52 protein-coding genes and 4 pseudogenes (1 of these 56 running past the window's edge) are annotated in these 57,671 nt (G+C 57.5%); 45 read left to right on the top strand and 11 right to left on the bottom strand.

Going from position 1 to position 57,671, the window contains the following annotated elements; genetic code table 11:
* Positions 1-282 precede the first annotated feature (282 nt).
* Together ABM428_RS14985 and ABM428_RS14980 are read left to right on the top strand one after the other, a co-directional pair.
* Positions 283-474: a hypothetical protein gene (locus ABM428_RS14985; RefSeq protein ID WP_353628540.1), complete on the top strand. Its 192-nt coding sequence runs from the start codon at positions 283-285 to the stop codon at positions 472-474.
* Entirely contained in the window at positions 471-731 is a 261-nt protein-coding gene (locus ABM428_RS14980; RefSeq protein ID WP_353628539.1) for a hypothetical protein, read from the top strand. The genes ABM428_RS14985 and ABM428_RS14980 overlap by 4 nt, the downstream gene beginning before the upstream one ends.
* A gap of 173 nt (positions 732-904) precedes the next feature.
* On the opposite strand, the gene ABM428_RS14975 is transcribed toward ABM428_RS14980, so the two are convergent.
* From ABM428_RS14975 to ABM428_RS14960, 4 genes are all read right to left on the bottom strand, one after another.
* On the bottom strand, positions 905-1,498 hold the full coding sequence (locus ABM428_RS14975) for a TetR/AcrR family transcriptional regulator (RefSeq protein ID WP_243252007.1): 594 nt from the start codon (positions 1,496-1,498) through the stop codon (positions 905-907).
* A gap of 27 nt (positions 1,499-1,525) precedes the next feature.
* Positions 1,526-3,265: an aldehyde dehydrogenase family protein gene (locus ABM428_RS14970; RefSeq protein WP_353628538.1), complete on the bottom strand. Its 1,740-nt coding sequence runs from the start codon at positions 3,263-3,265 to the stop codon at positions 1,526-1,528.
* Positions 3,262-4,884, bottom strand: a complete 1,623-nt coding sequence (locus ABM428_RS14965) for a long-chain fatty acid--CoA ligase (RefSeq protein ID WP_353628537.1) — start codon at positions 4,882-4,884, stop codon at positions 3,262-3,264. The genes ABM428_RS14970 and ABM428_RS14965 overlap by 4 nt, the downstream gene beginning before the upstream one ends.
* Positions 4,885-4,960: 76 nt before the next feature.
* Positions 4,961-6,688, bottom strand: coding sequence for a GMC family oxidoreductase N-terminal domain-containing protein (locus ABM428_RS14960; RefSeq protein ID WP_353628536.1), 1,728 nt, complete (start codon positions 6,686-6,688; stop codon positions 4,961-4,963).
* Positions 6,689-7,140: 452 nt separating this feature from the next.
* On the opposite strand from ABM428_RS14960, the gene ABM428_RS14955 reads away from it, so the two are divergent.
* The gene (locus ABM428_RS14955) at positions 7,141-7,281 is read left to right on the top strand and encodes a hypothetical protein (RefSeq protein WP_260005917.1); all 141 of its coding nucleotides are present in this window, start codon (positions 7,141-7,143) and stop codon (positions 7,279-7,281) included.
* A 319-nt stretch (positions 7,282-7,600) separates the two neighbouring features.
* On the opposite strand, the gene ABM428_RS14950 is transcribed toward ABM428_RS14955, so the two are convergent.
* The gene (locus ABM428_RS14950; protein ID WP_353628535.1) at positions 7,601-7,915 is read right to left on the bottom strand and encodes a putative quinol monooxygenase; all 315 of its coding nucleotides are present in this window, start codon (positions 7,913-7,915) and stop codon (positions 7,601-7,603) included.
* A 336-nt stretch (positions 7,916-8,251) separates the two neighbouring features.
* Between ABM428_RS14950 and ABM428_RS14945 the strand changes: the two genes are divergently transcribed.
* The 6 genes from ABM428_RS14945 to ABM428_RS14920 all read left to right on the top strand — a co-directional run bounded on the left by ABM428_RS14945 (position 8,252) and on the right by ABM428_RS14920 (position 15,235).
* Positions 8,252-9,778 carry an acyl-CoA synthetase gene (locus ABM428_RS14945; protein ID WP_353628534.1) on the top strand — a complete coding sequence of 509 codons (1,527 nt, stop codon included), beginning with the start codon at positions 8,252-8,254 and terminating at the stop codon, positions 9,776-9,778.
* Between the two features lie 100 nt (positions 9,779-9,878).
* Positions 9,879-11,042: an acyl-CoA dehydrogenase family protein gene (locus tag ABM428_RS14940; RefSeq protein WP_353628558.1), complete on the top strand. Its 1,164-nt coding sequence runs from the start codon at positions 9,879-9,881 to the stop codon at positions 11,040-11,042.
* A 52-nt stretch (positions 11,043-11,094) separates the two neighbouring features.
* Positions 11,095-12,072, top strand: coding sequence for a nitronate monooxygenase family protein (locus tag ABM428_RS14935; protein ID WP_288960596.1), 978 nt, complete (start codon positions 11,095-11,097; stop codon positions 12,070-12,072).
* 31 nt (positions 12,073-12,103) lie between these two features.
* Positions 12,104-12,841, top strand: coding sequence for an enoyl-CoA hydratase/isomerase family protein (locus tag ABM428_RS14930; protein ID WP_353628533.1), 738 nt, complete (start codon positions 12,104-12,106; stop codon positions 12,839-12,841).
* A gap of 42 nt (positions 12,842-12,883) precedes the next feature.
* Positions 12,884-14,089, top strand: coding sequence for an acyl-CoA dehydrogenase family protein (locus tag ABM428_RS14925; RefSeq protein ID WP_353628532.1), 1,206 nt, complete (start codon positions 12,884-12,886; stop codon positions 14,087-14,089).
* A gap of 12 nt (positions 14,090-14,101) precedes the next feature.
* A complete protein-coding gene (locus ABM428_RS14920; protein ID WP_353628531.1) occupies positions 14,102-15,235 on the top strand; it encodes an acyl-CoA dehydrogenase in 1,134 nt (377 codons plus the stop codon).
* A 40-nt stretch (positions 15,236-15,275) separates the two neighbouring features.
* Here the strand turns inward: ABM428_RS14920 and ABM428_RS14915 are convergent, their stop codons facing one another.
* Positions 15,276-15,920 (bottom strand): TetR family transcriptional regulator, encoded by a 645-nt coding sequence (locus tag ABM428_RS14915; RefSeq protein WP_005848303.1) that lies wholly within the window; start codon positions 15,918-15,920, stop codon positions 15,276-15,278.
* Between the two features lie 398 nt (positions 15,921-16,318).
* Between ABM428_RS14915 and ABM428_RS14910 the strand changes: the two genes are divergently transcribed.
* The 18 genes from ABM428_RS14910 (at position 16,319) to ABM428_RS14825 (ending at position 35,132) form a co-directional block, all read left to right on the top strand.
* Positions 16,319-17,887 carry a long-chain-fatty-acid--CoA ligase gene (locus ABM428_RS14910; RefSeq protein WP_353628530.1) on the top strand — a complete coding sequence of 523 codons (1,569 nt, stop codon included), beginning with the start codon at positions 16,319-16,321 and terminating at the stop codon, positions 17,885-17,887.
* Positions 17,884-18,894: a phosphotransferase family protein gene (locus tag ABM428_RS14905; protein WP_353628529.1), complete on the top strand. Its 1,011-nt coding sequence runs from the start codon at positions 17,884-17,886 to the stop codon at positions 18,892-18,894. The genes ABM428_RS14910 and ABM428_RS14905 overlap by 4 nt, the downstream gene beginning before the upstream one ends.
* Positions 18,891-19,286 carry a DUF6285 domain-containing protein gene (locus ABM428_RS14900; RefSeq protein WP_353628528.1) on the top strand — a complete coding sequence of 132 codons (396 nt, stop codon included), beginning with the start codon at positions 18,891-18,893 and terminating at the stop codon, positions 19,284-19,286. Before ABM428_RS14905 ends, ABM428_RS14900 begins: the two co-directional genes overlap by 4 nt.
* Positions 19,287-19,332: 46 nt before the next feature.
* Positions 19,333-20,664: an acyl-CoA dehydrogenase family protein gene (locus ABM428_RS14895; protein WP_353628527.1), complete on the top strand. Its 1,332-nt coding sequence runs from the start codon at positions 19,333-19,335 to the stop codon at positions 20,662-20,664.
* Positions 20,664-21,515 (top strand): crotonase/enoyl-CoA hydratase family protein, encoded by an 852-nt coding sequence (locus ABM428_RS14890; RefSeq protein ID WP_353628526.1) that lies wholly within the window; start codon positions 20,664-20,666, stop codon positions 21,513-21,515. Before ABM428_RS14895 ends, ABM428_RS14890 begins: the two co-directional genes overlap by 1 nt.
* Before the next feature lie 35 nt (positions 21,516-21,550).
* Positions 21,551-22,342: an enoyl-CoA hydratase-related protein gene (locus ABM428_RS14885; RefSeq protein ID WP_353628525.1), complete on the top strand. Its 792-nt coding sequence runs from the start codon at positions 21,551-21,553 to the stop codon at positions 22,340-22,342.
* A gap of 38 nt (positions 22,343-22,380) precedes the next feature.
* Positions 22,381-23,541: an acetyl-CoA C-acetyltransferase gene (locus ABM428_RS14880; RefSeq protein ID WP_353628524.1), complete on the top strand. Its 1,161-nt coding sequence runs from the start codon at positions 22,381-22,383 to the stop codon at positions 23,539-23,541.
* A 132-nt stretch (positions 23,542-23,673) separates the two neighbouring features.
* A complete protein-coding gene (locus tag ABM428_RS14875; protein WP_168593030.1) occupies positions 23,674-24,831 on the top strand; it encodes a C4-dicarboxylate TRAP transporter substrate-binding protein in 1,158 nt (385 codons plus the stop codon).
* 75 nt (positions 24,832-24,906) lie between these two features.
* Complete coding sequence (locus ABM428_RS14870) at positions 24,907-25,455, top strand: TRAP transporter small permease (protein ID WP_005848320.1); 549 nt, start codon at positions 24,907-24,909, stop codon at positions 25,453-25,455.
* Complete coding sequence (locus ABM428_RS14865; RefSeq protein ID WP_005848322.1) at positions 25,448-26,752, top strand: TRAP transporter large permease; 1,305 nt, start codon at positions 25,448-25,450, stop codon at positions 26,750-26,752. Before ABM428_RS14870 ends, ABM428_RS14865 begins: the two co-directional genes overlap by 8 nt.
* A gap of 233 nt (positions 26,753-26,985) precedes the next feature.
* A complete protein-coding gene (locus ABM428_RS14860) occupies positions 26,986-28,233 on the top strand; it encodes an acetyl-CoA C-acetyltransferase (protein WP_353628523.1) in 1,248 nt (415 codons plus the stop codon).
* An 88-nt stretch (positions 28,234-28,321) separates the two neighbouring features.
* Entirely contained in the window at positions 28,322-29,083 is a 762-nt protein-coding gene (locus ABM428_RS14855; RefSeq protein ID WP_353628522.1) for an SDR family oxidoreductase, read from the top strand.
* A gap of 21 nt (positions 29,084-29,104) precedes the next feature.
* The gene (locus ABM428_RS14850; RefSeq protein ID WP_353628521.1) at positions 29,105-29,884 is read left to right on the top strand and encodes an SDR family NAD(P)-dependent oxidoreductase; all 780 of its coding nucleotides are present in this window, start codon (positions 29,105-29,107) and stop codon (positions 29,882-29,884) included.
* A gap of 106 nt (positions 29,885-29,990) precedes the next feature.
* A complete protein-coding gene (locus tag ABM428_RS14845; protein WP_353628520.1) occupies positions 29,991-30,815 on the top strand; it encodes an enoyl-CoA hydratase-related protein in 825 nt (274 codons plus the stop codon).
* A 51-nt stretch (positions 30,816-30,866) separates the two neighbouring features.
* Positions 30,867-32,024 carry an acyl-CoA dehydrogenase family protein gene (locus ABM428_RS14840; RefSeq protein WP_353628519.1) on the top strand — a complete coding sequence of 386 codons (1,158 nt, stop codon included), beginning with the start codon at positions 30,867-30,869 and terminating at the stop codon, positions 32,022-32,024.
* Positions 32,025-32,033: 9 nt separating this feature from the next.
* Positions 32,034-33,122 (top strand): CaiB/BaiF CoA-transferase family protein, encoded by a 1,089-nt coding sequence (locus ABM428_RS14835; RefSeq protein ID WP_353628518.1) that lies wholly within the window; start codon positions 32,034-32,036, stop codon positions 33,120-33,122.
* Positions 33,123-33,161: 39 nt separating this feature from the next.
* On the top strand, positions 33,162-33,932 hold the full coding sequence (locus ABM428_RS14830) for an SDR family oxidoreductase (RefSeq protein ID WP_353628517.1): 771 nt from the start codon (positions 33,162-33,164) through the stop codon (positions 33,930-33,932).
* A gap of 156 nt (positions 33,933-34,088) precedes the next feature.
* Positions 34,089-35,132, top strand: coding sequence for a phosphotransferase family protein (locus ABM428_RS14825; protein ID WP_353628516.1), 1,044 nt, complete (start codon positions 34,089-34,091; stop codon positions 35,130-35,132).
* A 167-nt stretch (positions 35,133-35,299) separates the two neighbouring features.
* Here ABM428_RS14825 and ABM428_RS14820 read toward each other — a convergent pair whose 3' ends face one another.
* Positions 35,300-35,938: a helix-turn-helix domain-containing protein gene (locus tag ABM428_RS14820; protein ID WP_353628515.1), complete on the bottom strand. Its 639-nt coding sequence runs from the start codon at positions 35,936-35,938 to the stop codon at positions 35,300-35,302.
* Between the two features lie 127 nt (positions 35,939-36,065).
* Between ABM428_RS14820 and ABM428_RS14815 the strand changes: the two genes are divergently transcribed.
* The 3 genes and pseudogenes from ABM428_RS14815 (at position 36,066) to ABM428_RS14805 (ending at position 39,093) form a co-directional block, all read left to right on the top strand.
* Positions 36,066-37,055, top strand: coding sequence for a phosphotransferase family protein (locus ABM428_RS14815; protein ID WP_353628514.1), 990 nt, complete (start codon positions 36,066-36,068; stop codon positions 37,053-37,055).
* Positions 37,056-37,068: 13 nt separating this feature from the next.
* Complete coding sequence (locus ABM428_RS14810) at positions 37,069-37,803, top strand: SDR family oxidoreductase (RefSeq protein ID WP_353628513.1); 735 nt, start codon at positions 37,069-37,071, stop codon at positions 37,801-37,803.
* A gap of 34 nt (positions 37,804-37,837) precedes the next feature.
* A pseudogene (locus ABM428_RS14805) lies at positions 37,838-39,093 on the top strand (acyl-CoA dehydrogenase family protein).
* A gap of 93 nt (positions 39,094-39,186) precedes the next feature.
* On the opposite strand, the gene ABM428_RS14800 reads toward ABM428_RS14805, so the two are convergent.
* The 3 genes from ABM428_RS14800 to ABM428_RS14790 are packed head-to-tail and all read right to left on the bottom strand — an operon-like array spanning position 39,187 to position 42,235.
* On the bottom strand, positions 39,187-41,079 hold the full coding sequence (locus ABM428_RS14800; RefSeq protein ID WP_353628512.1) for a DUF2207 domain-containing protein: 1,893 nt from the start codon (positions 41,077-41,079) through the stop codon (positions 39,187-39,189).
* A gap of 4 nt (positions 41,080-41,083) precedes the next feature.
* Positions 41,084-41,632, bottom strand: coding sequence for a LemA family protein (locus ABM428_RS14795; RefSeq protein WP_373276855.1), 549 nt, complete (start codon positions 41,630-41,632; stop codon positions 41,084-41,086).
* A 60-nt stretch (positions 41,633-41,692) separates the two neighbouring features.
* Complete coding sequence (locus ABM428_RS14790; RefSeq protein WP_353628511.1) at positions 41,693-42,235, bottom strand: hypothetical protein; 543 nt, start codon at positions 42,233-42,235, stop codon at positions 41,693-41,695.
* A 153-nt stretch (positions 42,236-42,388) separates the two neighbouring features.
* On the opposite strand from ABM428_RS14790, the gene ABM428_RS14785 reads away from it, so the two are divergent.
* A complete protein-coding gene (locus ABM428_RS14785) occupies positions 42,389-43,273 on the top strand; it encodes a hypothetical protein (RefSeq protein ID WP_168593015.1) in 885 nt (294 codons plus the stop codon).
* A gap of 213 nt (positions 43,274-43,486) precedes the next feature.
* Here the strand turns inward: ABM428_RS14785 and atzF are convergent, their stop codons facing one another.
* Positions 43,487-45,277 (bottom strand): allophanate hydrolase, encoded by a 1,791-nt coding sequence (gene atzF, locus ABM428_RS14780; protein ID WP_353628510.1) that lies wholly within the window; start codon positions 45,275-45,277, stop codon positions 43,487-43,489.
* A 153-nt stretch (positions 45,278-45,430) separates the two neighbouring features.
* Between atzF and ABM428_RS14775 the strand changes: the two genes are divergently transcribed.
* The 14 genes and pseudogenes from ABM428_RS14775 to ABM428_RS14710 all read left to right on the top strand — a co-directional run.
* On the top strand, positions 45,431-46,333 hold the full coding sequence (locus ABM428_RS14775) for a LysR family transcriptional regulator (protein WP_353628509.1): 903 nt from the start codon (positions 45,431-45,433) through the stop codon (positions 46,331-46,333).
* A 158-nt stretch (positions 46,334-46,491) separates the two neighbouring features.
* Positions 46,492-47,613, top strand: a complete 1,122-nt coding sequence (locus ABM428_RS14770) for a BMP family ABC transporter substrate-binding protein (protein WP_005848357.1) — start codon at positions 46,492-46,494, stop codon at positions 47,611-47,613.
* Between the two features lies 1 nt (position 47,614).
* A complete protein-coding gene (locus tag ABM428_RS14765) occupies positions 47,615-48,721 on the top strand; it encodes an ABC transporter permease (protein ID WP_353628508.1) in 1,107 nt (368 codons plus the stop codon).
* On the top strand, positions 48,721-49,647 hold the full coding sequence (locus tag ABM428_RS14760; protein ID WP_037942164.1) for an ABC transporter permease: 927 nt from the start codon (positions 48,721-48,723) through the stop codon (positions 49,645-49,647). Before ABM428_RS14765 ends, ABM428_RS14760 begins: the two co-directional genes overlap by 1 nt.
* Before the next feature lie 11 nt (positions 49,648-49,658).
* Positions 49,659-50,669, top strand: coding sequence for a formamidase (locus tag ABM428_RS14755; protein WP_353628507.1), 1,011 nt, complete (start codon positions 49,659-49,661; stop codon positions 50,667-50,669).
* Entirely contained in the window at positions 50,666-51,346 is a 681-nt protein-coding gene (locus tag ABM428_RS14750; RefSeq protein ID WP_353628506.1) for an isochorismatase family cysteine hydrolase, read from the top strand. Before ABM428_RS14755 ends, ABM428_RS14750 begins: the two co-directional genes overlap by 4 nt.
* Complete coding sequence (locus ABM428_RS14745; protein ID WP_353628505.1) at positions 51,343-52,878, top strand: ABC transporter ATP-binding protein; 1,536 nt, start codon at positions 51,343-51,345, stop codon at positions 52,876-52,878. The genes ABM428_RS14750 and ABM428_RS14745 overlap by 4 nt, the downstream gene beginning before the upstream one ends.
* Positions 52,875-53,540 (top strand): isochorismatase family cysteine hydrolase, encoded by a 666-nt coding sequence (locus tag ABM428_RS14740; protein WP_353628504.1) that lies wholly within the window; start codon positions 52,875-52,877, stop codon positions 53,538-53,540. The genes ABM428_RS14745 and ABM428_RS14740 overlap by 4 nt, the downstream gene beginning before the upstream one ends.
* 55 nt (positions 53,541-53,595) lie before the next feature.
* Entirely contained in the window at positions 53,596-53,880 is a 285-nt protein-coding gene (locus tag ABM428_RS14735; protein WP_353628503.1) for a cupin domain-containing protein, read from the top strand.
* Positions 53,881-54,128: 248 nt separating this feature from the next.
* A pseudogene (locus ABM428_RS14730) lies at positions 54,129-54,293 on the top strand (IS3 family transposase); the annotation flags it as partial.
* A gap of 77 nt (positions 54,294-54,370) precedes the next feature.
* Positions 54,371-54,795: pseudogene (locus ABM428_RS14725) on the top strand (integrase core domain-containing protein); the annotation flags it as partial.
* Between the two features lie 225 nt (positions 54,796-55,020).
* Positions 55,021-56,046, top strand: a complete 1,026-nt coding sequence (locus tag ABM428_RS14720) for an IS110 family transposase (protein WP_074636774.1) — start codon at positions 55,021-55,023, stop codon at positions 56,044-56,046.
* A gap of 310 nt (positions 56,047-56,356) precedes the next feature.
* Positions 56,357-57,349, top strand: coding sequence for an IS30 family transposase (locus ABM428_RS14715; RefSeq protein WP_353628502.1), 993 nt, complete (start codon positions 56,357-56,359; stop codon positions 57,347-57,349).
* Positions 57,350-57,439: 90 nt separating this feature from the next.
* A pseudogene (locus ABM428_RS14710) lies at positions 57,440-57,671 on the top strand (IS30 family transposase); it runs 786 nt beyond the window's last position.

Here is a 57,671-nt window from a genome sequence, read left to right as displayed (position 1 = left end):
CCGACCATGCATTAACATTCAAACTGGACCACCCGATGGGGGCACTCCATCGGCAACTTTGCTTTTTATAACACCGATCCGATGGTCATGGCCTTTGCGTCGACTGAATTCGGCGTTACCAACGAGGCTGCACTGGCCGAGTGCAACAAAGAGAATGGCGTCGTTTTCGGCGGCGGCTATTCGACTTCGCAATATTACATGATGTGCAACATACCTGTCGCTACCTACTGAAGATATTCAGGGCAAGCGTCTGCGCATGGCGGGCGGTGCCTGGTTACGCACATGAACACGCTTGCAGTAGGGAACTACTATGCCGGATTTGAATGGGGCTATAACCCTGCGTTCTGGCAAGGCTTGTCCGAGGCGTCGCGCAACGTACTGTTCGACCAGATGGCATACTATCTTGCGCAGCACCGGGTTGAGTTCGACAAGGATGTTGAAAAAGCGGTTTCCGCGCCAAAGAAGGCGGCATGAAGATTTTCGAACCTGATCAGGCTCTGACGGAAGCGCTGGCGGAATCTGTGACCGCGGACGAGGCCGTGCTGATCGAGAACGCCAAGAGCCGCGGTATTGAGAACCCCGAAGCGCTGCTGGCAGACTACAAGCGCATCGTTGATCGCTGGGCTGCGCTGCTGGCGGATGTGGACCACGGCGATACCGATGCATTGACAGCATTGGCCAAAGCAGAGATCTACGACAAGTTGGACCGCGCAAACTACGGTATGAATTAAACTACATATATTATGTACAGTCCCAGGGCGCTGCCACGGCACCTCGGGGTTCCTACCGCCCTGCGACCTCATAGCATTTTGATCGAAAGGCTACCACCAGCGTAGACTCTCATTCGAAAGCGCGCAAATGATCAGGAGACTGTTTGCAGCATATGATGCAAACGCAGGTGGGGTTACCCGGCAGCGGCTTTGAGCACCTCGGTCATTTCCTCCAACTCACGCGGGCGACCAGAAACGCTCAACTGCAGCAAATATCGAAAAGCGCCGTCGAAACGCAGATAAAGAAGTTCCTTGGCTTTGCGCTCAGAGGCTATCGGATTCATCATCTCGATCAGCTGTTCTTCAATCTCGTCAACGACGGGAACGAAAGCTTGGTCAAATAGCGCTTGATTTCGAATGTCGTACCAAAGCCGATGAAGCTCAGCTTCGGTACTGATCGTTTCTGCCAAAGCAGTACAGAACGCTGTCTTGATGCGATCTGGGTTGGAAATACCCCTGACAGATGCAGAAATTGTTCTGGCAAACTCGCTTTTGTACTGTCGCACACAGTAGATCAGAAGCTCGTCCTTATCCTCAAAATAGTAGTGCAGACTGCCAAGCGACATTTCTGATTGCGACGCAATATCACGCAGGGTCGTACGGGCATAACCATAAAGCTTAAGCGCGCTGATCGCACTTTGCGCAATCTCGCGTTTGCGGTTCTCACGCTTGCGGGCCTTATTCGCTTTTCGGTCCGCAAGCCTACCTGTTTGGGTCATGTCGTTCATCGGGCACTCACATTTGTCCCTGCCGACCTAGCCCAAAAGGGCGTGAAAGAAAATACGCGGCAGCTTGAACCAGCTGGGTTTGTGCTGAAACCGGGTCAGCAAGCGACCGATATGATGCTGACGCTTGTTGGACACAAACCAGGGCGGCCGGGGCAGCAGGCTCATCCCGCCGGATAGCAGATTGCGCGGGAAGGGGCGGAACGGGGCCTCGATCACCGTGCGTTCAACGTTTTCAAGCATGAAGGTATTGTGGACGGTGCCCACACCAGACTGGACGTTTTGCAAGGTCGCGCCAGCAAAGCCGCCCCAGGGACAGGCAGTCACCAGAAAGGCAAGGCCGGACCACGCATTGATCGCAATCGCGCCATAGCGGAATTCGGCGATGATCTCTTCGAACCGCTTGCGGCCCATAGCCCGGATCGTGGCAGGGTGGATGATGATATTGCCGCCCAATGTGCCATAGAGCGTGTCATTCGCCCATTTGATCGCTTCGATCAGATAGGTTTCGGCATTTTGTGCCTCGATGTGCATGACACCAAGCGCAGATGTGAAGACTTCGGTCTGGGCCAGCCAATCGCTATCACCCTCGGCCATATCGGCAAGATAAAGCGGAGCCACATCCGCCCCACGATCCAGCTTTTGTGGGCTTTTGGCGTGATCGACAAAGGCCTTTTGACGATCTTCGGCACCGGGATAATAAGCGGCCCGTTTGGTGTGCTTGGCCATCACATCGGCGACATTCCCCATCAACTCGGCTGTCTTATCCCAGCCTTTCGGCAAAATAAGGCTCTGCACCGCAACACAGTTAAAGCCACCGTTATGCAGTTTCATGGTGGCGATGTTCTCCGCTTGAAAGCGCAAGTCCGCCTTGGTCCACGGGCCTGGTACGACGATAGTGGGGCAAACGGCACCGAGCTCGGATGTCATGTGTCGGGTGTTTTTCGGCGTGTTGGCGGCCTTGTTCTTCTCGCCTTCCTGGCCTGGCCCCCAGACGATCAGATCATGGGTGGCGCGCGCACCGGTGATGTGGATTTCCTCGACCAGCAGATGCGTCGTAAGATAGGCCCCCGCCGGACCATCGCCACGATGGATACGTAGTGCGTCGCGGTCGATCAGCGGCTTCAGGGCGGCCTGCAAAGGCTCGGTCAGGTAGTCGTTGACCGGGTTCATTTTAAGTAAGACCACCTGGTTTTCCAGAAAGAGCTTCTGGAAAGCATCCAGCGGCGTGATCGCGGCGATATTGCCGGCGCCCAGAACCAGCGCGACCTTGCCACGCCGTTGGTCTGCCGGAATATCATAGGCTGATGCAGCGTTGTTCTTGAGGTTGGCGGGGGTCACGCCTTTTTGCATCCAGACATCCGCATGCACGCCTGAAATCAGCAGCCGGTCCCAGATCGAATGTGGCACAACGCGCACGGCGGTTTGACCGCTTGGCAGGCTGCGTTTCTTTAGACCGTCCAGAAAGGTTTTGCCTTCCATCTGCGACAACGTATCGATCAGACCGTTGCAGCAGGACATGACGGCATAGGGCCCCGATGTCCATTCCTCCCCCAAGAGAGGGGAACCTTGCGGGATGCCCTTGGCCTTACCCGCCGCATCGACCCATTCGTCGGCGACGCGCATCAGATTGTCTTTGACTGCCTGCAATACCGCGATGCGGTCGTCCAGCGAGGTTTGCGCCCAACGGTCTTTCGCCGCGTCGAGGGCTTTTAGGTCGGCGTCATAGGCTGCTTGCAGATCGGGGGTGAAGTTACTTTGATGTTTCATGCGGCTCCCTCCAGAAGGACGTTCGCGTAGGTCTCGCGTAGTTTGAGTTTCACCACTTTGCCCGTGGCACCTAGGGGCAGTTCATCGACAAAGATCACCCGATCTGGCACCTGCCAGCTGGCGACTTTGCCGTCGTAGATTTTCAGAAGCTCCGCTTCGGAGACGTCACCAGATTTGACCGCGATCAGGATCGGACGCTCGTCCCATTTAGGGTGATGGGCAGCGATGGCGGCGGCATTTGCGATCGCCGGGTGACCGATTGCGATGTTTTCAAGCTCTACCGTAGAGATCCATTCGCCCCCGGATTTGATGATGTCCTTTGAGCGGTCTCGGATGACCATGAAACCATCCGCGTCAATTGTGGCGACATCGCCAGTGTCGAACCAGCCGTCGGGGGTCAGCGCCGAGTCTTCTTTGTTAAAGTAGCTGTGGACTACCCAAGGACCGCGCACCTGCAGGTCGCCCTGTGTTGCCCCGTCTTCGGGCAGTACATTACCGGACTCATCTACCAGCCGGATTTCTATCCCGTAAACAGGGCGGCCCTGGCCCACGCGAATGTCGGTTTGCGCTTCGGTCGACAGACCCTCGTGGCGCTGCAGCAGACGGTTGACCGTCGCGAGGGGGCTGGTCTCTGTCATGCCCCACGCTTGAATCAATTCGACATCATATTTGTCACGGAACGCCGTATACATCGACGGTGGCATCGGTGCGCCACCGACAATGGTGCGGGTCAGGCTTGGCAGTTTAGAGCCGGATTTCTCCAACGCTGCTAATAGCCCCATCCAAATTGTGGGCACGCCAAAGGCAGCAGTCACCTGTTGTGTGTCGATCAGGTTGGCCAGGCTGTCCCCATCCAGCCCCGGACCCGGCAGCACCAGTTTTGCACCAGCCGACGCCGCAGTATAGGGCACGCCCCACGCATTGACGTGGAACATTGGCACAACCGGCATCACCGTATCACAGGCCGAGATCGCAAGCCCGTCGGGCTGGTTGCCCACGAGCGCATGGAGCAAGGTCGACCGATGGGAATAAAGCACGCCTTTCGGGTTTCCCGTGGTTCCGGATGTGTAGCAAAGCGAAGAGGGCTGGCGCTCATCGAGTTCGGGCCACACAAAATCCGGGTCTCCGTCAGCGATCAATTCATCATAGAACTGCAGCCCGTCAAGCATCTGGGCCGCCTCGTCGTCTCGTGGTCCCAGCAGAACGTAGTGCTCGACCGTATCAAACCGGTCCTTCAAGTTTGCCACAGCGGGCAGGAAGGTTCGGTCAAAGAACATCACCTGATCTTGCGCGTCATTGGCAATATAGACCATCTGGTCGGGATGCAGACGCGGATTGAGGGTATGGCAGATGAAGCCTGCACCCGAACTGCCAAAGTAAATCTCGAGGTGCCGCCGGTTATTCCATGCGATGGTGCCGCACCGGGTTTCCTGCGGCAGGCCCAGTTTGGTCAGTACCGAACCCAAGCGCCGTGCATTCCTGGCAACCTCTTGCCAGCTTGTGACGTCGACTTCGCCCGAAGTTTCAACCGAGACAATTTCGGTGCGCCCGTGGCAGCGGGCTGCGTGATCGATAAGGGAAGAGATCAGCAACTGCTGGTCCATCATTTTGCCAAGCATAGAGTGGCTCCGTAATTTTAAGACGATATGGGGGCTCGCGACCTCGGTTGCCCGAGGTCGCGAGGGGTAAGCCTAGTTAGGCGCGGATCAAGTCAGAGCACTTTTCGCCAATCATGATGGCGGCAGCATTGGTGTTGCCATTGACGATCGTCGGCATGATAGACGCATCCGCGACGCGCAGCGCGTCGATCCCATGAACCTTTAGATCGGCGCCGACCACAGCCATGTCATCGGACCCCATTTTACAGGTGCCCACAGGGTGATAGATCGTCTGGATATTGGCCCGCAGATAGGCTCGAATTTCGTCATCGGTTTGGACATCCACCCCCGGAAAGCGCTCTTCGCCACGGAAATCATCCAGCGCAGGGGAGCTCATGATCTTACGCGCGATCTTGACCCCCTCGACCAGAATTTCCAGATCTTGAGCTTCGGCAAGCGCATTCGGATTGATCAGCGGCGCATCCTCTGGGTTGGCTGACGCGAGCGTGATTTCACCAACTGACTTCGTCCCAACGAGGCTTGGCATGATGGTAAAGCCTTCGCTGTCCGTTGGATTGCCAGCACCGTCCGAGATGAACCAGATCGGGGCAAAATGAAACTGTAGATCAGGGGCAGGGGCGTCCGGCATAACCGTCAGATATCCGCCTGCTTCGCCAATATTCGACGTGAGCATTCCCATGCCCTTGGCGAGCAGTTCGGCCTGCTCAGGCTCAGTCGCATGGGCGAGGGTTACGGGTTGCGTGCAGACATGGGCAACCGGTGCCATCAGGTGTTCCTGAAGGTTCTGACCCACACCGGGGAGGTCATGAACCACCTCTATCCCCAGCTCTGTCAGGGCGCTGCGTGATCCAATGCCCGACAGCATCAAAATCTGGGGTGAGCCGATCGATCCTGCCGACAGGATGACTTCAGCCTGCGCCATGACCTCGTGCATCTCGTCACCGGATTTGAACCGCACCCCGACGCATCGGTTGTTTTCGACGAGGAGCTTGTGCACATGGGCTTCGGCCTGAATCGCGAGATTGTCGCGCGCAAGGGCAGGATGCAAGAAAGCGACGGCGGTCGAATTTCGCATCCCGTCTTTTTGCGTGACCTGATACAGGCCGAATCCTTCCTGCTCTGTGCCCGCATTGAAATCGGGCTGCGCTGGATAGCCCGCCTCTACAGCGGCATCGACCATCGCGAGCGTCACTGGGTTAGGGTCGCGCAGGTCCGCTACGTTCAGCGGGCCACCTGTGCCGTGATGATCATCGGCACCGCGTTCGTTATTTTCCGACCGCTTGAACAGCGGCAGGACATCTGCGTGGCTCCAGCCGGGGTTTTCTGCCCCCCAAGCATCATAACAGACCGGATTGCCCCGCTTGTAGATCATCGCATTGATCGAGCTTGACCCACCAAAAACTTTTCCTCGGGGCATATACAATTGAATATCGGCGGAATGCTTTTGGGGCGTGCTGCGGTAAGCCCAGTCTAGCGGAGTCTGAAATAGATTGGGAAAGGCAGCAGGAATGTGGATGAACTGGTTTTCATCCGCAGGCCCTGCTTCAAGCACGAGCACGTTCTTGTCCGGGTCCTCCGACAGGCGCGCCGCAAGGGCACAACCCGCAGAGCCTGCGCCGATAATGATGTAATCATATTTTTCGGCTGCTTGCGCTTTGGCATGGCTGGCCCCTAGTGCAAGAGGTGCCGCAGCGGCCACCCCGAGTGCTGCGCTCTTGCGCATAAAGTCACGCCGCGAAATACCGCCTGCGTCAAATTCCTGTGCAACGGCTGCGTATCTTGTCTGGTTCTTTTCGCTGTTCATGATCGACTCCTCCCAAGTCATTTTCATCAAGGACTGCCCCTCCACAGGCGACCCTTGATGCTATTCGACATCTGAACAGACGAACTGGTCATTTGTCCAGTATTTTGTGATTTACATCTCAGGGCAGGTAATTAGTTAACATTAACAAATAGTTGTGCTATCTAAGGCTGATGAAGTCATACCCCGTCAACTCTGCGAGTTCGCGGATCTCTCAGACTTTCACACAACGAAATCCACAATTTCCGGCTTCGCGCATTATGCCGGTACGGCGCAAATCCGGTGTGCATCTTCAGGGGTTAGTGCCCCTAGGCTTGGTGTAATTCCGACGGTAGCGCGGGCTGAGTGGAGCCACGCGTTGCTTAGGCGGAGCCCGCGCGGTTTGCTGGGCGACCGTGGACGTTCCCCGGTGGGGTTTGGGTGGCACACCTAACCTACCAACCAAGAAGAACCCCATGACCAAGGACGTGATATCAGAAATAGAAGCGTTGAAAGCGCTTCTTTCGGAGACTGCGGACCATCAAGTTCTGGCCGAGATGCTGGGTTTCGGTGCCGTCCGGCTATTGGCCCTCGATGTCGACCATCTGCGAAAATAACATCATGGACCCGGCAAAAATCGCCGGCCTTTAAACCGGCTCAACATCCAGCCGGAGAACAAATTAGACCACCTGCTGGGACACTATCCGCATATAGGCATCGGTTAGCACTTCGTTGCGCCAGGAAGCCCCAGCAGAACGGATTCATTGAAAGCATCAAACTTCAGCACTCGGCGCTAAGGTCGAGGGGACTTGGGGCCTAGGTCAGTTGATGCGTGAGGGCCAAGCCAATCAAGCTAGCGCATTTAACTAAATCCGCTCTGCATGATCGTCTGGGGTGCAGGGCGCGAAAATGGCGTGGTGTGGGCTGCGCCGGTGATTATGCGGGCGACAGAATGTGGATTTTGCTATCGGCGACCATGTTCTTGGATTGCTTGCTATACTCTTTCATATGTGGTGCTGCAGCATGTGCCCCTAGGGCCTGCATGCTCTCCCATTGTTCAACGACAACAAATGTATCTGGCCCAAATTCCGCCTGCATTGGTCCTGCGCCTTCTACGTCGACTGTGGCCTCGTAGGCGATGCATCCTGCTTCAGCTTTTACGGTAGGGACGTTCTTATTGAATAGATCCAGAAGTGCTTGGCGTTGTCCTGGCCGGGTTGTGATGACGGCAATAACGTGGATATTTGGCATAGGTAACCTTCTTTGGTTGGCGGGCGCTTTGGGTTTAGCTTCCGATTAATCGGGCACTTAGATGCGGCTTTGATGCTGTGAGTTTGAGTGCTGTTTCTTATGAATATTTGGTGTAAAACCCTAAACCTACAGCGGATGATAAAGCAATGCTTGAAATATATTAATTCAGCAATTAATTAGTGCAAAGTCGGGGCGTTGGAGGAGGATTCTTCGCCCGTCGATGTTCTATGATACCGTGCCTTGGGAGGGGATAATGGTTCACTGCAGCAGTCAAAGCGGCGCAAATCGTGAAGATGGCAAGATGCGCCGCGCACCGGAAAACGCTGTGGTCGCGTCATGAAGCATCCATCCTACACGGCCAAAACTAATCCTGATAAAATTGCCTATGAAATGGCAAGTAGCGGCGAAACCCTGAGTTTTGGGCAGCTGGACAAGCGATCCAACCAGGCCGCGCATGGCTTTCGGAAACTGCAGGTGGAAGCCGGCGAAAACATTGCACTACTATTTGAAAACTGTCTGGATTTTGTTGTGCTCACATGGGCGGCTCAGCGGTCGGGGGTGTTCTACACCGCCATAAGCTGCCATCTGACTGCGAACGAGATCAGTTATATCGTAGGCGATTGCGCAGCGAAAGTGCTGGTGCTGTCGTCCAAATATGCGGAGCTTTTTCCTGCAATCCAAAGCGCTTGTCCGGATGTTAGAATTTTTGTGAGCGGGAAATGCGACGATCCGGAAATGGACTGGAACGCCTTGGTGCGCCATATGCCCAGTGATCCAATCCAAGACGAGACGGTGGGCGCGGACCTGTTGTATTCGTCAGGTACGACGGGGAGGCCCAAGGGCGTGGTGCGCGAATTCACCCGCCAGCCAATCGAAACGGTCATACCGCCGCTGATGACGGTGCTGTGTGAAACGATGGCGAATATGAACGACCAAAGCGTCTATCTGTCGCCGGCTCCTCTTTATCATGCAGCCCCTTTGCGCACATCAATGATGGCGGTCATGCTTGGTGGCAAATCAATTATAATGGAGCGGTTCGACGCCAGCGAAATGCTACGACTGATCGATCGACACCGGGTGACGCATACTCAGGTTGTGCCAACGATGTTTGTGCGGATGCTCCGTCTGCCCCGTGCTGAACGCGAGGCATATGACCTTTCCTCGCTAAAGGTGATTTTCCACGCGGCAGCACCTTGCCCGCAAGAGATCAAGAGACAGATGCTGGATTGGGTTGGTCCGATCCTGATTGAATATTACGCAGGTTCCGAAGCAAATGGGGTAACCGTATCGACCTCGGATGACTGGCTGAAGTATCCGGGCACAGTGGGGCGTTCCCTGATTGGTGACATACTTGTGGTCGATGAGAACGGCAGGGCGTTGCCTGCCGGAGAGATAGGCGATGTCTATTTCGACAGCGGTATCGAATTTTCCTATCGCGCAGATCCCGATAAGACCGCCAAGGCTTACTTGCGTCCCGGGTGTTCGACGCTGGGGGACGTCGGCCATGTGAACGAGGAAGGGTTTCTTTTTCTCACAGACCGTGCGTCGTACACGATTATTTCCGGTGGCGTGAACATCTATCCGCAAGAAACCGAAGATCTGCTTGCGTGCCATCCTGACGTTGCAGATGTCGCGGTGTTTGGCGTTCCCAACGAGGAAATGGGCGAAGAGGTAAAGGCGGTCGTGCAGCTTGAAGATGGTGTCGCCCCGTCGGCGGCAAAGTCAGAGGAACTGATGGAATACTGCCGCTCTCATCTGTCCCGGATCAAAGCGCCGAAAAGCATCGACTTTCGCACCGACCTACCGCGAACACCGACAGGCAAGCTGACCAAACGAAAGCTCAAGGACGAATACTGGAACTGAGCGTTAAAGCTTGCTGGGGCAGCATATAACGCCCAGACTCACCGCTCTGATGACAAGAACTGGATCACCGAAAATGACTTTTACCCTCGATAACAGCCGGATGTCCGAACGGGCGTTGGAAATCGCCGACCGCGTAGAGGCTTTCGTCCGCGAAAAGATCGTTCCGTATGAAAAGGACGGCCGCCGCAACAGCCACGGCCCGACGGAAGCGCTTGGCGACGAGATGAAGGAGGCGGCCCGACAGGCGGGGGTGATGACGCCCCATATCCTCGAGGACGGCACGCATCTGACCCACCTTGAAACAGCATGTGTGTTGATCCGGTCGGGCCTGTCGCCGCTCGGCCCGGTCGCTTGCAACGTGGGCGCGCCCGACGAGGGCAACATGTATCTGCTGGGCAAGGTCGGATCGGCCGAGATGAAAGAGCGGTTTTTAGCACCGATGGTCGAAGGCAAGATGCGATCCGCCTTTTTCATGACGGAGCCCGCGGCCGAAGGGGGTGCCGGGTCTGATCCGATGATGATGCAGACGACCTGCAAGATGGACGGGAACCACTGGGTTATCAACGGGCGCAAGACGCTGATCACCGGCGCTGATGGGGCGGGGCTTGGCATTGTCATGGCAAAATCCGAGGACGGGGCCTGCATGTTCCTTGTCGATCTGCCTGATCCCGCGATCCGGATTGAACGGGTGCTGGACACCATCGACGATTCCATGATCGGCGGACATTCGGTCATCAACATCGACAATCTGCGGGTCCCTGCGAGCCAGATGCTGGGCGAAAGCGGTGAAGGTTTCCGCTATGCTCAGGTGCGTCTGTCGCCTGCGCGTCTGACCCATTGCATGCGCTGGCTCGGTGCGGCGGTCCGCGCCAATGAGATCGCGAGCGACTATGCCAACCGGCGTATGGCTTTTGGCAAACCGCTGGTGGATCACGAGGGTGTCGGCTTTATGCTGGCCGAGAACATGATCGACCTCAAGCAGGCCGAGCAGATGGTTTACTGGTGCGCGGACGTACTGGATACCGGCGAGTTGGGTACGGTCGAAAGTTCCATGACTAAGGTGGCTGTGTCCGAGGCGCTGATGCGGGTCGCGGACCGATGCGTTCAGGTGATGGGCGGGCAGGGCGTGACTGGCGATACGATCGTCGAACAGGTGTTCCGCGAAGTGCGCGCGTTCCGGATCTATGACGGCCCGACCGAAGTGCACAAATGGTCGCTGGCCAAAAAGGTCAAACGGGATTGGAAAAAGGCGCAGGGCGAATGAGCCCTGTCCGTTTCAGTTTGAATTCAACCATTATGAAAGCGGGGATATTCTGATGGCTCTTCATACGCGGGTCACCGAAATGCTGGGGATCGAAACCCCGATTGTACAGGGTGGCATGATGTGGGTCGGCACCGCCGAGATGGCTGCCGCGGTTTCGAATGCCGGGGGGCTTGGTATCTTGACCGCCCTGACCCAGCCAACGCCTGACGCCCTGGCGGCAGAGATCGAGCGTTGCAAAACTATGACGGACAAACCGTTTGGCGTGAACCTGACCGTGCTGCCATCGGTGAACCCGCCGCCTTACAGCGACTATCGCCGTGTGATCATCGAAGCGGGGGTCAAGATCGTAGAAACCGCAGGCGGCAGGCCACAGGAGCATGTGGAGGATTTCAAAGCCCATGGCATTACGATCCTGCATAAATGCACCTCGGTCCGTCACGCGCTTTCGGCGGTCAAGATGGGTGTGGATATCATCTCTATCGACGGGTTCGAATGTGCGGGCCATCCGGGCGAAGATGACGTGCCCGGTCTGGTTTTGATCCCTGCCGCCGCTGACCAGATTGATGTGCCTTTGCTTGCGTCAGGCGGGTTCGGCGATGGCCGCGGGCTTGCCGCTGCTTTGGCCTTGGGGGCCGACGGGATCAATATGGGAACGCGGTTCTGTGCAACGGTAGAAGCGCCGATCCATGAGAAGGTTAAACAGTTTTTGGTGGCGAACGGGGAACGGGACACCAACCTGATTTTCCGGGGGTTCAAGAACACGGGCCGCGTTGCCAAAAACTCGGTCTCTGACATGGTGGTCGAGATCGGCTCGAAACCGGGTGCCGAATTTGGCGATGTCCAACCCTATGTCTCCGGTGTCAAAGGCCGCGAAGCTTTGATGTCTGGCGATCTCGACAGAGGATTGATCTGGGCGGGGCAGGTGCAAGGGCTGATCAACGATGTCCCCACCTGCGAGGCATTGATCGCGCGGATCGTGGCGGACGCAGAATCCATCATCTCTACACGGCTTGCACGACTGGTTGCGTAAGGGTCGACGGTTTGAGAAAGGGAAGAGTGCATTGGCTGAATTGGTACTACGCGAGGACAAGGACGGTTGGACGGTTCTGACGCTGAACAGGCCGGAGAAGTTGAACTCTCTGACCGTCTCGCTGTTCAAGGAGCTGCGCCAGCATATTATTGATCTGCGCGATGACGACGCGGTCCGTTGCGTTGTCTTGCGCGGTACAGGCAAGTGTTTTTCGGCGGGCCATGACCTTGGCGATATTGCCGAAGGGGAGGATGTGCCGTCAGCCGGGTGGCATTCCGAAACCTTGCGGCTGATGGAAAAGCTGCCAAAGCCGGTGATCGCCGCGGTGCATGGGCATTGCTACACCGGCGCGCTCGAAGTGGCGCTGGCCGCTGATTTCATCGTCGCGGCGGATACAGCCCGTTTCGGTGACACCCACGCCAAATGGGCCCTGACCCCCGTCTGGGGGATGAGCCAGCGGCTCCCTCGGCGCGTGGGCATCGCCACGGCCAAGCGGTTGATGTTTACGGCGGACATGATCGACGCCGATGAAGCGGTGCGGATCGGGCTGGCCGAGTATGCGGTTCCGCTTGATCAGTTCGACGCCGAGATCGAAGGTTTGGTTGCCCGCATCATCGCCAATTCCCCGTTTTCCCATGCCGCGAACAAGCAATTGCTTGAAGCGACAGACATGCGCCCGATGGATGCGGGATTGCAGTGGGAAGTGATGGAGACTGCCGGCATCGGCCCGGACATGGCGGAGCGGATCGCCGCCTTCACCAAAAAGTAAATCCGGCGCGTTTCGGACGAATTTCTTCAGGAGGATTGCAGGATGACGACCCAGACCAAAGAGGAACTGGACGCGTTCCGGGAAGAGGTGGCAGCCTACTTGGACACGGCCCCCACCGACGCGATCCGCGAAGCCGGGCGTAAAACCACCAGCGCCTTTGCACCGTTTGAACAAGGGGCAGCTTGGCAGGCCATTCTGAACGAAAAAGGCTGGGCCGCGCCCGATTGGCCCGAGAAATATGGTGGTACGGGCTGGTCCGCCGAGCAGCGCACCATTTTCGAGGAAGAATACCGCAAGCGGGATCTGCCGCCCTTGCTGCCGAACTCGCTCAAGATGGTGGGGCCGTTGTTGATCGACCTTGGCACCGAAGAGCAAAAGGCCAATTACCTGCCCCGGATCCTGTCGGGGGAGGATTATTGGACGCAAGGGTATTCGGAACCGAACTCCGGTTCCGATTTGGCATCACTGAAATGTAGCGCGGTTGCGGATGGGGATGATTACATCATCAACGGCAGCAAGATCTGGACAACCTTCGCCCATAAATCGAACCGGATGTTCATGTTGGTGCGCACCAGCAGCGAGGGTAAAAAGCAGCAAGGTATCACCTTTCTGCTGCTGGACAGGACCGACTTTCCCGGCATGGACATTCGCCCGATCAAGGGGCTGGATGGCCACGCTGAATTTTGCGAGGTGTTTTTCGACAATGTCCGCGTGCCGCAATCCGGTCGGGTCGGGGCAGAAAACGAAGGCTGGAGCGTTGCCAAACATCTGCTGCAACACGAACGTAACGGATCGGCCAACAGCCCCGTTCTGGTCCGCTATCTGAAACGGATCACCGAGGCGGCGCAGAATGAAACATCCCCCTTTGGCGGCAAGCTGTCTGACGACCCGGTGTTCCAGCGCGACCTCGGCGCATTGTACGCGGATGTCGCGACGCTCGCCCAGTTCGAGTGGCTGATTATGAGCGGTCACGAGATGGTCAACGACCCGGCGCTGCCTTCGATTGCCAAGACCATGAACTCGGAACTGATCCAACGTGTGTCGGTGATGATGACGCGGGTGGCCGGGCTCGAGGGGCTGTCCATGCAGCTTGACGCCTTGACCGTGGGGGCGGGGGTGGATCCGATGGGAAGCGAGCTGGATCTGATCGCTATGCCGTTTTACCTCAACAGCCGTGCGACGACGATTTACGCGGGCACCAATGAGGTTCAGCGCGACTTGATCGCGCGCAGCTTGCAGATCGCTTGAAAGGGTACTCAGATGGATTTCTCTCAGACCGAAGAACAGAAGATGCTGCAAGAGAGCGTGAAGCGCCTTTTGGAGCGGAGCTATGGTTTCGAGACCCGTCAGAAAATGCTGCAATCCGGCCACCCGTGGTCGCCCGAGATTTGGCAGGCACTGGCCGAGATGGGTATTCTTGGCCTGCCTTTCGCCGAAGATGTCGGCGGGTTTGGTGGGTCGATGGCGGATGTCGTTGCTGTGGCTGAACCCTTTGGGGCGCATCTGCTGATCGAGCCTTATGTTTCTTCGATCCTGCTTGCGGGGTCTTGTCTGGGGCAGTCCGATAGCCCTGCTGCGCAAGCGCAACTTTCCAAAATCATAACGGGTGAACAAACGGCAGCCTTCGCCCATGAAGAGGGGAAGGGGATCGCGGATCCGGCACTTGTTTCCTTGGCCGCAACCGAGGCAGCGGACGGATTCACGCTGAGCGGTGAAAAGCGGATGGTCCTTGGGGGCGCGCAGGCCGACACGCTTGTCGTATCGGCACGAACGCGCGGCACGGCACCTGACAAGGATGGCCTATCCCTGTTTATGGTCGATCCAAAACAGCAAGGGGTCAGCATTACATCTTTCGTTACCATTGACGGCCGCCACGCCGCGCATATCACCTTCGATGCGGTTCAAATCCCGTCCAAGCGCAGGATCGCCGAAGATGCCCATAGCGTGCTGCAAACAGTGATCTCTAGGGCAATCGTCGCGCTCTGCGCTGAAGCCGTGGGCGCTATGGGGGCCTTGCTGCGATTGACAAGCGAATATGCATCGACGCGCAAACAGTTCGGCACGCCTATCGCCACGTTTCAGACCATTTCGCACCGCTTGGCAGATATGAAGATCGCCTATGTAAAGGCCCGCTCCTGCCTGCTGTACACGACGGCGCTGATGGATGCCGGACAGGTAGGCGCGCAGGATATTTCGATCCTGAAAGGGCAGATTGGTGCCTTGGGCCGGGACATCGGCGAAGCGGCTATTCAGACCCATGGCGGCGTCGGTATGACGGACGAGGTCAGCATCGGTCACTTTCATAAGCGTATCCTGACAATCAATGCGCTGTTCGGAGATAGTGAGTATCACTTCCGTGCGGTCGGCAAATCTCTCGCCACTGCCAAAGCGTAGAAATGTGGTGCGGAGGTGTGGCTATCTCACCTCCGCGATATCAGCTACGCGCCATTAGGCCGCCCAAGATGACCGCGATCATCTGCTCCGTATAGGAGCGGCGTATGTCGTCATCAATTCTATCGACGCCGTGCATATAGTTCAGCACTTCTCGGGATGAAAATATCTGGTCACATGCCCCGATGACGATGAAGTAGAAGAACTTGTAGTCGACAGATTGGAACTCTCCTGCCGCGACACCTTCGGAAATCATCCGCTTGTAGGCGTCATGGATCGGTTCGATATACGACTTTATCATGGTCCGTCTGACTTCTTCGGTTTCGTCGCGCATCGTCGCGGTCAGCAGGCGCTGCAAGTAAGGGTATTTGAAGTACATGTTGACGAGACCGGAGAGATGGTACCGCATCTTCGCGGTCGGGCGCATGTCCATCTCGACCAAGGCTTCAAGCTGGGTGACCGCTTCCGCCAGATCTCGGTGAAGAAGGGCGCGCATCAAGCCGCTTTTGTTGCCGAAGTAATACTTCACCAAAGCAGAGTTCACCCCAGCCTTCGCCGCAATATCGATGATGGGCACCAGCAAGGTGTCCCGTTCACACATGAGCTCGCTTGCGGCGGTGAGCAAATCATCTCTTGTTGACGCACGTTCTTCGAGGGGTGCGGTGACTGCGGCTACCTTTGAATTCATTGCTCAACTAACTCCTGTAGGTAGAACCTTATTACTCAGTGCCGATCAGAATGTCACGGATGATTCGGTCGCACTTCAAGCCAAGAAGCCATTGAAGCTTGCCAGTCGCGCCTCCTTTGCGACGAGATCGGCTAGGGGATCGCATTAGAGTTTGTGATATTACTGTTCTTTATATCGGTGGCGCATGGTTTCAAAAACCTCATTAACTACACAATTACCACTTTACAGGCGTAACTTAACTGCGTAGCTAATATGCCTATGTGATGTGCTTGGTCTGGGAGGTCGCCCATCACGATTGGTAATTAAGCGCGACGTTTTCGCATACCAAGAAGGCTGTGTCGCAGCGCGGTACCCTCCGCCGGGCGATGAGGATGTCGGTAACGTCGGGAGGAGACGAGATGATTGATCCAGAGGCAATGAGCTCGATTAGCGCGGTCGCACGAAGCGCTGCACAGCGCGCACCTGACAAGATCTGCAATCGGTTTGAAGGACGCGATACGACCTTCAAGGATTTTGATCGTCACGTTGATCAGGTTGCACACGGCTTGGACGCGGGCGACGCCAAAGTCGTCGCTTACCTTGGGAAAAACTGCGACCACGTCTTCGAGATTTTCATCGGCGCGACGCGCGTCGGTGGGATGTTCGCGCCCTTGAACTGGCGGCTTGCACCTGCCGAGATCATCGAGATTTTACGCCAATACCCGCCACAGATGCTTTTCTTCGGGCCTGAGTTCTCGGAAGCGATCAAGGAAATCAACGCAGCACTTCCGGACATTCAGATCCTCGCTATGGAGGAGGGCGATGGACCTTGGGAAACATACGAGGCATGGCGTGATGCTCAGTCGAGCGAACCTGTTGTTGACCGCGCTTCAACGCATGATCCGGCTATGGTTTTGTTTACATCCGGCACCACAGGAGTGCCGAAAGCCGTGCTACTGAGCCACAGTAACTTGCTACAGCCGAAACTGGACTCCCTGGCCGTCAAACATATCTATGACCACTGGGACGACGAGGATATCGGGTTTGTTGCGATGCCCTTGGCGCATATCGGCGGCATTGGTTTTTGGACAATCGCCTTTGTGAACTGCTGTACCAGCGTCATCCTCCGAGAGTTTGACCCTGTTGCAGCCCTTGATGCAATCCACACAGAGCGCGTTTCAAAGCTGTTCGTAGTGCCTGCTGCCTTGCAGATCGTCATCCAGCACCCAGAAGCAAAGCGCGTCGATTTTTCTTGCGTCAAAACCGTGATGTACGGTGCTGCGCCCATGCCCCTGCCGCTACTGAAAGAGGCCATCGAAGTCGTTGGTTGCCAGTTTATCCAATGTTACGGCATGACGGAGACGACGGGCACGATTGCGATACTTCCACCAGAGGACCACGTGCCCGAGGGATCCGAGCGGATGCGTAGCGCCGGGCGACCCGCGATGGGGTGTGAAATCGCTATTTTCGACCCAAACGGGAAACCCGTCAAAGCTGGCGAGATCGGCGAAGTGGCCGTCCGGGCACCGGCAAATATGCTGGGATACTGGAAGAACCCAGAGGCGACGACCAAGACGCTGCGCGACGACGGTTGGCTGCTGTCGGGCGATGCGGGCTATCTTGACGAGGACGGCTACCTGTTTATCCACGACCGCATCAAGGACATGATCATTTCCGGCGGCGAAAATGTATACCCGGCCGAGGTGGAGAGCGCCCTATATGCGCATCCCTCCATCAGTGAGGCAGCTGTGATTGGCGTGCCTGACCCCAAGTGGGGCGAGGCCGTTCGGGCCGTTGTGACACTCAAGCCCAATGCAACCCTTGACGAGAAAGAAGTGCTGGCTTGGATGCGCGGTAAGCTCGCTGCATTCAAATGTCCCAAGGCGATTGACGTCATTGATGTGATGCCGCGCAATGCGTCCGGCAAGCTGCTTAAGCGCGACCTGCGCGCGCCCTATTGGGAGGGCCGCGAGCGGCAGGTGAATTGAACGCAGCACAAGACATCTTGCATCCTCAGACGGTCCTCGAGAACGGATTGGCGCGGCTGGTGCCCACCCTCGATCCTGCGGCGCAGGGTATCAAGGGGCTGCGGCGGCTATCGGGCGGGGCCAGCCAGGAAACCTGGTCTTTTCAAATGGATGGTGGACAGGGGCACCACTTGATCTTGCGCCGCGAACCTGCCGCGGCGCGGTCGGGCGGCACCGGCATCGGCATGGCGGCCGAAGCCCGAGTGATCAAACGCGTGGTTGCAGCAGGCGTACCCGCACCACAGATCGAACATGAGCTGACGCCAGCTGACGGCATCGGTGCAGGCTTTGTCATGGTGCGCATCGACGGGGAGGCGCTGCCCCATCGCATCCTGCGCGACGACAGCTATGCCCCGGCGCGGGCGAAGTTCGCCCGTCAGGCCGGTGAAATTCTGGCGAGAATTCACCAGAGCGACCCGACTGGCCTGCCCATTCCCGTGCTGTCTCCGCGCGAGGTGTTGGATGATCTGGCCGATCGACACCGCGCATTCGGCGCCGCGCGCGCGGTCTTTTCGCTGGCGCTGCGCTGGCTGGCCGAAAATGCGCCAGAGCCGCGCGCGCCAAAGTTGGTGCATGGGGATTTCCGCATGGGCAATCTGATGTTTGGCCCTGAAGGGATGCGCGGCGTTCTGGATTGGGAACTGGCGCATATCGGTGATCCGATGGCCGACATGGGTTGGCTCTGCATGGAAAGCTGGCGCTTTGGTAATGCCGATCCCGTTGGCGGTTTGGGCCGTCGCGAGGATTTATTTGCAGGGTATGAAGCGGCAGGGGGTGATCCTGTCGATCCGGCTACGGTGCGGTGGTGGGAAATTCTGTCGGCGTTGCGGTGGGGTGTCATCATCGAAGAGATGGCCGCGTGGGTGCGCGAAGGTACTGACACCAGCGTGGAACGTCATGTGATCGCGCGGCGCGCCTCGGAAACAGAAGCGATATTGTTGCTTCATCTGCTGGAAGGGGCCGCATGATGCAGGACCAGCCAAGCCCCAACGCGATTTTGGCGGCCGTTGCTGCATGGCTGCGTGACACCGCTGCGGATGCACTGCCTGCGCATGCCCGGTTCGAGGCCAAGGTCGCGGCAGGCGCGGTTGAACTGGTCCGGCGCCAGATCGGGGCGGAGCCGTCCGAAGGCGACGAGGCCCGGATGCTGTCGGCGCTGGTGGGTGACACGGGCGGGCTGGACGCGTTGACCGCGCGTCTTTGCGCACAGATTGAAAACGGCGAAGCGGATCTATCAACGCCGGGGCTGTCGGACCTGTTGATCGCAACCACGCTGAACAAGATCGACATCGATCAACCGGAGTTTTCCGCGGCAGCCCGCTTGCGGGCATTGGCGCAGCGCAGGCGAGGGTTGCCGTAGCAGAGCCACCCGAGCCGCCGCCAATCGACACAAGGAACACCCGCAGATGAACTTTGATCTACCTTCTGAAATTACCGATCTTGTGACCCGCCTTGATACGTTTATCGAAGCAGAAATCGTACCGTTGCAGGCCGAGGACGATAACGAACGGTTTTTCGACCATCGCCGGGAATACGCTCGCACCGATTTTGAAAACGGCGGGCTGCCCCGGCCCGAGTGGGAAGCCTTGATGGCCGAGGCCGTCCGGCGCGCCGACAAGGCCGGGCTGTACCGCTTTTCCCTGCCTGCGGAATTCGGCGGGCAGGACGGCGGCAATCTGGCCATGGCCGTCGTACGCGAGCATATGGCCGCCAAGGGGCTGGGGCTGTTCAACGACCTGCAGTCAGAGCATTCGGTAATTGGCAATTTCCCGGTCATCGTCATGCTGCGCGATTTCGGGACAGAGGCGCAAAAGCAGACATTCATCTCGGGCGCGCTGAGTGGCGACATCCGCATGGCCTTCGGGTTGACCGAGGAAGCGCATGGGTCGGATGCCACGCATATGGGAACCCGTGCCATTCGCGAAACCCGCGATGGCAAATCCGGCTGGCGCATTGACGGTGAAAAAATGTGGACCACGGGGATGCACACCGCGACCCATTGCGTCACCTTCGCGCGCACCTCTGGCGAAGATGGCGCGGCGGATGGGATCACCGCTTTCTTGGTTCCTGCCCAGACACCGGGGCTGAAGATCGAGGAATATCTCTGGACCTTCAACATGCCCACCGATCATCCGCGGATCAGTTTCAACGACGTCTGGGTGCCGGATGATTTGATGTTCGGGCCAGAGGGCGGCGGCTTGGCGCTGGCGCAGGCATTTGTGCATGAAAACCGCATTCGGCAGGCGGCGAGTTCGCTGGGGGCTGCGGTATATTGTATCGAGGAATCCGTGCGCTATGCCCGCGCCCGCAAACCATTCGGCAAAGAACTGGCGACAAATCAAGCGATCCAATTCCCCTTGGTCGAATTGGCCACGCAGGCAGAAATGCTGCGGCAGCTTATCCGCAAGACAGCCTGGGAGATGGACCGCATGCCACACCCCGAGGTCGCCAAGAAACTGTCTGACAAGGTGAGCATGTGCAATTATCAGGCCAACCGTCTGTGTTGCGAGGCCGCAGACCGCGCCATGCAAATTCATGGCGGCATCGGATATTCTCGGCACAAACCGTTCGAACATATCTATCGCCATCATCGCCGCTACCGCATCACCGAAGGCGCAGAAGAGATCCAGATGCGAAAAGTCGGTGCATGGCTGTTCGGCTACCTTGGCCCCCGACGCGGCAACATTCCCGATCCGACGCCGCGCAGCGTTGCGGCACCGCTAAAGGGAGAGAACTGATGGCTGTTGTACGAACTGATCTGACGGGCGGGGTCATGACGCTCACCCTTGATCGGCCGGAAAAGTTGAACGCCTTCACGATTGAGATGATGCAAGAGCTTATCGACGCCTTCGATGTGGCCGATGCAGATGACGCTGTGCGCGCTGTTGTGGTGACCGGGGCGGGCAGGGCGTTTTGTGCCGGTGCGGATATTTCCGGCGGGACCAAGGGCTTTGTGGATGTGGAAAAGCGCAAGATAGGCGACGGCATCGTGCGCGATGGCGGCGGTCTGTTGACCTTGCGCATCTTTGACAGCCTCAAACCCGTGATCGCCGCCGTCAACGGCGCGGCTGTTGGCGTTGGTGCCACGATGCAGTTGCCGATGGATATGCGGCTTGCCTCCGAGGATGCCAAATTCGGGTTCGTCTTTGGCCGCCGTGGCATTGTGCCAGAGGCCTGTTCATCGTGGTTCCTCCCGCGTGTGGTCGGTATCTCCAAGGCGATGGAATGGAGCACGACGGGTCGCATCTTTGATGCGCAGGAAGCACTTTCCGCCGGATTGGTACGCTCGGTCCACAAACCCGCCGATCTGCTTGGGGCCGCGCAGGAACTAGCCGAGGAAATAGGCGCAAACAACGCCCCGGTTTCTGTCGCGCTGACACGTCAGATGATGTGGCGGATGTTGGGTGCCGATCACCCAATGCAGGCGCACCGCGTCGACAGCCTTGCGATTGAACTGCGAAGCGCCTCCGCCGATGCCGCAGAGGGTGTGCGCAGTTTCACGGAAAAGCGTCCGGCGGTTTTTCCCGACAAGGTCAGTACAGATTTGCCCGACATCTTTCCCGATTGGTCGGCACCGAAATGGCAATAGCCAACCCGATCCCCGAAATTAAAGGAGCCCCGCCGATGACAAATTCTACCCTTGATGACCGGCTCGCAGTCACCCGCGAGGGGCGTGTCAGCACGGTGCGCCTGAATGATCCCAAGACGTTGAATTCCATTGATACGCCGATGGCACTGTCCCTGCGCGAAGTGTTGCGTGCCGAGGCCAAGGTTTCCGGTTGCATCATTCTGGCGGGCGGAGAGCGCGGATTTTGCTCTGGGGCCAACCTGTCCGGCGATCTTGCCCCCGGTGACGGGGAACTGGATGCAGGTCAAACACTAGAGGACGCCTTCAACCCCTTGGTTGAAACGATCCGGACCTTGCCAGTGCCTTTCATCACAGCGGTGCGCGGTGCAGCGGCGGGGGTAGGTGCGTCTCTGGCGATGTCCGGTGACATCATTACCTGCGGTCGATCGGCCTATTTTCTTGAGGCCTTTGCGCGGATCGGGCTGGTTCCCGATGGCGGCGCAGCGTGGTTTTTGACGCGCTCGGTTGGACGGGTGCGGGCAATGGAATTGATGATGCTTGCAGAAAAACTACCGGCGGAAAAGGCGTTTGAGTGGGGCCTAATCACCAGGTTGTTCGAGGATGACGTTGTCGAGGCGGAAGCGATGAAGATTGCGCAAAAACTGGCGGACGGGCCAACCCGTGCACTAGCGCTGACCCGGCAATCTGCATGGGCAGCGGCGGATTCCAGTTTCACCGAAACCCTGCAATTGGAACGTGTTCTACAACGCGACGCGGGCAATCACCCCGATTTTGCCGAAGGTGTCGCGGCATTCATGGAAAAGCGTGCCGCGCGTTTCGGCGGCTAAGCAGGCGTTCTGTGCCCTACGTAAAGGAAGGTAATAAAATGACCGAAGCTTATATCTGTTCTGCATTGCGCACCCCTGGTGGCCGTCGTGGCGGCAAGGTGTCCGGGTGGCACCCCGTCGATCTGGCCGCGCGCGTTTTGGACGCCACGGTACAGAATACCGGCATCGATCCCGCTGCCATTGAGGATGTTATCATGGGCTGCGTCGGCCAAAGTGGCGAACAAGGTTTGCATATCGGTCGCAACGCGGTGCTGGCCTCGTCCTTGCCCGAAAGCGTACCGGCGGTGTCGATTGATCGTCAATGTGGCTCTTCCCAGCAGTCGATCCAGTTTGCGGCGCAGGCCGTCATGTCCGGCACTCAGGACCTGGTGATTGCTGCGGGCGTTGAATCCATGTCGCGGGTACCGATGGGGACCACAGGCGTCTTCACGCGAAACTTCGAGCCCGGCTCGGCCAAGTCGCCGGGTCTTGACGCCAAATATCCCGGCGTGGCCTTTAGCCAGTTTTCCGGTGCCGAAGCGATTGCGCGCAAGCATAACTTCAGCCGCGAGGATCTTGATGCCTTTGCTTTGCTGAGCCATCAGCGCGCGGCGAAGGCGACCGAAGCAGGTGCATTCGACCAAGAGATCGTGCCCCTTGAGCTCGAGAATGGCGAAATGCACCGGGCAGACGAAGGCATCCGTGCCGACGCCTCGATGGAGGCGCTGGCCGGCGTGAAGACGCTGAAAGAGGGCGGCGTGATCACCGCCGGCAACGCCAGCCAGATTTGCGACGGTGCCTCGGCGGTTTTGATTGCCAGTGCCGCGGCGGTCAAGGCCCACGGGCTGACCCCCCTCGCACGGATCAGGTCCATGACGGTAACGGGTGGCGATCCGATAATCATGCTGGAAGAGCCGCTTTTCGCCACCGATCGCGCCTTGGCCCGCGCAGGGATGACGATCGACGAGATTGATCTTTACGAGGTCAACGAAGCCTTCGCCTCGATCCCTCTTGCTTGGCTCAAGCACACAGGTGCCGACCCTGATCGTTTGAATGTCAATGGCGGGGCCATTTCGCTAGGTCACCCATTGGGCGCTTCGGGTGCCAAGCTGATGGCGACATTGGTGCATGGATTGCGCGCCCGCGGAAAACGCTACGGGTTGCAGACCATGTGCGAGGGCGGCGGGCTGGCGAACGTCACCATCGTCGAAGCGCTTTAAGCTAAATTCTGGCTGCGGTTCGTGGAGTATCTCAGCCGAATGACCGCTCCGCTGCGTCGCTTCGGAGCACAGACAGTCACCAACAAGTCGGGGAAAACCGACGACTTACTGAAAATCAAAGGGAGAAGTTAAATGAAGTTTTCTAAATTGTTCAAAAGCAGCGCGTCTGCTTTGGTTCTTGCAGCAGCATCAGTGGGCACATTCTCGACATCGGCCGAGGCACGCGATTTACGCTATGCGATCGGCTGGCCCCCGGGCGCGCTGCCGACAGAGGCGATCGAGACGTATGCTGATGCGGTAGAAGAGGCATCTGGCGGCGACGTCACGGTAAAGGTTTTCCCACTGTCTTTGCTTAACTTTCTGGAGTCGACATCGGGTGTACGTGACGGGATTGCCGACATAACAACTGTTTTGACACCGTATTTCCTATCCGAATTCCCCAATACAAACTTCGTGACCGAGCTGGCTAGCTTTAGTGAAGTGGTGGAAGGCGACCCTGATCGGATGGCCTTTGCTTTCACCGGCGCGATCATGGAATACGTCATGTTCAACTGTGGCGACTGCTTGAGCGAGTTTGCGGCCCAGAACCACGTTTACACAGCGGGTGCGGGGACACCCCCCTACATGCTGCAGTGCACAAAACCGGTCGTTTCGGCCGAGGATCTGAAGGGTGCTCGTATCCGCACGCCTGGTGCCTTCTGGAGCCGCTGGATCGAGGCGATGGGGGCCACGCCCGTCTCCATTTCGATCAACGAGACTTTCGAGGCGCTGAACCAGGGCGTCATTGACTGTACGGCATCATCAGCGTCGGAGCTGACGAACTTCAGCTTTATTGATGTGGCGACAGACATCACGACAAACCTGCCGGGGTCTTCCTTTGTATCAGGTCTTACAAATGTGAACGCCGATACATGGGCTGGCCTTGATGACGCAGGCAGAACCGCGATGTTGAAAGGGTCTGCCGTCGTGGCGGCGGAAATGAACTGGGCCTATTATGGTGAGGCACGAGACAACATTGCCAAGGCCAAGGAACAGGGGATCACTTTCCACGAGGCAGAAGCAAGTTTGCGCACGCAAAGCGTCGAGTGGATCAACGAAGACATCTCGAACGTCGTTGACATCTACGCCGAGCGTGGCGTTACGGGCGGTGAAGAAAGTGTCTCGAAGGTGCGTGAGCTCATGACAAAATGGGTTGGTTTGGTGAAAGACGTGCAGGACGCTGATGCACTGTCCGATCTTTACTGGACCGAAGTACTGTCGAAGGTCGATGTATCGACCTACGGACAGTAAGCGATCTGCTGCACCGACGGTACGTCGTTTTCCGACGGTGCAGCAATCTTCATCCCACAGACAAGTGAGGCTCGAATGAAGCTTTTTCAACGCGTGCTTGAACCGTTGGTCTCGGTAATGGGACTGGTCGGAATCATCTGCGTAACACTCATGATGTTGCACATTACGACCGATGTAATTTTGCGGTTTGTTTTTAATTCGCCGATCAGAGGTACGATCACCATAGTTTCCCATTATTACATGGTGATACTTGGCTTTTGTTCGCTGGCGGTGGCTGAATCGCGCGATGCCCATGTTTCTGTCGAAGTCTTCACCGAGCTGATGCCGCGCAACGTTCAAAGCGGGCTGGCCGCGATGGCCGCGTTTCTGGCTGCGATTGTTTTCGGGTTCGTCACGGTTCGAACCTGGATAGAAGCCATTCACAAAATGGAAATCAGCGCGGCAATCCAGCAAGGGTCGCTGACCATCCCTGTGTGGCCCAGCTATTTTGCGCTGCCTTTGGGCTGCGGATTGATGGCTGTAACCGCGCTATGGCGTGCGCAGGCGATTGCCAGAGGCGCACAATCTACTTTTGGCCCTGACATGAATGGCGAATTGCCAGCGGAGGAGCTTGCAAATGGATGATATCGGTATTGGTCTCAGCGGTCTGGGGCTTTTGTTTGTCCTGATTGCCTTGCGCGTTCCTATCGGCGTTGCTTTGATCGGGGTAAGCTTTGGCGGGCTTTATGTTCTTTTGGGCTGGAGGGTTGCCTGGGGCGCGCTTGCGGTCATGCCCTATCAGTTTTCCGCAAACTGGGTGCTTAGCTCGGTCCCCATGTTCTTGCTCCTTGGGTTTATTTGTTATCATGCTGAGCTGACCCAAGGGATGTTCAGGGCCGCAAGGGTATGGACGTCTGCGCTCCCCGGTGGGCTTGCCATCGCGGCGGTCTTTGGTTCCGCAGGTTTTGCGGCAGTATGCGGGTCGTCGGTTGCTTGCGCCGCGGCAATGGGGCGTATTGCCGTGCCCGAGATGATGCGCGCGCGCTACAATGCCGAACTTGCGACAGGCACAGTTGCCGTCGCGGGCACCATCGGAGCCTTGATCCCGCCCTCGATCATCTTGATTTTGTATGGTGTCATCGCACAGGTATCAGTGCCGCAGTTGTTTCTGGGCGGCATCACTGCGGGGGTGATCTCGGCGATCGGTTACTGCGTGGTCATTCTGGTTCGGGTCAAAATTAATCCGGCTATGGCACCCGTAGGGGTTCGCGCCTCATGGGCAGAGCGACTTTCGGCGCTCAAGGATACCTGGCCGATTGTCGTGGTCATGATCGGGATTTTTGGCGGGCTTTTCTCTGGTGCTTTCACTCCGACAGAGGCTGGCGCGATTGGCGCGTTCCTTTCATGTTTGGTGGGGCTGGCACGCAGGACACTGAATTGGCGTCGCTTCCGGCTTGCCGTTGAGGAAACGATGATCACGACTGCTGCCTTGATCGTCATCGGCGTTGGCGCGACATTGCTGACAAGATTTCTGACCCTATCAGGTGCCGGAGATTACCTGTCAGACTCTATAATCGGATTGTCCGCCAATCCGGCCATGATCCTCTTTGGGATCATACTGGTCTATCTCATTCTTGGTATGTTTCTTGAGCCGATTGGCGCGATGCTGCTGACGATGCCGATTGTTCTGCCGATCGTGCAGGACGCCGATTGGTCACTGCTTTGGTTCGGGATCGTGCTCACCAAACTGCTGGAAATCGGGATGGTGACGCCCCCAATCGGGATGAACATTTTTGTCATCAAGGGTGTCGTGGGGAACATCGCCACAACAACCCAAATTTTCCGTGGCGTGATGTGGTTTATCCTCATGGATCTGGTGGTGCTGGCGGTGCTGGCAATCTGGCCTGAAATCACACTGTTCTTGCCCGAAATCATGAAGTGAGACGCACCAAATTCCCACGCAACACTTATTGTGTCGCCTCACTTTGTGAACGTGGCGGCGTTATAACTAACAGACTATTCGCGCAGTTAACTTAATTAACTACTTGACTAATTAACGCTGTGGTGAGAAGCCTGCAGTGAGTGAATTTAACTGTCGGCTTAGGCGGCGGTGAACTGGGCGCGAAGCAAACGGCAGGCGGCGCGCCGGCCGAACTTTAGAGAAGGAAACCCTCAATGGCTGAAGCATATATCATTGACGCTTGCCGCACCCCTCGCGGTGTTGGGAAGGTCGGGAAGGGCGCGCTCGCGCACCTGCATCCTCAACACTTGGGGGCCACTGTCCTAGCCGCGCTGCGGGATCGCAACGATCTGAACACAGCTGATGTGGATGACATTATTTGGGGTACGAGTACGCAAAAAGACAAGCAGGGCGGCGACCTTGGTCGCATGGCGGCGCTGGATGCGGGCTATGACGTCAAAGCGTCAGGCGTCACGCTTGACCGTTTCTGCGGCTCCGGGATCACCACGGTTTCGCTGGCTGCAGCCCAGATCATGTCAGGGATGGAGGATGTCGTCATCGCGGGCGGCACCGAGATGATGAGCTATACCGGGCAGATCGCTGACCCGAAGAAACCCTTTATGATGGACGCGGGCAACCTGAGCCTGCGCGCAAAGCACCCGCAGACCCAGCAGGGTTGCAGTGCAGACGCCATCGCGACGATTGAAGGCATTGATCGCGCTGCAGCAGATCAGCTGGCCGTGACGAGCCAAGAACGCGCTGCCAAAGCCATCGCCGAAGGTCGTTTCGACGGCTCTATCGTACCAGTGCGCGACCCCGAGACCGGCGAACTGGTTTTGGACAAGGAAGAATTCCCGCGTCCCGGCACCACGCTTGACTCTCTTTCGACCCTCAACACGGTTTTTGACAAGTTCATGGAGTTCCCGATCGACGACAAGGGGACAACCTACGGCGACATGATCTATGCGCGCTATCCTGAGTTGAAGGGCAAAATGCAGCACATTCACCATGCGGGGAATTCCTCTGGCGTTGTGGATGGCGCGGCGGCCCTTTTGCTGGCGTCCGAAGGCTATGTGAAAAAAACAGGCATGAAGCCGCGCGCGCGCATCGTGGCGACGGCGAACATTGGCGACGATCCGACGTTGATGTTGAACGCTCCTGTTCCGGCAGCACGCAAGGTTCTGGAGAAAGCGGGTCTGACCACCGACGATATCGACGTTTATGAAATCAACGAAGCCTTTGCCGTGGTTGCGGAAAAGTTCATTCGGGATCTCAAGCTCGACCGTTCCAAGGTGAACATCAACGGCGGCGCGATGGCGCTCGGTCATCCTATCGGTGCGACCGGTTCCATTCTGATCGGTACTGCCTTGGATGAATTAGAGCGTTCTGGTGGTCGTCATGGCCTGATCACGATGTGTGCGGCCGGTGGCATGGCCCCCGCAATCATCATCGAGCGGGTGTAAGCCTTTATGCATGCAGAGGGCTGGTCATGATCGCCCTCTGCAAATTTTTGCTCCCTCGAAACGAAACGACGCCAAGAAGAGACCTAGAATGACCCCACCCTTAAGTATCGACTTGAGCCAAAGCAGAGCGCTCGTCACAGGAGCATCCAGCGGCTTAGGCGCACATTTTGCCTCTGTTCTTGCGACGCAAGGGGCTGATCTGGTTCTCGCAGCACGACGCGCAGACAAGCTGGAGGAGGTCGCAGCGCCATTGCGTGCGATGGGGCGTGATGTCCACGTTGTTCAAATGGATGTGGGCTCTCCCGAAGCGGTTCAGGCGGCGTTTGCGGATATGCCGCCCTGTGACATCGTCATTAACAATTCGGGTATCGGTCAGAATTCTTGGCTTGCCGATATGGATGAAGACGAGTGGCAGCAGTTGATGGATGTCAACCTGAGCGGGGTCTGGCGTGTGTCCAAACAGGCTGTCGCAATGTTTCGCAAAGAGAAGACAGCCGGGGCCATCGTTAACATTGCGTCAATTACAGCATCGCGAACTGCGCTCAAATCAGGGGCGTATGCGGTAACCAAGGCCGGCGTTATTCATATGACTAAATCGCTTGCGATTGAGGTCGCGCGTGACGGCATTCGAGTCAATGCATTGGCACCGGGCTATTTCCAGACCGAGTTGAATGCGGGTTTTCTGGGATCCAAAGCGGGGGACCGCATGGCTGCGCGCATTCCTCAACGCAGGTTTGGGGCGATGGAAGAATTGAATCTTCCATTGCTCATGCTGGCGGCCAAACAGAACAGCTACATGACCGGCGCGACAATAACCGTGGATGGCGGTCATAGCATCAATGCCCTTTGAGATAACTTACGGAGAACGCGAATGAAACTTGATAACTCAATCTCGGCAGTCATCACTGGGGGCGCCTCCGGACTGGGGCTTGCCACAGCACGTGCGTTGGCTTCACATGGCGTGAAGGTGGCCTTGTTTGACCTGAACGAGGAAGCGGGCGAGACCATTGCAGCTGAATTGGGGGGCGTGTTTTGCAAGGTGAACGTGGCGGACGAAGCCAGCGTCGACGCTGGCTTTGACAAGGCGCGCGCGGCCAACGGTCAGGAACGTATTCTCGTTAATTGCGCAGGCATCGGGAATGCGATCAAGACCGCTGGTCGGGATCGCAAGACCGGCGGGATTTCCCAGTTCCCCATTGCCGAATATCGCAAGGTTATCGAGGTCAACCAGATCGGTACCTTTATCTGTACCGTCAAGGCCGCCGCGGGTATGATGACCCTCGACCCAGAGGACGGAGAGCGTGGCGCGATCATCTCGACCGCTTCTGTTGCGGCAGAGGACGGTCAGGTCGGCCAAGTCGCATATTCGGCGTCGAAAGCCGCGATTGTTGGTATGACTTTGCCAATTGCCCGTGACCTTTCGGCGGAGCATATTCGCGTGAACACAATCCTGCCCGGTCTCTTCGAGACGCCGCTTTTGATGAGCCTGCCCGAAAACGTTCGGCAATCCTTGGGGGCGATGGTGCCCAACCCTGCTCGCCTTGGTAAGCCAGAAGAATATGCCTCTCTGGCTCTCGAAATGGTGCGCAATCCCTACCTGAACGGCGAAGACATTCGCTTGGATGGTGCTATCAGGATGGCACCGCGCTGATTGGCCGTTGTGACGTTGGGGAAGGGGGCGGTCCCTCCTGCCACATCACGGCACTGCAAAAGTCGACGTGGGAACCTGCCTGCGCCGCGGGAAAATGGAGAATGGAATGACTGACGTAAAAACCAAGGATGCCAAGGATATCTGGGCGCGCGATTTCGACTATATCTCGGTCAAACGTGACGGCCATATCCTTGAAATTACGATTGATCGCGCGGATCGCTACAACGCCCTCCACGGCGGGGCGCATCAGGAATTGCACGATATCTTTGATGGATATGAGCAGGACCCGGATCTGTGGGTCGCCATCATCACCGGGGCCGGGGACAAAGCTTTTTGCTCGGGCAACGATCTGAAAGCCACAAGCGAAGGGCAGGATATTGAACCCGCCAGCAGCGGCTTTGGCGGTCTCACTGATCGCTGGGGCCGGGAAAAGCCGGTTATCGCGGCGGTGAATGGCGTGGCAATGGGCGGTGGATGCGAGATCGTTCTAGCATCCGATATTGCCGTGGCGGATGCCCATGCGAAATTCGCGCTGCCCGAGGTGAAGGTTGGCCTGTTCGCAGCTGCGGGTGGCGTGCAACGTCTCACGCGCCAGATTGGTCGTAAAGCCGCGATGGAGCTGATCCTGACAGGCCGTGCGATTACAGCCGACCGTGCCTGTGAGCTGGGTATCATTAACCGCGTCGCGAGCGAAGGTGAAACGGCGATGGATATCGCACGTGAAATCGCCAAGGAGATCACGATGGTATCGCCGACTGCCGTCAGGGCGTCAAAGCGGGTGCTCAACGCCCTTGAAGAAGATATCGAGCGTCTGCCCGAAGCCTTCGCGGGGAACACGGCTGAATTTGACGTCGTGCTAAAATCCAACGACGGTAAAGAGGGCGTCAAAGCCTTTGTCGAAAAACGCGCGCCGAACTGGACAAATAGCTAAGCCGTTTGTGCCACCGATGCCCAGACCCATCAAAGCAACGAGGGATGTCCCATGATCAAAAGACGTATTTTTGAAGAAGAGCACGATATGTTTCGTGACAGCGTTCGCAAATGGATCGCGGCCGAAGTTGCCCCCCATGCCGAAAGCTGGCGTCAGAACAAACACGTTAGCAAGGAAGCTTGGAAATCCGCTGGGGACAACGGTTTTCTGGCGATGTTTGCCGATGAAAAATACGGCGGTATGGGCCTTGATGATTTCCGCTTTGACATGGTTCTCAACGAAGAACTGGGCAAGGTGGAAAGCTCTTTCTTCATCACGCTGCACAACCGCATCGTGGCACCCTATCTGCAAAAGTTCGGCACCGACGATCAGCGCGACCGGTACATGCCGGGGATCGTTTCGGGCGACACCATTCTTGCGATCGGCATGACCGAACCGGGATGCGGCTCGGATCTTGCGGCGATCAAAACCCGCGCCGAAAGGCAGGGGAACCATTGGGTCATCAACGGGTCAAAAACCTACATCTCAAACGGTCAGATTGCTGGTCTCTACTTGATCGCTGCGAAAACGGACCCCGATAACCCGCGCTCTATCGGGCTGTTCTGGGTTCAAGAAGGGGCAGAAGGCTTCTCCAAGGGTCAGAACCTCAAGAAGATGGGGCTGCAAGCGCAGGATACGTCCGAGCTGTTCTTTGATAACGTCAAAGTGCCCGCATCGGATCTGGTTGGCGATGGGACAGATGGTTTCAAATTGATGATGACCAATCTAGCCGAAGAGCGGCTGGTGGGGGCGGACGGCTATCTCGCCCGTGCGGAACGTGCGTTCGAGATCACGATGGAGTTCATCAAAGAGCGCAAGGCCTTCGGAAAATCGGTCGGCACCTTCCAGAACAGCCGCTTTGTCATGGCTGATGCGCGCACCAAACTCGATGTCGGCTGGGCCTACCTCGATCATTGTGCGATGGCCCATATAGATGGGGAATGCACTGCGGAAATGGCAGCGCAGGCCAAGTTGTTCACATCGGAGATCGAAGGCGAAATCATTGATGCCTGCCTGCAATTGCACGGCGGTGCTGGATATATGGAAGAGTATGAAATCTCTCGGCTTTATGTCGATGCGCGGATCAGCCGTATCTATGCTGGCACGTCCGAGATCATGCGTGAAATCATCGGTCGCGGCCTTGGGCTGGATGATCGTCAAAAGGGCTGAGGGTTAGTCATGTCGGGACCGCTGAAAGGCCTGGAAGTCATCGAAATGGCCGGGATCGGTCCCGGCCCTTTGGCGGGGCAGTTGCTGGCCGATCTGGGCGCGGATGTGATCGTCATCGACCGCGCCGAAGCGCCAGCTGACAAAACCGATGTGAACCGGCGCGGCAAGCGGTCCGTCTTTTTGGATCTGAAGTCTGAAGAGGGGCGCAGTACCGCGCAGGCGCTGATCAATCGGGCTGGTATCGTCATCGAAGGTTTCCGGCCCGGCGTGATGGAACGGCTGGGGCTTGGGCCAGATGACCTTGACGAGACGGTGATTTTTGGCCGGATCACGGGCTGGGGGCAGGACGGTCCGCTGAGCCAATCGGCGGGGCATGACATCAACTATCTTGGCCTGACGGGTGCTTTGGCTGCAATGGGCACGGTTGATAACCCGCCGCCGCCGCCGTTGAATCTGGTCGCGGACTATGGCGGGGGCACCATGTTCTTGCTGCTTGGCATCCTTGCCGCCGTGTTCGAGCGGCAGACATCGGGCAAAGGTCAGGTGGTCGATGCAGCAATGGTCGATGGCGTAAGCGCGATGATGGGGCTTTTCCACACCTTCAAAGCGCGCGGCGCGTGGAGCGAAAACCGCGCGTCCAACCTGCTGGACGGGGGTGCGCCTTTCTATCGCTGCTACCGGACCAAGGACGATCTGTTCATGTCTGTCGGCCCGCTAGAGCCGCAGTTCTTTGCCCTGCTGCTGGAAAAGGCCGGGCTGCCCGCCGAGCATAGCCTGGATCAAAACGACCCTGCCACTTGGGCCGAGCGTGCCGAGCTTTACGCACAGGCTTTCGCGAGCAAGACACAAGCGGAGTGGTCCGGCATCTTTAGTGGCACCGATGCCTGTGTGGCCCCCGTGCTGAGCATGGATGAAGCGGCATCCCATCCTCATATGGCCGCGCGTCAAACGCTGGTCGAGGTGGATGGCGTTTTGCAGGCCGCTCCTGCGCCGCGTTTCTCGCGTAGCAAACCGACAGGGATCAATACGCCGAAGGCAATGGGCGGGGACACTGCAGCGATCCGCCGAGCGCTGCATGAGGCTCCGAAGTCCGAATGAACATCGCGGCGGGAAACTCTTGCCGCATGGAGGCTGCACATGTTTGATCTGACAGGAAAAACCGCCTTGATCACCGGCGGCAACAGCGGAATTGGACTGGGCATGGCCGAGGGGCTTGCCAAATGCGGCTGCGATATTGCCATTTGGGGCAGAAGTGCTGACAAGAACGCTCAAGCGGTTGAAACGCTGTCGACCCATGGCACAAAGGTCAGCGCATATATCTGCGATGTGACCAGTTCAGAGGCCGTGAATGACACATTCGCCGCCACTCTGAACGACCATGGTCGCGTCGATGGCTGCTTTGCCAATGCCGGATTTTCCACGCCCAATTCGGGCTTTGACCAATCCGAGGATGCGCATTGGCAGCAAATGATCGATATCAACCTTAATGGTGCCTATTATGTCCTCCGCGCCGCGGCAGCTCATATGCGGGAACGTGCAGAAGGCGGTGACAAGTTCGGGCGTTTGGTCGGCACCTCCAGTATCGGTGCCTTGAACGGCATGCCCCGCAATCAGCATTATGCGGCTGCCAAGGGCGCATTGATCTCGATGATCCGATCGCTGGGGGTGGAATATGCCCGATACGGTGTGACCGCGCACAGTATCTTGCCGGGGTTTGTCGAAACGCCGCTGACAGACGAAAGCTTTGCCTCGCAGGCGTTCGCCGACAAGGTGCTGCCCAGAATTCCTGCAAGGCGTCTGGGGCAGGGGTCGGACTTCAGCGCGATTGCGGCCTATATCATGAGCGATGCCAGCGCATGGCATACCGGTCAGGATTTCATCATAGACGGCGGGTATATGGTGTTCTGAGCTGGCGTCGTGGGCGTAAAGAACAACGAATAGAATTCGATCTACATCAAAAGCCCAAACCGGTGCCGTGATGGCATATCTGTGGATTGGCCAATTCGACCGCATTGCCGGTAGCATAAAGACAGAACGACGGGATTTTGGGATATGGGGGCGCGTATGGATACGGTAACAAAGGGTGCAATGGATTTCGAGCCGGAAGCGCTTGCCGATTTCCTTGCTGAAACTTTCGGAGGCAAGGCGCCGGTCACGATCGAGCGGATTGCGGGCGGGCAATCGAACCCGACGTATTTTGTCACCCGCGGGGACGTACGGCTGGTCTTGCGCAAACAACCGGGCGGCCCGATTTTGCGCGGGGCCCATGCCATTGATCGCGAGTACCGCGTGCTCGAGGCGCTGCACCCCCAAGGCGTCCCGGTGGCGCGCCCGATCCTGTATCATGCGGACCCTGATCTTTTGGGCACCCCGTGTTATCTGATGGAGCGGATCGAAGGGCGGGTTTTTGCGGATGGTGCCTTGGCGGCGGCAGACAAAGCGGAGCGCCATGCCTTGTGGATGGGTTTGGCCGACGCGATGGCCGCCATGCACAACGTCCGCCCCGAAGCGGTAGGGCTGGAGGATTTTGGCAAACCGGGAAATTACTTTGCCCGGCAGATCGCGCGCTGGTCACGACAGTGGGAAGAAAGCCAGAGCGACCCGATCCCGGAGCTGGATGAATTGTCGGCCTGGCTTGTCGAACATCAACCGCAGGATGACGGACGGGTGAGCCTCGCCCACGGGGACTACCGGATGGGGAACGTCATTTTTCATCCGACCGAACCGCGTGTGGCCGCCATTCTGGATTGGGAGCTTTCTACGCTGGGGCATCCGCTTGCCGATCTTGGCTATTGCTGCATGGCCTGGCACACGGTGCCCGAAGAATACGGCGGACTCCTTGGGCTCGACCTCGCGGCCGAAAACCTGCCGACCGAAGAGGCATTCGTGAAGCGCTACATGTCGCACTGCCCCGACCTGCCACCGCTGACCTCGTTTCACAAGGCTTTCGCGTTGTTCCGTTTTTCGGTCATCTGGGTGGGCATCGCCGACCGCGTGCGTGCGGGCAATGCGGCGGGCGCGGGCGGTGCGGACCCCGTACATCTTGCCAGATGTTTCGCGAGACGTGGCTTGGAAGTGATCGAGCGCGGCTCACGAGAACTCCATTAGGGGGCTGATGGCTAGCCCCCAATCTTAACGAGACATCTCGAACCTGACCGCTATATGTCTCCGGCGCTTTCGGTGGCGGGGACTTCGTGCGCTTTGACATCCTTGATACGTGTCAACGCACTCGGGGCAAAAAACCCGCGCTTTGCTGTCTACATTGCTTGCAAGGATCACTCCATCTCAAGCATCCATGTGACTGTGGCGGCGAAATGCGCCAGCGTTGACGCGTCGCTCCAAGTGGCGTGGGCGCGGCTCGTGTCACCCAGCCTTGTCTCACGCGCGCTGAGTACTCCGCCTAGATAGGATTCCAGAAATATAAATCGTTGATTTTGTATGGTCCGGCTTTGCGACGGCATCAGCACACGCAGATGTTCCAGGCAACGCTGATAGCCTGAGTTCCAGCGGCCCTCTAGGGCGTCATCGAACAGGGCCCTGTGGGACATGGTGAGCATGTGGAGAAAGCGGTTGTATGTGTCCGTTTCGCCATCTGCGGCTAAGTTGACAGAAGGATAGATAAGAATATCCACGATCTGCGAAATCCGCGTGGGGCCGCCGTCTTCTTCCAGAGCATCAAGCTGGGCATTTCGCCGCGCATCGATAACCTTTGCACCGTCCACGATTAGTTCGCGGATCAGCGCCTCCTTCGAGCCGAAGTGATACCCCACAGCGGCGGGGTTCTTTTGGCCAGCAGCTTTGGCGATGTCACGCACTGTAACGCCATCAATGCCCCGATTGGCAAAGAGGCGCTGTGCCTCGCCCTTGAGCCGTTCAACCGATGGGCTGGGCACCTTTGAAGACAGTCTGGTCATATCACCATCCTCTAGAGCACAGAAAATTATGGGTTGCAATAATTCAAATGATTAATACAAATGAATTATCATAAATCAAGCAAACACAGAAACGATCCCGGTCAACCTGCAAGCGCTCACAGCGTGGATGGACGATATCGGGTTGGAACGCGGCCCGCTGAGCAATCTGCAGCTTCTTGCAGGCGGGACGCAGAACATCTTGCTGCGCTTTGACCGGGGCGGCAGAGAGTTCGTGCTGCGCAGGCCGCCGCTGCATCTGCGCAAGAATTCCAATGAGACGATGAAGCGCGAGGCGCGTATTCTGGAGGCGCTCAGCGCGACTGACGTGCCGCACCCCAGGTTCATCGCAGGTTGTGACGATGAAGCCGTGCTTGGTGCCTGCTTTTATCTTATGGCTCCGGTTGAGGGCTTTAATCCTGCAAACGGATTGCCGCAGCTTCACGCCAGCGACCCGGCGATCCGCGCGCGCATGGGGTATTCCTATATCGAAGGGATGGCCGCACTAGGGGAGGTTGACTACAAGGCGGTGGGCTTGGAAGGATTTGGCAAGCCCGACGGGTTTCTGCAACGGCAGACACGCCGGTGGATGAGCCAGCTGGAAGGCTACGCCGCTTTCGACGAATGGACAGGCTTCAAAGAACTGCCCGATGTCGAAAGGATTGTCTCTTGGCTTGAGGATAATCTCCCCCAAGATTTTACGAGCGGAATTTTTCATGGAGACTGCCATTTGGCAAACACGATGTTTGCCCCTGACAGTCCCGAGCTCGTCGCCTTTGTCGATTGGGAGCTGGCCACGATTGGCGATCCCTTGATCGACCTTGGCTGGGTCATGGCCACTTGGGCCGATGAACATACGCCCGTGGTGGGCGATATCGAACCCTGGGACGGTTTCCCGAGCCTCGATGAACTCATTGCACATTACGACAGGCATTCGACACGCAGTCTGGATGCGGTCGCCTGGTATGGGGTGCTGGCCTGTTTCAAGCTGGGGACACTCTTGGAAGGGACTCATGCTCGCGCCAGTGCTGGCAAGGTGCCAAAGGAAACCGGCGATCACCTGCATGCGATGACGATTTCACTGTTCAATCGCGCGCACCGGTTGATCGCGAAGAACTGAGAAGGGAACTGTTATGAATGATTTGGACTTTTCGGGAAAGCGGGTGCTGGTCGTCGGCGGTTCTAGCGGGATCGGCAACGGCATTGCCCGCGGCTTTAGCGCGCGTGGGGCAGAGGTGCATGTCTGGGGCACGCGCGCCTCGGCAGAGGATTACGCGGGTCAAGAAGGCTCTGATCTGGATGGGCTACATTACGCGCAGGTCAATGTGGCGGACTTCGACGAGTTAAACGCTTATGCGCCGCCCTGCGACAGTCTGGATGTGCTTGTCCAGTCTCAGGGCTTTGTCCGGTACAAGCAGGCGGAATATGCCAAGAAGGGCTGGGACGAGGTGATGGATATCAACATCAACTCGGTCATGCATACGGCGACCAAGTTCAAGCAAATGCTCAGCGCGGCCAAAGGCTCCATCGTGATTGTCAGTTCGGTCTCTGGCTTGCAGGCGAATATCGGCAACCCCGCCTATGCCGCTTCCAAGGCTGCCGCAATCAGCCTTACCAAAACGCTCGGCCAGTCCTGGGCGCGTGACGGGATCAGGGTCAACGGACTGGCCCCCGGACTGGTACCAACCAAGCTGACTGCCGTTACCACACAGAACAAGGGGCGCGCGGAGGCATCTTTGCGCGCAATCCCGGTGCGCCGCTTGGGCACGCCGGAAGAAATGGCCGGTGCCGCCATGTTCCTTGCCTCGCCGCTCGCGTCCTATGTGCAGGGCCACACTCTCATCGCTGATGGCGGTCTCACGCTGTGACGCGCAGCCCATAACAATTTAGGACACCCAAATCATGTTCTTTGATTACACCGAAAAAACACAAAACCTGATCGACAAGCTGCAAGCCTTTGTCGACGCCAATATCCTTCCTGTGGATCGCGAGGTCCTTGCATGAAACGCCGATCCGGCCAATCGCAGGAAGCCTTGGCCCGGCTTGGAACCTCTTAAGGAAAAGGCCAAGGCGGCTGGCCTTTGGAACCTGTTCCTGCCCGAGGAATATGGCGAATACAGCCCCGGCCTGACAAACCTGGAGTATGCGCCGCTGGCAGAGATCATGGGCCGCAACATGTGGTCTGCCGAAGTCTTCAACTGCTCCGCACCTGACACCGGCAATATGGAAGTCTTTGCCAAGTTCGGCACCGCCGCCCAGAAAAAGGAATGGCTCCTGCCGTTGCTCGCGGGCGAAATTCGTTCGGCATATTTGATGACCGAACCCGATCATGCCTGCTCTGATGCGACGAATATCCGCACTGAAATCCGCAGTGACGGCGAAGATTATGTCATCAACGGCAAGAAATGGTGGATTTCAGGCGTCATGGACCCGCGCTGCAAGGTCCTGCTGATGTGCTGATGATGGGGCAGACCAATCCGGAAAACCCGCGCCACACGCAGCAATCAACCGTTATCATTCCACGTGACGCGCCGGGTGTTAAGGTGATCCGCGCCCAGACGGTATTCGGCGATGTCCATTCGCCCGGCGGGCATTGCGAAGTGCATCTGAAGGATGTGCGCATCCCCAAAGAGAACATCATTCTTGGTGAGGGGCGGGGCTTTGAGATCGCACAGGGCCGCCTTGGACCTGGCCGCATTCATCACTGCATGCGCTCCATCGGATCGGCGCAGCGTGCCTTGGAACTGATGTGTCAGCGCGTGACAGAGCGCAAGACCTTTGGCCGGATGCTTTCGGATCGTTCCAGCATTCGGATGGAAATCGCAAAGAGCTATTGCGACATCGAACAGGCGCGCCTGCTCACGTTGAAAGCGGCGGATGCGATCGACCGTTATGGGGCCAGGAACGCCAAGGATTTGATCGGCGCGATCAAAGTCGTGGCCCCGAAAATGGCACAAACCGTGGCGGATCGCGCGATTCAGATCTTCGGCGGCATGGGGGTGAGCGATGACGTGCCCTTGGCAGAAATCCTCGCCACACAGCGTTTTATCCGCCTTGCAGATGGTCCCGACGAAGTGCACGCATCCCAGCTTGGCAAGTTCAAGATCGCTCAATACGCAAAACCCGGTGCCGGTTGGAATAACATCTCTGAAACTTGACTGCTACGATTGTGAGTATGATATTGCAGCTCTGCCCGTTCGCGCAGGGCGTCGATCCTGCAAGGCCCTGACCCTAACGGGATTTCGCAGGGGCTACCAACCTCCACCACCACCTCCGCCGCCGCCCGATCCGGCAGAACTGTTGCTATCGTCTGCACCGCTATGGAGCGATGCAGCAACAGACTCTGCGAAACGCGATAGTCCGCTGATTGCGTCGTCATCATCGCCCACAAACCAGCTTGGTGCATAACTGGGTCCTGTGAGTGACTGGCCTGATATTAAATGAGCTTTGAACGCCGCGCGCCAAGGCTTTTCGATACCGAGAGCGATCGCGCTTGGCAGTAGGGTCTCGAAATGCGCTGGCGACAATTCCGGTGCGTCGCGGATGTTCATGCGGTCCATCTCTCCTACCGTGAGATAGAGGCGCAGCCCCGTGATGTGATCCCTTATCTTTGCCCCTGCACGTGTGGTTGATCCGATCAGCACAAGGAAGATCTGGTTGAACGTCACGCCACCCCAGACGACCAACAAAGCCTGAAACGCGATATTCATTCCTGTGTCTTCGTAGAGCATGGCGCAAAACAATAGCGCCCCGAAGACCCACATGCCCGCAAGGATGGCCAATCCCATAAAATTCAGGAGCCGCTTCATCCAAGAGTACGGGTTCCTGCGCGATTTCAGCAGCTTCCAGATGCCTGCATTAAGGAATAGGGGCGCGAGACCGGAAAAGAATACGAGCTTCATGGCCGTCTCATTAAGATCGATAACCACCAGCCAGGCAAAGGCAGCCGCACCCGATATGATAATGCCCAGATAGAACAGAATTTTGTTTTGACGGTAAAAGCGCCCGTCGTTTTCAGCCTCGACGCCAACTTTGAAGTTAAGCAAAACTGCTTCGATATCATCTTCGTGTAGTGAGGCCAGGGACATCTCACCTTCATGCGCATGAAGCATGTCCAGAATAGCGATATGACCGGCAGGCAGCCCGTCTGATATGGGCAAGTCAGTCCGCCTGATGGTGACCAGATGATCAAGGCCGTCCAGAACAACGTAGCCCTTCACAGCGAGATCCAGAACCGTGGCAGTAAGCGCCGTTTTCCCTTCATCCCGCAAGGTTCCATCAAAGATATAGCTCATCAATGCTGGCGAAATCCCCATTGGTAGATCCCACCGTGGGACGATTGTCCCTGCCTTGGGATCGCGCCCGAACCAAAGCCACGTAAACACCATATAAGCAAAAACGGCCGCAAAGCCGTAGATCAAGACGACCCATCCCAGATTGTCCCGCCACCACCAGTCTGACAGTTGCGCGGTGGTTGGAGGTGCAACAGCGCCCTTGGGGAGCTGTACCATGATCGTCAGCCCTTCGAATGGATCAAGAGCGTGGGTGGTTTCAAACGTGGCACCGCGCCCGGATACTGTCGCGACCGCATCGGCCAACTTGCTGCCGCGGGAACCGATAACGGCTATCGGTTCAAAAGGCTGTGCGCCGCTCGACAGGATGACGTGCGCAGATGCACTCAGGATCGGGAAACTCCACTCGTCGCCAGTGACGTTCCAGCGCAATCTGTCGCTCGCGTCTCCGAAGATAATCTGTCGGTCGGTCAAATAGCGGATCTGGTAGGTGTGGTTGCCGGTCGAAACGAGCTGAAACTGATCACCGATGCGAATCTTGGTGCCCAGATCGGTGTCAGTTGCCTCCCATGGTTCATCCTCCCCGCTGCGTGTGACCGAAAGGATCTCGAAGCTTACCTTGTATCGCGTGCCGTCCGGCGTAGTGACATATTGCGGGAAGTCGCGATAAATCCCGTGCTGGATATCTGTTCCATCGGCATTCACTTTGATCGTCTCGGTCACATCAAGCACACCATCCTCCCGCACGAGGATATCGGCGTTGAAAGATCGGATCACGTCGCCAGCTTGCGCCCCGTAGGCCCAGATAGAAAGTAATACAGCGGCAAGGACGCGCGCGATGTGTTTGGTCACAGCGTTAAAATCCAACCGTTGGGAGTCTGCGATCCGCGGGCTCTTCGATCTCGAAGAAAGCACTTTGTTCGAAGCCGAAGCTTTTGGCGACCAGATTGGAGGGGAAGCTTTCGACCTTGATATTCAGATCTCGCGCCGCGCCATTGTAGTAGCGTCGGGCCATTTGGATCTCACTCTCGACAGTATCAAGGTTAGCTGCCAGATCGCGGAAGTTATTGCTTGCCTTTAAGTCCGGATAGGCTTCGGCCAAGGCAAACAGCTTTCCGATGGCCTGCCCCACCACGTTTTCGGCGCGTGCACGTTTTTGCACATCAGAAGGGTTCAGGGTGGCCGCCGAATTACGGGCTGCAACGATCTCGTCAAAGGTGGCGCGTTCGTGCGCGGCGTATCCTTTTACGGTTTCGATCAGGTTGGGGATCAGATCTGCGCGTCGTTTCAACTGGACATCGATACCGGACCACCCCTCTCGAACGCGCTGACGGGCGCGCACAAGCGCGTTGTACAAAGAGATGAGCAAGACACCAGCAATCGCAACTACGGTAATAATAATCAGAAGCGTATTCAAAGGGTGGTTCCTATTCCAAGTGGAGCATTCAGGGTTGGGGCAAGTGGATCAGAACCGGCAATCGGGCAGGGCAGTCGCGTCAAAACCCCCTTCCACGGGCTCGTCGAAACTGGCATCTATTCTGATCGGATCGAAAGGGGCATAGTCTTGGGCGTCGGGGGAAAGCCGGACGACGTAGTGACAACTCGATCTGACGATGGTCGCACCCTCATTGGTTTCCATCTCTACAACGACGGGCACCGCCGAGACCTCTGTACCGACACCAGCGCTGGTGAATCCCAGTTCGAAGCGCAGCTTAATGCTGCGGATATCCTGGAATTTGTTGCGAAACGCATTGTAATCAGCGGCAAGCTGGTTCGCATCTTTTTCGGGAGTGCCTTTAAGGGTGTAACTGAAAGCGCGTGCCAGCTGCCCCGTGCCGATTGCGTTGTAGTAAGACTGGACGAGATCAAGCGCTGTTGATCTATTGTCGTAATACGTTGATGCGGCGGTCAGGTGTAGCGCGGGTTCCTTAGCTTGTGCCTGGGTGTACGGCAGCACCGCGCATAACCCTGCGCAAAGCAGTGGGCGGAACGCTTTTCGGATATGCATGGGAGCACCTTCTGAAGAAAATGTTTTCAGAAGAGATGTTTATAAGTTGTTCGTTTGTCCACAATGGGCAAAAATTTTTAGCCCAGATATGAGTTGAGAGCGGCGCGGTCGATGCTGTTGTGCGCCCCTCTGAAAAGCGAAACTAGATAGATCATGATCCAGACTGCCGATACCGCACCTTCTTATGACGCAGCGCAGCTTATTGCGCGCCCGATGTTCTGGGAGGCGCTGAAGGGAGAGGCAAGCGATCTGTTGAAGGTCCACGCCGTTGCTCCAGAGGTCGTGCATTACCTCGCCGATATACGGCACTGGATCTTGATCCATATGGCGATTGCCTTGCATTTCGAACGCAAGATTGACCCGGCTGCACCGCCCTTAACGCCGAAAAAGCTTCTGACCGAACTGGCTGGCACGGGGATCGCCAGTCGCAATACTGTGCAGTCATTCTTGCGAGAACTTTTGCGAATTAAGCTGACAGAACCGCCGAAAACCGGGACATTGCGCCAGCATGCGACTGAAGTCTCGGCAAAAAGCGAAAAGCTTATGTTTGTCTACATCGACATCCACCTTCGCGCGCTCGATATGGTTGATGGGGGCGGGCGTAGTGCACTCTTTAACCGGACCCCGACGCTTTTGCATAAGCTTCAACCCGCTTTCGCCCGAAAAATTTGTTTGAACCCTGCGTGGTACAATCCGCCGGCAATGGTCAACTGCTTTACCAATAGCGTCTCCGGCAGCAGCATCTTGCATGAAATGGTGCTGTCCACCCAATCCAACGAGCCGGATGGGGATGGCCGGTTCTGGCTCGGCACCGTGTCGACAGCGGGTTTGGCCGCACGCTACCACGTATCCGACGCTCATATTTCGCGCATACTGATAAAGGCACAGCAGGTCGGCGGTATCGGCTGGGAAAACGAAAGGCGACGCGGGGCGTGCTGGCTGTCAACGACACTGCGCGACGCTTATCTTTTGTGGCAGGCCGAAAAACTGGCTGCGTTATCGAGCGCGTTTAATCGGTGCGTCAGCGCAACCGCATAGGGGCAACTTTAAATCGCTCGATGACACTTAGCTGCATTGAGCCAGAAGTATGAGAGCTGGTGGCGTGTTTATATGCAAGGAAAGTTCAAGCCTTCTGTCAAGTTGTTAGGGTATGGGGAGCAACTGCGACTACCAGAGATGAACCCTCTTCGATTCCGAACAGCGGGGAAACCGAAGATACGACGCCACCTTAGAGATGGGGCGCTACCTACCTCACAGCCGCGCCAGATAATTTCGCCAATCGCCGATCTGAGTGATGTCTGTGCTTTCCGCAACGGCTTCGGCCTCACAAATGAACCCTTTTATCTGCCGCCCGTCGGACAGATCGACAGTGCCGATACCAAGAGGGGCGGGGATGGCTTCCAGAAAGCTACCGACCTTTTCAAAGGGCAGGGACCACAGTTCTACCGCAATGGAAGCACCTGATCCGGGGGTGCCTTTCACCAAGCCCGGCCTTGCAGGAGGGTCGCCTGCGAGCGCGTAGAAACGATAGCTGTCGGTGGTCGTCGCTGCGCCGTGATAGGTCGCGCCCCGCTGGGTCAATTGATGGTTCAACGGCAGCCCGTGCATATGGGCACCGCAGACCGCGAGGATCAGACCGTCGGTCGTCGCAGTGTCAAATGTGGGCGTGCCGTTGAACGGCCAACCCGTAGCGCCTAACTTGCGTTGTCCCGCCGCCTCTAGTGCAAGACCTGAGGCGGCGATATCCGCATCTTTGCCCGCGGCTGCTAGTAATGTGACGCTGCCCGGGCGGCCATCACTGCGCGCCGGCACGGGCACGGCGATACCGCACATATCCAGCAGGTTGACGAAGTTCGTATAGGTGCCGAAGTTCGAGTTCGGTCCGATGGGGTCAGCTTCTAGCTCGGCGACGGTGTGGAAGGTCGGAATGGTTGGCACGCAGAGCATATCCAAGCCATCCATTGGGGTTTCAGCAATGCGCGACAGCTCTTTCAGACGGTACATGCCGCGAAACGCATCTGCGGCAGAAAGCGCTTCCGCCTTGCAAATGACCTGGCGCGTGACAGGCAGGATCGCCTCTGGGGCTTTATGCAAAAGATCTTCAATGACCGTATAACGCTCCGCGACCCATGCCCCTTCATAAAGCATGTCCGCCACATCATAGAGCGGCGTGAAATCAATCTCGCGTATCTCGGCCCCTTGGCCGCGCAGCAGGTCCACCGCTGCGTTGAACGAAGCCTCTTGGACGGCGTCACCCGAAAAGCGGATGCTGTCACGACTGGGAATACCGATCACAGGGGCGGATTTTGGCGCAGCGAGGGGAGGGGCCGAGATGTGTCGTGCATAGGCATCGGCGGCATCATGGGCGCAGGCGACAGTGAAAGCCGTATAGGCGTCGGCGACGGTAAGCGCGAAGATCGAGACCGTCTCGACCGACCGGCACGCGGGCACGACACCCGTTGCAGATAAGGCACCGAGGGTCGGTTTCAGGCCTACAATATTGTTCAGCGCCGCTGGCACCCGCCCGGACCCTGCGGTATCGGTGCCAAGCGAGAAGGCGACAATACCATGGCCTACCGCCACGCCCGAGCCGCCTGAGGACCCACCGGGCACAATTTCAGGATCGATAGAATTGCGCGGCGCGCCATAAGGGGTGCGGACGCCCACAAGCCCTGTCGCAAATTGGTCAAGGTTGGTTTTCCCGATGAAAATTGCCCCCGCCTCGCGCAGTTTGGCGACGACGAAGGCGTCTTGCGTGGGGGTATAGGCATAGGCAGGGCATGCGGCGGTTGTCTCGTACCCCGCGACATCGATGTTGTCTTTCACCGCAAAAGGGACACCCCACAGCGGTTTGGCAGGGTCGTATGGGCCAAGGGCCGCCGCCGCCGCTTGGGCGTCAGCCTCGCTTGCCATGGATAGAAAGATGCATGGGTCGTCCACTTCACGCAGTCGGGTATAGACTTGGGCGATGATTTGTTCAGGCGACACACCGCGGGCGTAGGCCGCGTGAAGGTCTGGGATGGTCATCGCAATATCGGTCATAGGAGGCTCTTTTGTAGTTGCACTGGGGTCATCGTTGCGGGCCGTACCGCTGACGTGTCTCAGTCGTCCTCTGTTGCGCTGCGGAATTCAAATGCTAAGAATTCACAAAAGCGGTGCAAAAAATGCATCATCATGGGGCAGGAGGTCTTTTCTATGAAACATCTGCAAACTTTCCGCTTCATCGAGGCAGTGTCGCGCGCGGGCTCAATCCGGAAAGCGGCGGACGATATGAACATCACGGCCTCTGCCCTGAACCGTCGGATCCAGCGGTTCGAAGAAGAGTTTGGCGTCGAAATTTTTGAGCGCCTGCCGCGTGGTGTGCGCTTGAACCCGGCCGGTGAGTTGCTGATGCAGCATTTCCTGATGCAGGAGTCCGACTTGCGGCGGGTGAGAAGCCAAGTGGCTGATCTGTCCGGTGAACGACGGGGCCATGTCACGGTGGCCTGCTCTCAGGCGCTGATCCCGTATTTTATGCCTGCGCACACCGCAGCTTACCGGCGTGACCACCCCGGGGTGTCTTTTTCTGTGCAAGTGCGTGATCGCGAAGACGCAGAGCGCGATCTGGCCGAGTTCAGAAGCGATCTGGCCTTGGTATTCGAGCCTGTCCATATGGTAGACCTCGATGTGCTGATGCGTATCCCTCAGGTCATCCATGCCATCATGAAACGGGATCACCCCTTGGCGTCTAAGCCCGAGGTACGATTGCGCGACTGTCTGGATCAGCCGCATGTCATCCCGTCTCGCCGGTATGGGGTGCGTGCAATGCTAGATGATGCCGCGGCGCGGGGGTCGCGCCCGCTACGCCCCATTGCCACATCCGACAGTTTCGAGTTCATGCGCCACTATGTGCTGCATGAGGATGCCATCGCATTCCAGATCCCCATCGGCCTGGATATGGAGCACTGCGGCGAACTGACTTCGCGCCCGCTGTCGTTACGTGACGTCGCGGCGGGTAGTCTGGTACTGTGTCAGTTACGCGGTCGGACCTTGCCCGTGGCGTCCGCCCGTTTCGGCTTGGCACTTTCCACCGCATTGGAACAGTTTTCCGACGTCTAGCAGGCGACCCTGGGGCGACCACACACCGAGTGATGCATTTTTTGCACCGCTTTGTGGAATAATGAGCAGACGTAATCACCGCTGAGATTTTGTAGTCATTGAATCACATCATATGCGCTCTCTCCTCCCAGGGCGGCGCATCATCATTGGAGATTTGAATGACACATGCACCGTTCCTGAACCGCCGTGGTTTCCTTGGTACTTCCGCCGCTTTGCTGGGCACTGCCGCAGTCGGTGGTCTGGCCCGCCCCGCGATGGCGGCTGATCCTTTGACCGTGGGGTTCATCTACGTCGGTCCGAAAGATGATTTCGGCTATAACCAGGCGCATGCCGAAGGGGCAGCGGCGGTCAAGGCGATGTCTGGCGTGGTCGTGCTGGAAGAAGAGAACGTCCCCGAAAGTCAGGACGTGCAGAATTCCATGGAATCGATGATCAATTTTGACGGGGCCAAGCTGATCTTCCCCACGTCCTTCGGTTATTACAAACCCCATGTGCTTGAGACAGCGCCGAAACATCCTGACGTGCGCTTTCAACATTGCGGCGGCCTGTGGTCCGAAAATGACCCGTCGAACGCCGGTTCCTACTTTGGCTATATCGGCATGGGGCAGTATCTGAACGGCGTTGCAGCAGGTCATGCGACCAAGACCAAAAAGATCGGGTTTGTCGCGGCCAAGCCGATCCCTCAGGTGCTCAACAATATCAACTCCTTCCTATTGGGTGCGCGTTCGGTTGATCCCACGATCGTCTGTCAGGTGATCTTTACCGGTGAATGGTCGCTTGCCGTAAAAGAAGCCGAAGCCACCAATGCCTTGGCAGACCAAGGGTGTGATGTAGTCACCTGCCACGTCGATGGGCCGAAAGTGATCTGTGAAACCGCAGTCTCGCGCGACATTTTTGTTTGCGGCTACCACGCCGACCAGACACCGATTGCAGGGGACAAATACCTGACAGGGGCTGAATGGAACTGGGCCAATGTTTATACCGATATGGTGGCCAAGACCTTGGCGGGGGAACCGATCCCGAACTTCGTGCGGGGCGGGCTGGCGGACGGCTTCATCAAGATGAGCCCCCTCGGCCCCGCGGTCAGCGATGCGGCGCGTGCACAGTTTGAAGCCACGAAAGCAGAGATCGAAGCAGGCGGCTTTGCCGCGATCAAAGGGCCGCTGAAGGACAACAAAGGCAACGTGATCGCCGCCGAAGGGGAATCCTTTGTCGAAACCGATGTCGCGATCGAGAGCATGGACTACCTTGTCGAAGGCGTGATCGGGTCCACAAGCTAAGATGACTTTGGTTGCTCAAGCTGAAAAGCCTGCGGCCACTGCGGGGCGGTCCTTTATCGGGATCGCGCCGCGGGCCGAGGCTGTGGTGATCCCGATCTGTGCTTTGCTGGTCGGTTTCGCGTTATTTAGTATCTTTTTGCTGATGGTCGGGAAATCCCCGGTCGCGTTTTACCAGCTGGTCTGGAAGGCGGGATTCTCGTCTGCTTTCTCGTGGCAGAACACGCTGTCGCGCGTGGCACCTCTGGTGCTGGCGGCACTGTGCGTCGCACTTCCCGCGCGGCTGGGGCTTGTGGTTATCGGCGGCGAAGGTGCGATCGTCCTGGGCGGTCTTGCCGCCGCCGTTGCAGGCACCGCCGTTGCGGGGATGCCCGCCGCTTTTGGCATGGTCACAATGGCGATTGCCGCGATGATCGTCGGCGGTGTCTGGATCGGTGCCGTGGGCGCGCTGCGGATCAAACGGGGCGTGAACGAAACCATCGCATCCCTGCTGATGGCCTATATTGCGATTGCGCTGTTGAACCACTTTGTCGAGGGTCCATTCCGTGATCCGGCATCGCTCAACAAACCCTCCACCGTGCCACTGACAGAGAGTTTGCGCTTCGGGGATATGCCGTTTTTGCCGTCGCATTGGGGCATTCTTGCGGGCGTGCTTGCCTGCCTCTTTGCATGGGTCTTGATTGAACGCACGACGCTGGGGTTTGCCGCGCGTATTGCGGGTGACAATGTGCGTGCCGCGCAGGTGCAAGGGCTACCCGTAGGGCGTCTGGTGATCGGTTTTACCGCACTTGGCGGTGCCTTTGCAGGGCTGGCGGGCTATTTCGAAGTGGCGGCGGTGCACGGCTCTGCAAACGCTTCGCTGATCGCGGGCTATGGCTATACCGGCATCCTGATCGCCTTTCTCGCGCGGCATAACCCGTTGGCGATCCTGCCGGTTGCGGTTCTGTTCGGCGGGTTCGAAGCCTCTAGCGGGCTGATCCAGCGGCGTATGGAGCTGCCCGATGCGACGATCCTTGTCTTTGAAGGCATCGTGTTCCTGGTGATCCTGCTGAGCGAGGCGCTGTACGGGCGGGTGCCGATCTTTACCGCTGCATATTGGGAGAAACGCTGATGGAACAGGTAGATGTCGGCCTTTGGGGCGTTCTCATCGCCATACTGGGCGGTGCCATCCGCGTCTCGACACCGTTTATATTTGTCTCGCTGGGGGAGCTGCTGACCGAACGTTCCGGCCGGTTCAACCTTGGCTTGGAAGGGACATTGGTCTTTGGCGCGATGAGCGGCTACGCCGTTGCTTACGAGACCAACAGTGCGTTTGTCGGCGTTTTGGCGGCGGCTGCGGCGGGGGCCTGCTTTGGGTTATTGCACGGGTGGATCTGCAAGTTCAAAGGGGTGAACGACATTGCTGTGGGCATCGCCATGATGCTGCTTGGCATGGGGCTCGCCTTCTTTTTTGGCAAACCCTACATCCAGCCGCAGGCACCTGATCTGCCTGCGATCAGCTTGGGCTGGTGGTCGGATATCCCGCAGCTTCGGGCGGCGCTCGAGGTAAATGTGTTGTTCATCGTCGGCGGGCTGCTGGCGCTTGCCATTGCATGGATGCTGCGTACCACCCGCATGGGGCTGCGCTTGCGCGTGGTCGGGGACAGTACCGATGCGGCGCGTGCTATGGGGTTAAGTCCCGATCGCATCCGGCTGTTAGCAACCGGCGCAGGCGGGGCGTTGGCAGGCGTCGGCGGTGCCTATCTGTCGCTTTACTATCCGGGCAGCTGGACGGAGGGCATTTCTTCGGGCCAAGGCCTGATGGCCATTGCGCTGGTGATCTTTGCCCGTTGGAACCCTATCAACTGCTTTTGGGCGGCATTGCTCTTTGGCGGGGCGGGCGCACTTGGCCCGGCCTTGCAATCGGTGGGCATCACCGAAGGGTATTACCTTTTTGGTGCTGCACCCTACGCCCTGACACTGGGCCTTTTGATCCTCACCAGCGCGCCCGATCGCGCGGTACAAGGCGCACCGCTTGCGCTGACACTGACGAAATAAGGATAGACATTATGAATGGTTTGGGTGGACTGAACAAATCTGACCAGGGTGTTGTGATTGGCATGGTGCAGTTGCAATTGCCGACTGTCGCGACCAAAGCCGAGCTGACAGCACAAACCGCCCGCGTGGTTGATCTGGTGGGCAAGGCGCGCCGCAATATGGCGACGATGGATCTGGTGGTGTTCCCTGAATACATGCTCCACGGGCTGTCGATGAACACTGATCCCGAGATCATGTGTACGATGGATGGGCCCGAGGTCGCGGCGCTCAAGCAGGCCTGCGTCGACAATGACATCTGGGGCTGCTTCTCGATTATGGAGCTGAACCCCGGCGGATACCCTTATAACACGGGCCTGATTATTGACCCGCAGGGCGAGGTGCAGCTGTACTACCGCAAGATGCATCCTTGGGTCCCGGTAGAACCGTGGGAGCCGGGCAATGGGGGCATTCCGGTCTGCACCGGCCCCAAAGGGGCCAAAATCGGGCTAATCATCTGCCACGACGGGATGTTCCCTGAAATGTCCCGTGAAGCGGCGTATAAAGGGGCCGAGATCATGATCCGCACTGCGGGCTATACCGCCCCGATGCGCGAGGCGTGGCGGTTTACCAATCAATCCAACAGCTTCTGCAACCTGATGATCACCGCGAACGTGTGCATGTGCGGCTCTGACGGGACGTTCGACAGCATGGGCGAGGCAATGATCATCGACCACGAAGGGACCGTCATCGCGCATGGCAAAACCGGCCGCGTGGACGAGATCATTACCGCCGAGGTCCGCCCCGATATCGTCCGCGAGGCGCGCATTGGCTGGGGCGTGGAAAACAACCCCTATCAGTTCGGGCATCGCGGATATGTTGCCGTGAAGGGGGGCGCGCAGGATTGCCCCTATACCTATATGACCGATCTCGCGCAGGGGGCCTATCGCCTGCCATGGGAGGATGAGGTCAAGGTCACTGATGGTACAAGCTGTGGCTTCCCGCTGCCCAACCGTAGATTCAACGAGCAGGAGCCGCAGACGTGACTACCGTTCAAAGCCACCCCTACGCCTGGCCCTATAACGGCGATCTGCGCCCCGAGAATACGGCGCTGGTCATTATCGATATGCAGACCGATTTCTGCGGGGTCGGCGGGTATGTCGATCACATGGGCTATGATCTGTCGCTGACCCAAGCACCGATCGCTCCAATCAAGTCGCTGCTGGCAGACATGCGGGCCAAGGGCTACCACATCATCCACACCCGCGAAGGGCATCGCCCCGATATGGCGGATCTGCCCGCGAACAAGCGCTGGCGCAGTCAGCAGATTGGTGCCGGGATCGGCGACAGCGGCCCCTGCGGCAAGATCCTGATCCGTGGCGAGGCTGGGTGGGACATCATTCCAGAGCTCGCCCCGCTGGAGGGAGAGACAATCATCGACAAACCCGGCAAGGGCAGTTTCTATGCCACTGATCTGGAGCTGATCCTGCGCACAAGGCAGATCGACAATCTGATCCTCACCGGCATCACAACCGATGTCTGCGTTTCCACCACCATGAGAGAGGCGAATGATCGCGGGTTCGAATGTGTGGTCGTCGAGGATTGCTGCGGCGCAACCGACCCCGCAAACCATGCCGCGGCCATCAAGATGGTCACAATGCAGGGCGGCGTCTTTGGGGCCGTGACGACCAGCGCTGATCTGATTGCGGGGCTGCCGTCATGACAGTGCCCATGCGTACGTCTGGCGATGCCATCAGCGTCGAAGCTATCGGCATGACCATGCGCTTTGGCGACTTCACAGCGCTCGACGATGTCTCGCTCAAAATACCGGCGGGCAGCTTCCATGTGTTGTTGGGCGAAAACGGGGCCGGGAAATCGACGTTGGTGAAATGTCTCATGGGGTTTAACCGCGCAACACATGGCGAGATGATCGTGGACGGGGCTCAGGCCTTCATGACAGATCCGAAGGTCGCGCAATCGCTGGGGATGGGAATGGTCTATCAGCACTTTACCCTCGTGCCCGCGCTGACCGGTGCAGAAAACCTCGTGATCAGCCGCACCGACACCCCAAGCGTTATTGACTGGGCACAAGAACATCAGTCGCTTCGGTCCTTCATGGCGACGATGCCGTTTAACGTGCCGCTCGACCGACCGGTGAGCCAGCTTGCCGCAGGCGAAAAGCAAAAGCTCGAGATCATCAAACAGCTCTACCTTGGCAATCGATTTCTGATCTTAGACGAGCCGACATCCGTGCTGACTCCTGCCGAGGCAGATGAGGTTCTGGGCCATATCCGTGCGATGACGGACGCGGGCGCGCTGACTGTGCTCATGATCTCGCACAAGTTCCGCGAGGTGACGGCATTTGCCGATCACGTCACGATCTTGCGCCACGGTAAATACGTTGCCGCTGGCGCAGTTTCCGAGATGAGCGTGGAAGACATGAGCGCCGCCATGATGGGCAAAGCGCCTGTACACAATCCGCGTGTTCGCGTTGATACGGCACGCAAGCCTGTGCTGCACCTAAACGGCATTCGGGCACAAGACCGCAGCGGGTTGAACAGCATCCAGATCGACGACGTTACCCTGCATTCCGGCGAGGTTCTGGGCATCGCTGGCATCTCGGGTAACGGCCAGATGGAGCTGATGGAAATCCTGACAGGTCAGCGTCGTCTTCAAGCCGGAGAGATACGGGCTAACGGCACCCGCTACACCGCCACACGGGCAGAGGCGCGGCAGCATAAAATCCGCTACCTGCCCGAAGAACCCCTGCGCAATGCCTGCGCCCCCAAGATGAGCGTCGCCGATAATCTTGCGTTCAAGATGTTCGATGTCAGGCGCAACGGCCGGCCTGCCTTCTGGTGCAGTCGCAAAGATATGGCGCGCAATGCGGATCGGCTGATTGCCGAGTTCAACGTCAAGACAACCTCTCCCGATGCCCGTATCGCTTCGCTGTCGGGCGGGAACGTGCAGAGAGCTGTTCTGGGGCGCGAGCTGACCGGCGAGGTGAATGCGCTGATCATCTCCAACCCCTGTTTCGGGTTGGATTTTGGTGCGGTCTCCGCCATTCGCGACCGCATCATCGAAGCCCGCAACAACGGCACGGCAGTGCTGCTGATCAGCGAGGACCTTGACGAGATCATGGAGCTTTCTGACCGCATATTGGTCATGTCAGAAGGGCGCATTGCCTTTGAAACCACCGCCGCCGCGGCAGATCTGACAGAGATCGGGCAGCATATGGCAGGGCATGTCGCATGACACAGATCCCCGCCCGACCTTTCGGTTTTCCGCTCGCCCGTGATCAAGTCGCGCTGATCATTATCGACATGCAGCGCGATTTTGTCGAACCGGGTGGCTTTGGTGCAAGCCTTGGCAACGATGTCCGCCCGGTGCAGGCCATTATACCCGCGGTTGCGAAGCTGCTTGCAGGCTTTCGCACCGCAGGCCTGCCGATCTTCCACACCCGCGAAGCACACCGCCCCGATCTGTCCGATTGCCCGCCTGCCAAACGTCTGCGCGGTGCGCCTGCGCTACGTATTGGGGACCCCGGTCCAATGGGCCGTGTGTTGATCAAAGGCGCGCCCGGTTGCGAGATCATCCCCGCGCTGACCCCGCTGCCCGATGAAGCCGTCATCGATAAACCCGGCAAAGGTGCCTTCTACGCCACAGACCTCGGCGATCAGCTTGCCGAACGGGGGATCACCCAGCTTGTCTGCGCAGGTGTCACGACCGAGGTTTGCGTACAAACCACGATGCGCGAGGCCAATGATCGCGGGTTTGAATGCCTTTTGGCGACCGATGCCACCGAAAGCTATTTCCCAAGCTTCAAAGCTGCCGCGATAGAGATGATCGTCGCCCAAGGGGGTATCGTCGGCTGGGCAACCGATACGGATACAATTCTAGGAGCGATCAATGGCTGAGGGTCTGCCATCACCAAACGTTTTTCGGGGGCTCGTGCCCGACGGTTGGCAAAACATGACGTTCGAGCCCTTCCGCGACGGGGTCGAGATTTGCCACCTTGGCCGCGGTGGTCCGGACGTCGCCTTGCTGCGCTACGCCCCCGGCGCCTCTGTTCCCCGCCACCGCCATCAGGGGTTAGAGGTGATCATCGTCCTGTCCGGCAGCCAAAGCGATGACCATGGGCAGTATCTCGCCGGGGATGTCGTGCTGAACCCGAAAGGAAGCGAACATGAGGTCTGGTCCGAGGACGGATGTACCGTCCTGATCCAGTGGGAACGCCCGGTGACGTTTGTCGGGTGAGCGACGAACCTTATCCGGATCGCCTTGCTGAGCGAAGATCTTTTGATTGAATGCCACGCTCCAGAGTTTTAGCGAGCCCGTGCCTACTGCATTAACTGGCCAGAATCTCGAGTTTACTATTCCCATCGCTAGCGCGCTACAAACAAGGGTTATCAAATTGCTAAAGAATTCTTGATCAATCGATCAGCTCGCGTTCCCCGGCCATTTGGTGGATAGATCGCGTTTTCAATGGTCACAAAACATATCCACGCGTCCGGCGTCGAACATATACGACCCGCGAGCAGGCCAGACAGGACATCTTCGACTACATCGAAATGTTCTATAACCCGAAACGCAAACATGTCAGAAACGGTATGCTGTCGCCTGTCGACTTCGAAAACAGACAGTCCAATGTGAACCAAGAAGGTGTCTAGGAAACCAGGGGCTATTCAATATTCAGTATCGTGAACGAACAGAACAGGCGATCCACGACAAGCGACCTCTGGGTGCCATTCAGGATCGCACTCATGACGGGCGTGTATTTCGCACGCTGAATATCATTGATGAGTTCACGAGGGAGGCGCTGGTAATTAGAGTTGAGCCACGCTCAATTCGACTGATGTGGTCGATGCTTTGACCAATCTCTTCACCCTTCGAGGTCCGTCCGAATTCATAAGATCGGACAATGGCGCGTCACTTATTGCCAAGAAGGTAAGGGCTTGGATTGAGGACCGTTGGTCCCAAAACCGCATTCATCGCCCCAGGATCACCATGGAAAAACGGCTACTGCGAGAGTTTCAATTCACGCTTCCGCGACGAGCTGCTTAACGGCGAGGTATACTATACTATACGTTTCACGAAGCTCAGATGCTGATCGAGCGTTGGCGGTGCCACTTCAACACAGCCATACCGCATAGCGCGCTGCGCCACCGCCCGCGCCAGAAAGCATGATGCCGATAGACCAGACGCCAACCATGCATTAACATTCAAACTGCGCCACCCAATGGGGTCACTCCACCATTAATTAACATAATTATGATTATCAGTTTACTTATCGCGCACAGGGGCACATTCTAAACTGATGGATTGGATGCCCCTCCTGTTGGTTCATTATAGAACCGTCCGAGCCATGGTGGTGCGGACGTCTTGCAGGAGGAACAAATGTCAGAAGCATTTATCATCGGTATCGACCTGGCGAAGCGCGTTTTTCAAATACACGGCGCTGATGCCGCAGGTAAAGTTTTATACCGTAGAAAGCTGAGCCGGCCTCAGTTCAATAAGTTTCTAAATGAGCACCCAAGTTGCATTTTTGCGATGGAAGCGTGCGCGTCCGCCCATCATTGGGGGCGTGAAGCGCTTGCTGCAGGTCATGAGGTTCGATTGGTACCGGCGCGATATGTGAAACCGTTTGTCAAACGCCACAAGAGTGATGTTGTCGATGCAGAGGCCATTACAGAAGCCGCGATGCGTCCCTCAATGCGCTTCGTCCCAGTGAAAGCCCCGGAACAGCAAGCACAGGCGATGTTGTTTCGGACGCGGGAATTGTTCGTGCGGCAGCGCACCCAGCTTATCAATTCGCTTCGCGGATACTTGGCGGAGTTTGGGATTGTGCTGCGGCTACGCATTCGGAACGCTGATATTCTCAAACGAGAAGTAGAGGAACAGGCACATAAACTGCCCGACGAGGCCAAACGCTTGGCGGAACGGCTGCTAGCGCAGATCGAGACTATCAGCGCAGAAGTCGAAGGTCTGGATCATTCCATCAAGATGCATGCAAAAACGTCAGAGGAAACGCGGCTTATGCAAACGATGCCTGGCGTCGGCCCGATGTCCGCCATCGCAATTTCGGCCTTCTGTCCTCCCGCCAAAAACTTTCGCACGGGGCGGGATTTTGCAGCATGGCTTGGTCTTGTACCTCGACAGCATTCGACAGGTGGTAAGGAACGGTTGGGGCGCATCACAAAAATGGGCCAGAAAGATGTGAGGCGGTTGCTGATCATCGGTGCAATGTCCGTCATCAATTCCATCGAACGATGGAAGCGTTGTGCCGAACCATGGTTAGCGCGTATGCTTGAAACACGCCCCCGGATGGTTGTTGCTGTTGCTTTGGCAAACCGCATGGCTCGGAGGCTTTGGGCCATGTTGATGACGGGCCAGATTTATCGCATTCGCGGGGCCGTCGCTTAGCGGCAGACCCACGGATACCGGCAGGTATGTGAGGACGAGAGGATCGACTAAGGAAAGCGGATCGACGAGAACGAACATGGAAAAACCAGTGCAACCCTTCGCGGCTTCAAGCCCGATAAACTGATTTGGAGCCAAGTTCGCGCATCTCCATAAGGGCCAGCAGCCAAGTGTGCTGCACAAACAGGCCGGACACGTGACTGCACCCGATCATGCTATCTAAACGTCGAAACAGTCACCCACATAAACCGGGGCATCCACACGTGGGTTGCGAAATTTCCCCTATCTTGCTGGAAAGCAAGGAGAATGGAAGATGGCGCATAAAGAGCTTAACCTGCGTGAACGACGCGCGATAGAAGACATGTTGAACGCCAAGATTGCTGTGCGCGAGATTGCAGCAGAGATCGGCAGGCATGTTTCCACGGTGTATCGCGAGATCAAGCGCAATCACTATTTCGACAAAGAGTTGCCGGAACTGAACGGATACTACGGCGTGGTTGCTCAAAAAGCGGCGACCGAAAGACGTGCGCGGCGGCGCAAACTGGTGCGCCTTGTCGGCTTGAGAAAAGCCGTAATCAAGCAGCTCAAGGAAGGTTGGTCACCAGAGCAGATCGCGGGCCGATTGCAATATGAAGGCCAAACAACCCGCGTAAGTCATGAAACGATCTACGCCTATGTTTACGGCCCAGATGGTCAATCTGCGGAACTCGCACGCTACCTGCCCAACCGCCGGAATAAACGGCGTCCGCATCACGCGCGCAGACCACGAGGCCTTGTGTTCCCGCCGGATCGCTCAATTCACGAACGCCCTGACTACGTTGATAGCCGAGAGACTTTCGGCGAGTGGGAAGGCGATTTGATGATATTCGAGCGCGCTCAGGGCAAGATGAACGTTGCCTCACTGGTCGAGCGGAAGACCCGCTTTGCTGTCCTGTTCCGCAACAACGACCGCAGCACCACGCATCTGATGAACCGCTTGATGGGTGTGATGGAACCCCTGCCCCAACCGGCGCGCAAGTCGATCACCTTTGACCGTGGGATCGAGTTCAGGAATTGGCGTAAGTTGAAGCCTGGTATCGGCACAGAGGCCTGGTTTTGTGATCCACAGGCTCCGTGGCAAAAGGGTTCCGTCGAAAACCTGAACAAGCGTGCGCGGCGCTACTTACCAAGAGATGCGCCCGTGGCCGCGCTCTCAAATCGAGATATGAAGTCGATTTGTGACCGCTTGAACGGCACCCCCAGAAAGTGCCTGGGATGGAAAACGCCGACTGAAGCCTTCAGGGAAGAACTGATGAAACTGAGATAGCGGAAACCGTCGCAACGACCCTTGAGAATCCACGGGTGGATTCACAAACAAAGTGCAAATTCTGTACGAATACAGAGAGTTGCATGGAGTATGAATAATCGAAGCCACTACTGTCACCTGCTGCTGGACGAACGACACAAGCTTGCAAAGTGGCTGGAAGCTAAAATGCCGATTTCAGAGATTGCGGATCGCATGGGCCGCGATCCCTCCACGATCTACTGAGACATCAAGCGCAATCGGTACACGGACGGCGAACTGCCTGAGCTAAACGGGTATCACGCGCTCATCGCTCAGGACAAATATGAGCAGCGCCGCGCGATCC

This window comes from Sulfitobacter sp. TCYB15, assembly GCF_040435955.1.
In the GTDB taxonomy this organism is placed as follows: domain Bacteria; phylum Pseudomonadota; class Alphaproteobacteria; order Rhodobacterales; family Rhodobacteraceae; genus Sulfitobacter; species Sulfitobacter pontiacus.
This window is presented reverse-complemented; position numbering and strand designations above follow the sequence as displayed.

Coding starts and splice junctions, on each gene's coding strand:
- ABM428_RS14985 (WP_353628540.1), top strand. CDS start 283: ATGAACACGCTTGCAGTAGGGAACTACTATGCCGGATTTGAATGGGGC.
- ABM428_RS14980 (WP_353628539.1), top strand. CDS start 471: ATGAAGATTTTCGAACCTGATCAGGCTCTGACGGAAGCGCTGGCGGAA.
- ABM428_RS14975 (WP_243252007.1), bottom strand. CDS start 1,498: ATGAACGACATGACCCAAACAGGTAGGCTTGCGGACCGAAAAGCGAAT.
- ABM428_RS14970 (WP_353628538.1), bottom strand. CDS start 3,265: ATGAAACATCAAAGTAACTTCACCCCCGATCTGCAAGCAGCCTATGAC.
- ABM428_RS14965 (WP_353628537.1), bottom strand. CDS start 4,884: ATGCTTGGCAAAATGATGGACCAGCAGTTGCTGATCTCTTCCCTTATC.
- ABM428_RS14960 (WP_353628536.1), bottom strand. CDS start 6,688: ATGAACAGCGAAAAGAACCAGACAAGATACGCAGCCGTTGCACAGGAA.
- ABM428_RS14955 (WP_260005917.1), top strand. CDS start 7,141: ATGACCAAGGACGTGATATCAGAAATAGAAGCGTTGAAAGCGCTTCTT.
- ABM428_RS14950 (WP_353628535.1), bottom strand. CDS start 7,915: ATGCCAAATATCCACGTTATTGCCGTCATCACAACCCGGCCAGGACAA.
- ABM428_RS14945 (WP_353628534.1), top strand. CDS start 8,252: ATGAAGCATCCATCCTACACGGCCAAAACTAATCCTGATAAAATTGCC.
- ABM428_RS14940 (WP_353628558.1), top strand. CDS start 9,879: ATGTCCGAACGGGCGTTGGAAATCGCCGACCGCGTAGAGGCTTTCGTC.
- ABM428_RS14935 (WP_288960596.1), top strand. CDS start 11,095: ATGGCTCTTCATACGCGGGTCACCGAAATGCTGGGGATCGAAACCCCG.
- ABM428_RS14925 (WP_353628532.1), top strand. CDS start 12,884: ATGACGACCCAGACCAAAGAGGAACTGGACGCGTTCCGGGAAGAGGTG.
- ABM428_RS14920 (WP_353628531.1), top strand. CDS start 14,102: ATGGATTTCTCTCAGACCGAAGAACAGAAGATGCTGCAAGAGAGCGTG.
- ABM428_RS14915 (WP_005848303.1), bottom strand. CDS start 15,920: ATGAATTCAAAGGTAGCCGCAGTCACCGCACCCCTCGAAGAACGTGCG.
- ABM428_RS14910 (WP_353628530.1), top strand. CDS start 16,319: ATGATTGATCCAGAGGCAATGAGCTCGATTAGCGCGGTCGCACGAAGC.
- ABM428_RS14900 (WP_353628528.1), top strand. CDS start 18,891: ATGATGCAGGACCAGCCAAGCCCCAACGCGATTTTGGCGGCCGTTGCT.
- ABM428_RS14895 (WP_353628527.1), top strand. CDS start 19,333: ATGAACTTTGATCTACCTTCTGAAATTACCGATCTTGTGACCCGCCTT.
- ABM428_RS14890 (WP_353628526.1), top strand. CDS start 20,664: ATGGCTGTTGTACGAACTGATCTGACGGGCGGGGTCATGACGCTCACC.
- ABM428_RS14885 (WP_353628525.1), top strand. CDS start 21,551: ATGACAAATTCTACCCTTGATGACCGGCTCGCAGTCACCCGCGAGGGG.
- ABM428_RS14880 (WP_353628524.1), top strand. CDS start 22,381: ATGACCGAAGCTTATATCTGTTCTGCATTGCGCACCCCTGGTGGCCGT.
- ABM428_RS14875 (WP_168593030.1), top strand. CDS start 23,674: ATGAAGTTTTCTAAATTGTTCAAAAGCAGCGCGTCTGCTTTGGTTCTT.
- ABM428_RS14870 (WP_005848320.1), top strand. CDS start 24,907: ATGAAGCTTTTTCAACGCGTGCTTGAACCGTTGGTCTCGGTAATGGGA.
- ABM428_RS14865 (WP_005848322.1), top strand. CDS start 25,448: ATGGATGATATCGGTATTGGTCTCAGCGGTCTGGGGCTTTTGTTTGTC.
- ABM428_RS14860 (WP_353628523.1), top strand. CDS start 26,986: ATGGCTGAAGCATATATCATTGACGCTTGCCGCACCCCTCGCGGTGTT.
- ABM428_RS14855 (WP_353628522.1), top strand. CDS start 28,322: ATGACCCCACCCTTAAGTATCGACTTGAGCCAAAGCAGAGCGCTCGTC.
- ABM428_RS14850 (WP_353628521.1), top strand. CDS start 29,105: ATGAAACTTGATAACTCAATCTCGGCAGTCATCACTGGGGGCGCCTCC.
- ABM428_RS14845 (WP_353628520.1), top strand. CDS start 29,991: ATGACTGACGTAAAAACCAAGGATGCCAAGGATATCTGGGCGCGCGAT.
- ABM428_RS14840 (WP_353628519.1), top strand. CDS start 30,867: ATGATCAAAAGACGTATTTTTGAAGAAGAGCACGATATGTTTCGTGAC.
- ABM428_RS14835 (WP_353628518.1), top strand. CDS start 32,034: ATGTCGGGACCGCTGAAAGGCCTGGAAGTCATCGAAATGGCCGGGATC.
- ABM428_RS14830 (WP_353628517.1), top strand. CDS start 33,162: ATGTTTGATCTGACAGGAAAAACCGCCTTGATCACCGGCGGCAACAGC.
- ABM428_RS14825 (WP_353628516.1), top strand. CDS start 34,089: ATGGATACGGTAACAAAGGGTGCAATGGATTTCGAGCCGGAAGCGCTT.
- ABM428_RS14820 (WP_353628515.1), bottom strand. CDS start 35,938: ATGACCAGACTGTCTTCAAAGGTGCCCAGCCCATCGGTTGAACGGCTC.
- ABM428_RS14815 (WP_353628514.1), top strand. CDS start 36,066: ATGGACGATATCGGGTTGGAACGCGGCCCGCTGAGCAATCTGCAGCTT.
- ABM428_RS14810 (WP_353628513.1), top strand. CDS start 37,069: ATGAATGATTTGGACTTTTCGGGAAAGCGGGTGCTGGTCGTCGGCGGT.
- ABM428_RS14790 (WP_353628511.1), bottom strand. CDS start 42,235: ATGCATATCCGAAAAGCGTTCCGCCCACTGCTTTGCGCAGGGTTATGC.
- ABM428_RS14785 (WP_168593015.1), top strand. CDS start 42,389: ATGATCCAGACTGCCGATACCGCACCTTCTTATGACGCAGCGCAGCTT.
- atzF (WP_353628510.1), bottom strand. CDS start 45,277: ATGACCGATATTGCGATGACCATCCCAGACCTTCACGCGGCCTACGCC.
- ABM428_RS14775 (WP_353628509.1), top strand. CDS start 45,431: ATGAAACATCTGCAAACTTTCCGCTTCATCGAGGCAGTGTCGCGCGCG.
- ABM428_RS14770 (WP_005848357.1), top strand. CDS start 46,492: ATGACACATGCACCGTTCCTGAACCGCCGTGGTTTCCTTGGTACTTCC.
- ABM428_RS14765 (WP_353628508.1), top strand. CDS start 47,615: ATGACTTTGGTTGCTCAAGCTGAAAAGCCTGCGGCCACTGCGGGGCGG.
- ABM428_RS14760 (WP_037942164.1), top strand. CDS start 48,721: ATGGAACAGGTAGATGTCGGCCTTTGGGGCGTTCTCATCGCCATACTG.
- ABM428_RS14755 (WP_353628507.1), top strand. CDS start 49,659: ATGAATGGTTTGGGTGGACTGAACAAATCTGACCAGGGTGTTGTGATT.
- ABM428_RS14745 (WP_353628505.1), top strand. CDS start 51,343: ATGACAGTGCCCATGCGTACGTCTGGCGATGCCATCAGCGTCGAAGCT.
- ABM428_RS14740 (WP_353628504.1), top strand. CDS start 52,875: ATGACACAGATCCCCGCCCGACCTTTCGGTTTTCCGCTCGCCCGTGAT.
- ABM428_RS14735 (WP_353628503.1), top strand. CDS start 53,596: ATGACGTTCGAGCCCTTCCGCGACGGGGTCGAGATTTGCCACCTTGGC.
- ABM428_RS14720 (WP_074636774.1), top strand. CDS start 55,021: ATGTCAGAAGCATTTATCATCGGTATCGACCTGGCGAAGCGCGTTTTT.
- ABM428_RS14715 (WP_353628502.1), top strand. CDS start 56,357: ATGGCGCATAAAGAGCTTAACCTGCGTGAACGACGCGCGATAGAAGAC.